This window comes from Bacillus salacetis, from assembly GCF_049177075.1.
GTDB classification, from domain to species: Bacteria; Bacillota; Bacilli; order Bacillales; family Bacillaceae_B; genus Rossellomorea; species Rossellomorea salacetis_A.
The window spans coordinates 733,700-791,370 of the sequence record NZ_CP185377.1 but is presented as its reverse complement, the minus strand read 5'-3'; the positions used below and the strand labels follow the sequence as shown (position 1 = coordinate 791,370).

Genomic DNA, 57,671 nt, shown 5'->3' with positions numbered 1-57,671 from the left:
ACACTAAACAAGATTTTGCACGCCAGGAAAATTCATTTCCTGTCCACTTAAAGGAAGACAAGGGCATGAAGAAACTCGGTTCACTGATAAAAGGAAAATAAACAAGGCTGTCCTCCAACTGTCCTAGCGTTACACAAACGTTTCCAAAGGATGTGAAAAAAGAATGTCTGACTGGAATGAACAAGCTGCACCCAATAACAACCTTGGTTCGACACCTTATAAAAAGGCTTTGTCCACTAACGTAAAATCAAAGAATGAATCTTCTGCCAAACACGAGAAAAAACATGACCGGAAATAGGTCATGTTTTTTCTTCTAGGCATTCGCATCCGCAAATTCTGGTTGTTTATTTTTATAAATCAATTCCAGCTGACGCTGCCTGATATTGAAAAGAGCCAGCGGATCTTTGACAATCTCCGGATTTGTTTTAAGTGTATTCAATTCAAACTCATTATCCGCAATCAGGTTCTTGGTTTCTTCTGATGTATGTTGAAGTTCGGCCAGCGGGCCGCGGAAGAAAATCGATACATCTCTTTCGATGGACTGCTGGAACAGCTGGAACTGGGCCATGAATCTTTCCACCACTGCCTGGGCAGTATCCTCATAACTTTCATTTTCAATGAATCTGGTGTACTGATTCATAAGCATCTGTTTGTTCTGGCCAATGGTGCCGAATATTTTCCCGGCACTTTTCAGCAGCACTTGTGATGGATTCCGGCGAAGAAGGATATTGACATCGTCCTTCATGACCTTGCTTGTCATTCTGTCAGCATCCCGGCGCCAGTCATTTAAGACTTTGAAATCACACTGAAGTTCAAGTCTTTCCTCCCGGTACATGGCATTAAAACTATCCCGCATTTCTTCAAGATACTTCTGGCCTTTTTCCAGCTCCACTTTAGAGAAGGCAATCCATTCCTCCAGATTCCGCTGAAGCTGGGGCATTGCTTTTTGCTTCAAGTATGCTTCAATCCTTTTGTTCATTTCCTGGTTCAGAGTCAGGTGGAGTGTACGGAAATCACTGTCCTCCTTGACGAAATCAACACATTCTTTTAAAAGTTTCGGGATGTCCTCAAGCATTCTGCTCTTTACCTCTCCCGTCTTTTCAATGAATTCAGTATTGATCAAAGCAGCTTTTTCCGCTTCATGATCCTGAAGCTGAAGACTCGCACCATTCAATTTCTTTTCCATATCCTTGTTCCACTGAATGGAGTCGATAAGGTTATTTTCCCTGTCCACTCTTTGGCGCAGAAGTTCCTTCAGGATGTCCTTCACGAAATAAAGCAGCTGTTCAGTTCGTTCCTCTTGTACAGGAAACTTGAAATGCGACCGGGCAATGGCAGATAAGTCTTCCTGTGAATATGCCTGAAACACATTTGCCTCAGGAAAGTACTTTGCTAATAATGACTTTGTTTCTGCAACTGTATTCTCTTGAACTTTCCCCTGCTTTACAGTCAAGAGGACATTCACCCTGAGGTCAGGATTCTTCTCTTTGACTTTGACAAGGCCTTTAAAGATGCTCTCCGTCAAGCGCTGTTTTCCATCAATTACATAAAGAATGCTGTCCGACATGTTGATCACACTGTCACCTGTCACGTTGGAAGCAAGCAGGAGAGACAATTTATTTTGTTCCAGAAAAGCAGAAGGCTGTTCATTCTGCAGCCATACAGTACCCGGCTGACGGAGGAGCATGGATTCTTCCAGAAATTCCTCTTTGCTTTCGATTTTTTCAATTCCTGTTTCTGAAATTCTTTTCAACTCAGGACTGGTGTTGTTTTTATAAAGTACCGGGGTTGAAGGAAGTTCAGCCAGGATATTGCCCCCAGCTGTACGATCGACAAAAGCAAGTACTTCTTCCTCAGATGAGCCTGAAACTAAAAGACGGTGAACATGGTTGTTTCTTAGTTCATTTAGGATCCATTGGTGGCGGATGTCAATCTTCACATCATGGTCCTTTGTCCATTCCATAATCTCATTAAGCAGGTGCAGGGCTTTGTCATATCCCTTGGATTTAGAATCGGCCTTAGCGATAAGCTCCTTTGCCTTTCTTACCGCCCAGGCATCTATACTTTTAGGGAAACTCTCCCCCCAGGACAGCAGGGCTGAGGCAGCATAAACAGCATGCCGGGAATCCGTGATTTTGACCCAAGCCATGAGCAGGTTGGGAATGAGCGGCTTAAGCTCTTTCACAAAACGGCCGCTCCCCATCATCTGTTCAAAGGTTTCTTTATAGTACGGTGACAGCTCCATCCATCTGTCTTCCCATTTGATATCAATTTCCAGGACCAGCAGGTTGACCTTTTCAATCCATTCATCATACATGCTGCTGTCCCGATAACTATTCCATAGGGATGTAAGGATCTGTTCAAACAATAATTTATCAATGGTTGAAAGCGTGAAGAGGGCTTCCATGAAATAACAAGGGGTGATGTCATTCGTTACCCCTGCATTGATGTATCCTTTCAATGTTTCAAACCAGTGCAGTTCTTCTGTCCTGATTCCTTCATTGACCGCAAGTTCCACGGCACTATGCCAATCCCTGTTCTCCTCAAAGAAGCTTTGGGCAATAGAGGTCATTTCAGGATAATCAGGATTCATCGAGATGGCGTTTTTGATCACTGCATCAGCACTGCCCTTATCACCCTGCTTGATATAGAGTGAAAATAATTGCAAAGCCACTTCTGCTTTCAAAGATGCACATTCGGTCTGGACCGATTTGTATACCTCTTCAGCCGTTGAAAGCTGATCCAGTTCGTAAAAGGCATCCGCAGTGTTTTTCCTGGCCCATCCTGCCAGTTCATTATTGATATTCTCCCATTTGAAAATGGCCGCTTCATAATCTTTGTGATGGAAATAAACCTCACCCTGGGCAAAACGGATATAGGCCAAATCCGAAACATCTTTTTGCTGTTCTTCAAGGTGGGCCTCACCCAGGACAGCTATTGGATGCTTGCTTTCATTCTCGTTCATAAACGTTTTATAAAATGACTTTTGTATGTATTGTTCTTCTGTTTTCATGATAATCCTCCGCTAAGTATATTACTTGTAAACCTGTATATACTTTTCCAGTTATCTTATTTTAACAAAATTCCATGAAGGAAAGATTGCAATTTTACAACAATTGCCCTTTTATATGTAATATTCCCTGAAGATTGTTTCCTGTCGCTGCTTACTCCTCCTGTTTATTAACATCACTTACCAATACGCCAGGTGGTTATTTGAGCAGATTCCATCCATATTAAGAACACACACATGAAGAAAGGAGGCAGAATTATGGCGTTTTTATCAAGGGAACAATTAATCAACGAGCTTCAAACATCCTTTCCATCACTGATGGAAGAATACGGCCTTGAAGATATCGGCATCTTTGAAGAAGAAGGGCAAAAGGATCAGTACTACCTGGGCTACACTGTCAGAAAAGACGGCAAAGCCTATATGATCCACCTTCCATATAAAAAAGACCATGACGGAGGATTGGAAGCCTCTTCTCATCAATGGACCATTGAATCAGATGACCCCGATGCTGAGGATACCTCGGGATTTGACAGTATGGAAGCAGCGTTGAGGGGGATATAGGTTGTTATGCTTTTGAGCCTGGCTCAAATCCGTCCTTTTGTGCCTGGCTCAATTTCCCCATTTCGAGCCAGGCTCACTTCCAGCAGCTCATTCCTCATTCAATGATCCCCCATCAGACTCTAATGCATTTACAGCCGAAGCCAGTTCGACCTCATTGTCAATGAATATTCCCGCAATGGCATGACGGAGGTCACTTTCGACTTTTTCTTTTATTTGAAAGTTCGTGACTGGAATCAGGACGAGGAATTCCATCCCCTGAAATTTAAAATCGACAAAGCGGATATCAGGAGGTGGACTGTCCAGAATTCCTTCCGCATCCTTCCTCACCTTCTCAACGGCATCCATAAGCAATCTCTCAACCTTCTTGGTATTTATCCCATACTTAATACTCACTGTCACTTCGGCACTCACCGCTACACTGGAACGGTTCCGGATGATCTGTTCAATAAAGTACTGATTTGGGACAATCAAGGTTCCCTCTTTCGCTGTCCTGATAATGGTGGAACGCAGCCGGATTTTCTCCACGCGGCCATTTTTACCGTTGACCTGGATGACTTCCCCTACCTCAATGGGCCTTTCAAATAGGATGATCACACCGGAAATAAAGTTACCGGCAATATTGCGCATTCCAAAACCAATCCCGATTCCCAGAACACCAAGGACGGCTGCTATTGCAGTGAGATCCAGCCCTACGGTCGTCAAACTGATCACCACTGCCAGGATCATGACGGAATAGTAGATGATCCTGTTAAAGGTATAGCCGATACCTGTGTTGATCTCGTAATACTCATATACCGGCTTCAGCACATACTGGGTAAAGATTTTTACCAGTCTGTGCGCCAGTGAGACGATCATAAAGGCCACGAGGATGAGGAAAATGGATACGTCCACTCCTCCTTGAGAATAGAGGGTATATGTCAACCAGTCCTCTCCCCAGAAATATAAAAGGAATAACAGCAAAGCTCCATAAAAACTCAGCCAGTTCAAAACCGAATTAACAGTTGCTGTAAACTTCCCATGTAATAATGAACTCCTGTTTTCTATGTATACAGCCGCCCGTTTTAAAATAAAATTGGCACTCAGAATCAAGGCCAGAATGATTACAAACCACATGAGGTTAATTTCAGATAACCTGTTAAAGATATTCTCCATCATTTCACTCACCTGACTTCAGTTAAGATACTTCCTTCTTTGTTGTTAATACCCCATTCTCATTCACACAATCTTCCTGTAAACCTCCCTCTTCTACTGCTAAGGTCTTAGTTATTTTATGTCTAGGGCTCGATTTGTAAATTTTTTGAAAAGGTTACACTGATACAGGAAGGATTTACCTGCCCTGCAGAGAATGTTTAGTATCGGTTATAAATAGTTCTAAAGTCGGGGGCGGGTGATCAGGGATTCATAAGCTGTTTAGTTTTTTATGACAAAGGAGAGGTAGTATGAATTTGATAAGATTTATTGTCCAGAAAAAAATCCTGGTGGGATTGGTCTCTGTCTTAGTGATCCTGTTCGGCAGCTATGCTGTCATGGATCTGGATAAAGAGCTGATGCCCTCGATGCAGATGGATGGTGCCTACGTCGATATAAATGCCGGTGAAATGCCGGCAGCCGAAATCGAGCGGACCATCACCACTCCATTGGAGCAAAAACTGCAAGGAGTGGAAGGCATCGATGAGATACAATCCACGACCAATATCGGCCAAAGTTCCTTGCAGCTGACTTTCACCAGAGGGAAAGGCGAGGAGGTTTATAAAGAAGTAGAGTCGATTGTGAATTCTTCTGCAGCGGAACTCCCCGGAATCAAGGATATTACCTCGGGGCAATACGGTGGAAGCCAAAGCTATGAATTTTTCATGGATGTTTCCGGAGGCGACATGGAAGAAATGACGGCCTTTGCCAAGGATGTCTTAGAACCCCGCTTAGAGGAACTGCCTGAAGTAAGGGATGTTAAATTAACAGGAGTGTTTGAGAACGAAGTAATAATTGAGTTTAACCAGGAAAAAATGGCCAAGCAGGGGTTGGACATCAACCATGCCGCTGGATTCATCAGTGAAGCCGGCAGCGAGGCGACTCTTGGTGAATTGAGTGCGGATACTGAATCCCCTTCCCTACGCTGGAATACAAAGCTTGAGAGTGTCGAGGAAGTGGAAAATATTCAAATCCCGACAGCTTCCGGGTATATAGATTTAAAAGAGATTGCTGATGTAACCCTCCAGCCCTCCCAGAATTCTTCATTTGTCTGGAAGGATGGAAGCAAAGACCTGATTTTTGTAGAAGTCGGCCGTGTATCCGATGTAACACAAATTGAAATGGCCGATGCTGTCAGGGCAGAAGTGAATAACATTCGTGAAGATAAACTTGTATCAGGCTTTGAATTAACCGAAATGGTAGCGCAAGCCGACTATGTCCAGGATTCCATTGACGGTGTGACAAGCAATATTTTTATTGGTGCCGCCATCGCTTTTGCAATCCTGCTGATTTTCTTAAAGAACATTAGAGCCACCATCATTGTAGGAGTTTCCATTCCAACTTCCGTCCTGCTGACTTTTGCCGCCATGTGGCTGTTCGATTACAGCATGAACATGCTGACGTTAATTGGACTAGGTCTTGGGGTCGGGATGATGGTTGATTCCTCCATCGTTATTTTGGAATCCATCTACAAAAAGAAAGAAAACGGACTTCAAAAAATGGACGCCGTTATTCAAGGGACAACAGAAGTGGCATCAGCTGTAATGGCATCAATGCTGACGACCATTGTCGTATTCCTGCCAATCGGGCTTCTTGGCGGAGAAATGGGCCAATTCATGATTGTCCTCTCTGCTGTCGTGGCGTTCACCCTGATCAGTTCTGTTCTCGTCTCTTTCACATTGATTCCGGCCCTTTCCGAAAACTTTTTAAAACCAGGCAAGAAAAAGCGGGTGAAAAAAGACGGCCGGATCATGAAAGCATACAACGGACTAGTATCCTGGACGGTTAAGAAAAAGCGCCATAGTTTTGCAGTGATTTCAGCATTTTTCCTGCTGTTTGTCAGCTCCCTGTTTCTCGTAACGAAGATCCCAATGACCATCATGCCTGATGTATTCAACCGGTATGCGGAACTTATAGTAAACCTGGAAACTGGGATCAGTACAGAGGATAAAGAGAAACTGATTGCTGAAATAACAGAAGAACTCTCTTCCATACAGGATGTGGAATCCAGCTACATGATGGATAATGGGAGCATGCTTTATACTGTTATCAATATGACGAAGGACGACAAGATCACTACAGAGCAAAAAGAAGTGAATGAAGAAATCCTCAAAAAGCTTCGGGCACTTGAAAAAAATCACCCTCTTGAAAGCGTTCAGAGCGCCATGTCCGGCGGGGGAGGCTATCCTGTCCAAGTAAACATTGAAGGTAAAGATTTTGAAGAATTGAAAGCAGTCTCGGATGATTTTATTAAAGAACTTAAAAAAGTTGACGGGATTGTCGGCATTACCAACTCTATGGAACGCACCTCACTTGAACAGGAAATTGTGCTAAAGGAAGACGAAATAGAAAAAGCAGGCTTGAACAATACCATAATCAGGCAATTCATCAGCCAGGCTTTCATTGAAAGACCAGTAGGGGAAATGACGATAGAAGGTGAACGGACTCCCCTTTCTATTAAATGGGATGAAAAAATCGATACAGGCAGTGCATTGATGTCCGCAAAGATCCCGACACCAAAAGGCGAGAAGGATTTAGCTGATTTCATAGAGCTGAAAGGCATTAATACACCAAACCAAATCAATCATGTAGACGGGGAAAGATTCCTGTCCGTGTCTGCTGATATTGAAGGAAAAGACTTGGGTGCGGTCAACCGGGAAGTACAGGATCTTATCAGTGAATTCAAAGCACCAGCGGGTTACTCCCTGTCTGTTGCTGGTGATCTGGAACAGCAGCAGGAACTAATGAAGGAAATGCTCTTCATTTTAGGAATTGCGATATTCCTTGTCTACCTTGTAATGGCTGTCCAATTCAATCATTTGGCACATCCAGTCATTGTCATGTCCGTCATTCCAATGACGTTTGTCGGCGTCATCCTTGGACTGTTCCTTACTCAAAGGGAACTAAGTGTCATGTCTGGAATGGGTGTCGTCATGCTGATAGGAATTGTGCTTAATAATGCAATTTTGCTGATTGATAGAACAAACCAGCTTCGAAAAGAAGGATATACTGTTGAAGAAGCATTGATCGAGGCTGGAAAGAACCGGATCCGTCCAATTTTCATGACCACATTGACGACAGCAGGCGGCATGCTTCCACTTGCCCTTGCATCAGGAACGTCCGGAAACTATCAGGCACCAATGGCAACAGTGATCATTTCCGGGTTGATGTTTGCCACATTCATCACCCTGTTATTGATACCGGCAGTCTACCGCTTGTTCTCAAACATGAAGTTCAGCTTCAGTTTTAAAAAGAAACGCCGAAAACGGGCGGCAGCTTCAGCATTGAAAGAAACCGAAGCTGTAAGCTAATTCATAAGAAAACGCCTTTCCCGGTTTGGGAAGGGCGTTTTCTTATTTCTCCGGCATGGCGGATTCGACTATTTAAACCAGCCCTTTTCTTTCGATTGGGTAATGGCTTCAATACGATTTTTCACCTGGAGCTTATCCAGGATGGCAGAAATATAGTTACGGACAGTGCCCGTTTTGATGCTGAGTTCATCAGCGATTTCTTTAGTATTCTTCCCATCCGCAACCAGTTCAAGGACTTCAATTTCCCTGACCGTTAACGGGTTGCCTTCTCCATATGCATCCTCTATCAGCTCAGGGGCATACACACGTTTTCCGGCCATGACGGTCCTGATGGAATCAGCCAGATCTTCACTGGGACTGTCTTTCAACAAATAGCCATTGACACCGGCCTTTAACGCCCTTTGAAAATAACCAGCCCTCGCAAACGTCGTCAAAATGATGATCTTGCATCCGCTCCCCTTCAATTCTTCGGCTGCGTCAAGGCCTGTTTTACCGGGCATTTCTATATCCATGATACAGACATCAGGCTGGAATTTCTGGACAAGATGCAGCGCTTCCTCGCCATTTGATGCTTTGCCGACTACCTCCATATCATCTTCTAAATCAAGTAATGATCCGAATGCTCCAAGCAGCATCTGCTGGTCTTCAGCGATGACGATTTTGATCATGTCAATTCCCCCTGTTCCGTCTGTTTGACATCGTTCGGTACCGTAATGATAAGGGTGGTTCCCCCGTCTTTTACAAGTTTCATATCCCCATTGATAAATTCAAGTCTTTCTCTCATTCCCACAAGCCCGTATCCTTTCCTCTCATCTTTGGACGGGGCGCGGAAGGTTCCATTATCCTTTATGATCATGATGATTTCCTTCCAGCTCTGGTCTATCTTTATTTCACATTGAGTTGCACCGCTATGCTTAACGATATTCGTAACAGCTTCCTTTAAGCACATGCTCAGAATATTTTCGGTCAGTAAGGATACATTTTTCAAATCCAATTCCTTCATGCCGGAAAACTCGATTTCAGCTGCTTTTAAAATTTTGGTTACGGTCTGCAGTTCATCTTCGAGGCGGATCCCCCGCATCGAAGATACCATTTTACGCACCTCATTCAGGGCTGTCCTTGCAGTTTGCTGAACATCTTTCAATTCACTTTTGGCCCTTTCCGGATCCTTATTGATCAGCTTTCTGGCCAAATCACTTTTCAAGCCGATCAGAGACAATTTCTGGCCAAGCGTATCATGCAGATCCCTCGCAATCCGCTGCCTTTCTTCCAGTTTGCCCAGCTCGGAAATCCGTTTGTTCGCGTCTTCAAGTTTTTCTTCCAGCTGCCCCCGCTCTTTTCGATTATGTATGTTGAAAGGAAGCAGAATGACGCTGATCCAGATGATGATGACGAACGGGAACTGTTTAATAAAGAAAGCCTCATCCTGGACTATCGTTATATTGATGGAAATCGTCGTCGCGATCAGGTGTGCAAAATATAGTATCAGGAAGGTCTTCCTTTCTTTGATATTCCCAATATAGTGGGCAAGGAAAAAGGCAAAATACACATAACTGAACACTGAAGTCGAGGCGGTGGAAATCCCTATCAAAATGAAGGTCCACAGATAGACCAGCCACCCCTTTGAAAAAAAGGCGATCTGATAAAACACGAAAAACAAAATCGTCAGGATGGTCCCGCTGATCATGACGATCATGGATGATGATTGAAATATAAAGTAAAACGGCAGGATATATAAAATAATCCAAATATAAGGGGAAACCCCGCTGCTGCGCTGAAACGCAAGATATCTTTTTAACATTGAAGAACCTCATTTTTCTTGGCTATTTATCTACTTTTTATCTTAGCCCTTTTGGGAGTATTTTTCCATACGGTGTTTCATAAAACTCTCATTTTTCGGGGGTGTAGCGGCAGGCGCCTCAGGACACTTTTGGCTGGGATTTTCCCGGTTGATACCCTTTAGACCCGCTCTCATGACATTTTTAGCTGGAATTTCCCCGCTCGATGTCCTTTAGAACTGTTCTCAAGACACTTTTGCCTGAAATCCCCTCGCTCGATGTCCTTTAGAATGGCTCTCAAGACACTTTTTGACTGGAATCCTCTCGCTCGATGTCCTTTAGAATGGCTCTCAGGACACTTTTGTCTGGGATTTTCCCGGTTGATGTCATTCTGGCCTTTCTCCGATTCATTTTATCGGCGATCATTTATATTTATCAGCGATTCGCAGTGGTTTATCGGCGATCTTGTAGTTTTATCGGTGATTCCAGGAATTTATCGGCGATTACCCAGGTTTATCGGCGATTCGCCAACAACCATCAAATCCCCGACATAAAGAATACGATCCAGCCGTTAAGCTGGATCGTCGAGAACTCAGTCTGTCACTGTGACGCTTTCTACTTTAGATTGAGACTTGATGTCTTTGAAACGGACAAATTTTTTATTAGTTTCATCCCATAATTTGAACTTCAATGAGCTCAAGCTTGTACTGAGGGTAATGGTCGGAACGTGCTGCAGGGATTCATTGCTCTTGTGCGCCTCTTCCAGCTTATAGTTAGGAACCCTTGGTGCCAGGTGATGCACATGGTGGAAGCCGATGTTCCCGGTAAACCACTGCAGGATCTTTGGAAGCTTATAGAAGGAACTTCCTTCAACCGCCGCTAAAACAAAATCCCATTCCTTGTTTTCCTCGAAATAGGAATCTTCGAAAGTATGCTGCACATAAAATAACCATATGCCCATAATACCGGCAATGTAGAAAATGGTTCCGTGCACTAACAAAAATGCCTGCCAGCCGACACTGTAGCACAGCACTGTGATGATGGCTGCAATGGCAATATTGGTTATATAGGTATTGACCCGCTCTTTTTTTCTCGCTCCCTTGCGATTGAAGCGATTGGTAATCAGGAATACATAGATCGGCCCCAATCCGAACATCACAATAGGATTGCGATACAGGCGATATGAAACCTTTGTCCAAAAGGAAGCATTCTTGTATTCATCCACTGTCATCATCCAAATGTCGCCCGTCCCCCGTTTGTCCAGGTTCGAACTTGTTGCATGGTGAACAGAATGATCATGCTGCCATTGATAAAACGGGAACAATGTTATGATCCCGGTAACGGTACCGACAATTTGATTCGCCTTTCGATTCTTGAAGAATGAGTAGTGGCAGCAATCATGGAAAATAATGAAAATCCGGGTCAACAGACCTGCTCCGACAATCCCTAGAGCGAGGGTCAGCAGGTATGAAACAGAAAGGCTTAAATAAGCAAGAACCCATACAGCAATGAACAGAGTTAAAGTCGTTACTAGTTGAAAGACACTCTTTGATGTCTCCGAACCTTCAAATGGAGACACTTGCTTTCTCAATAAATTCATCTTTTGTTTAGTCATTAATCATTGATTCCTTTCCTGTTTTTTCTCTTAGTTAAAGTATAAAGATATAAAAATCATAATTGCAGACATACCTGTCATGAGAAAAACATGACAAGTGTCATAGGTAGTGGAAAACACTGGATAAATAAGCTTTTAAAGGAGGATTTTACTCGATTCTCCTTTATCATGAACTAAAAGTGCGGGCATTATTTCTGTTTTTTTGACCATTTTTTGAGGGCGGCAGATTCGTTATACAGCTGGTTCCATTTCTTCGCGCTTTCATTCATGGGCCTTGTGCAGCCGGAGGTTTGGAACAGGTACAAGTTTTTTTCAAAAAACCTTTACCCCCATCCATTAATGGTTAAAACGTGATTTTGTCAGAACTTATTCCTGTCAACACAGATTTCTAAATTGATATAATGATGCTAACGTTGAAAGAACATTTCAGGAGGGATAAACATGGAGAAATACCTGATGAGAATTAACGGAGAGGAAGCAGGGAGCGGCCTATCTTCTATTGAAGTTACCAATCCAGCTGATGGAGCTGTTATTGCCACTGTACCGAACGGCGGCAGGAACGAAGCAAAGGCAGCGGTCGATGCGGCCCATGCTGCGTTTACAGAATGGGCCCGTTATTCTGCATATGAAAGAAGCGAGCTGCTGTTCAAATGGCATGAACTGATTGAGAAAAATAAAGAAGATCTGGCAAGAACGATGACAATGGAGCAGGGAAAGCCGCTAAAAGAAGCAGCAGGGGAAATGAGCTACGCTAACGGATTCATCTCCTGGTATGCCGAGGAAGGTAAACGGGTTTACGGAGAGACCATTCCCGCCACCCAAAGAAACAAGCGCCTGTTCGTCCAGAAACAGCCGGTAGGTGTAGTAGCGGTCATCACTCCGTGGAATTTTCCGGCTGCCATGATCACCAGGAAAGTGGCTCCTGCCCTCGCAACCGGATGTACAGTGGTCATTAAACCGGCGGAACAAACGCCGCTCACTGCATTGAAAATGGCTGAGCTCGCTGAGGAAGCCGGCATTCCAAAGGGGGTCATCAATGTGGTGACGGGCGATGCCAAGGAGATCGGCGATGCCTGGCTTTCAGATACCCGTGTACGCAAATTGACATTCACCGGATCTACAGAAGTAGGGAAGCTCCTGATGAGAGGAGCAGCAGATACTGTTAAAAAGGTATCCCTGGAGCTCGGCGGCCATGCGCCAGTCATCGTGATGGACGACTGTGACATCGACAAAGCGGTGGACGGCGTGATCGCAGCCAAGTTCAGAAACGCAGGTCAGACATGCGTCTGCTCGAACCGGATCTATGTTCATGAATCCATCCAGGAATCCTTCACGGAAAAGCTGGTGGAAAAGGTAAAAGGGCTGAAAGTCGGAAATGGCCTGGATGAAGGAGTCGATATCGGCCCTCTCATTGATGAAGCGGCTGTTCGAAAAGTGAAAAATCATATTGATGATGCCATTAAAGCGGGAGCAGCACTTGAATACGGCGGGAGTAATGATGAAGGATTATTCGTTGGTCCAACCATCCTATCCCATGTAAAAGATGATATGCTCTGTATGACAGAAGAAACATTCGGCCCGCTGGCACCTATTTCGGCATTCTCTTCCATGGAAGAAGTAATCGAACGTGCCAATGATTCCATCTATGGACTGGCAGCTTACGTATTCACTGAAAACATCACCAAAGGGATTACCATTTGTGAAGCCCTTCAGTACGGTATTGTCGGCTTGAATGACGGCCTCCCATCCACTCCGCAGGCGCCGTTTGGCGGATTCAAGCAAAGCGGACTGGGCCGTGAAGGCGGACACCATGGAATCGAAGAGTACTTGGAAGTAAAATACATCTCACTGGGACTATAAGTATAAAAAAGAAGGCCGCTTTCGGCCTTCTTTTCTTGTAAAGAACTTGTCAGTTAAACACCTTTTTCTTTCCCCGTTTTTCTTGATACATGTTTTTATCAGCTGATGTGTAAAGCTCATTCATCCTGCCAATGGAAGACGGACACGAGGCATAACCTATGGAAAGCATGACTTTGATGTTGTGGCTGAAACGATTATAGCTGGCTATCTTCTGGTGAATGGTTGTTTTCATTTCTTCCGGGTGATATCTTTCGGGATCCTTAATCAATATCGCAAACTCGTCCCCGCCAATTCTTGAGACAATGATTTGCTCGTTTTGCAGGGTCTTGAGAATCTTGCTTGTTTCTTTTATCAGTTCATCCCCGGTCCTGTGTCCATGAGTATCGTTATAATATTTCAGCTCATCCAAGTCACAAAGCAGCAAAGCCACCGGGCAGTCGTCAGATTCATCAAGCAGGCTGGATTCATTTTCAAAATAGAGCCTGTTATATAATCCTGTCAAGCCATCATGATGCGCTTTGTACACCAGTTCTTCCTGCAAAAGGACTTTCTCATCTATGTTGCGTATGACACCTTGAATGGCAGTCATTTCACCATTTTTATAAATGGGCGTAGCAAACTCTTCGAAGTATTTATAGTTGCCCTCGGTATCTCTCCACCTTTGGATGATCGGCTGGCTGTAGTCCAGTGCACCCGATAGTTTTTCTTCTAAAATAGTCCTGTCATCCGGGTGGATGATTTCCCTGCAGATTTCGGCATCCACCATGCCGCGGCCCTGGATACCATACCCTAAAAGGCTGTCGATAGAGGGACTTAAATACTTAAACTTCAGTACCGGTTTCGTTTCGCAGTAGTAAATGATGTCCCTGGACCTTTCGACAAGCTGGAATATCCTTTTTTCATTTTCCCTCGCCTCTGAGTTCTTGATAAAATCATAACCTTTAAAAAGCGATATTCCTGCTGCAATGCCCGCTATAAACATCCATGCTTCCATGGCGAACCTCCTTATTACAAATTATAAGAAGAGATGACTTTTTTCAGCTGTCTGTCGCAGTCTTCCAATTTTTCCGGCCTGCCAAGGAAATAACCCTGGGCCAATTGTATTCCGATATTCTTAGCGGCATTCAGATCTTCTTCCGTTTCGATGCCTTCCAATATGAAACTCGTTTCATCTTTCGTAAACTCAACAATTGCTTCAAGCAGCCGTTGTTTTTTCGTATTCGTTGATAATTCTTGTGAAAAATAGCGGTCAATCTTGAGGATCTGCGGTTCGAGCTCCAGGACCATTTTCAACGAAGAATTTCCTTTTCCCAAGTCATCCATTGCGATTAAAAACCCTTGTGACTTCAATTCATAAAGCACATTCCTGAATTTGACAAAATCGTCATTCTGCTCTGCTTCATTGATCTCCAATACCACTTTTTCAGGAGGAAGTTTCACATCTTCCAGCAGTTTATGTAAAAATTGGACAAAAAAAGGGTGCTTGATGGTTGAGGGATAGAGATTGACCGAAAGGTACGGAAAGCTCATGTTTTTCTGTAAGAAGTAATCATTGAAAACATTGATTGACCGCTTGATGGCGGCCGTATCCAATTCATATAGAATACCTGTTTTCTTGGCGTGATAAAATACCAGCTCCGGGTTGGAGGCAAAATCACAGCGAAACAAACTTTCGTATCCTATCAAGCTGTTGCTGCTGATTTCATAGACCGGCTGAAAAACATTCCAAAACTTACCTTCAGTAATAATATCAGATAGCTTTAAACTCATGATGCACTCCTATTTTCCTTAATAAAGTCAAATAACCGGAATGACAAAAAAGACCATTCCTCCCCGGAACAGTCTTTAAGACAAGTAAAAATCCGGCAGCTGGCTGGCATTGTCTCTTAGACTTTAGCCCCTATAGCTTTGCGTCGCCACCTTTCGATGGGTTTGCCCTTATCAAATATAATTTGAAATTATTTACACTTTCATTATATAGGTAATTAGACCCTGATGCAATATTCTTAACTCTCAACATTCTCTTTATACTTTGTTATCTCATTTAAATAATGGCTCGTAAGTTCAGGATATTCCTTCAGGTCCTTCTTTCCTTTATCCGTGATTCGATAGATCCCCCGCTCGACGCGTTCGAACCACCTGTAGTAATTCTTGCTTAAGATGGACTGTGTTTTATTTCCGGTCCCGAGTTTAATAAGATCCTTTGGAGCCATCTGCCCGTATTCATCCAGGCAGCAGGCAATCATGATACAGGATTCTTTATACGCTGTCATAATTTTGGTCTTACTGCTCCCGCCAATATTATAGTCAGCACTTCTGCCTTCTATTTCAGCTAAGAGTGCTTTTCTTTTCCGGCTGCCGCCGCTTTTGCTTTTCACAAGGTCGAATGGTTCCGGGTGCTGGATAAACTGGAGCTTAGGGATCTTATTTGCCACCGAAACCGTAATGAGTCCCAGTTCAAGCCTGCGGACCAAATGGCAGAGATCCTTCCAGCGCCTTGATCTCATATTCTTCGGCCGCGGAATCGCAATGTAAACAAGATCTGTGAGCCTTTGGCGCTTGGTTGCCTGTATCAGCAAGTCGACCGTCAAATTCAGCTTAAGCTCCACGATGATTAAGTCTTCACCCTTTACGGCTGTAAGATCACAATCCTTCACTTCTCCGTTTACCTTATAGCCCTCTTTCACAAAGTGTTTTTGAATAGGCTTATACAGATCGGATTCTAAAACTTTTTTCTTCTCGCTCATAAAAAACCTTCCCACTGCTGTTAATCAAACGTTTGATTAATAAGAATAATCCTATTATACCGCACTTTTTGGAGCCCTGTAACCGATATGTACATTGTGGAATTCAAGCTGGGGCGGATTCTAATCCACCTATTACTTGGGGGTTTTTCCTTTATAATGGGGCGGAACTTGAAAGCGTTTGTTGATTTCCGCTCCAGATGTGCGACTCCGCGGGGCGGGCGGTGAGCCTCCTCGGCTGCATATAAAGGGTAAGCGGCCGGTTAGCGACGTACAGATTGGAGGGCTCCTGTATGAGATAAAGGAATCACAACGAACAACGTGAGTTGATGATGACTTATCGCAAGGAAGGAGACCGAAATCTGCTAGTCTCTGGCCGCTGAAGCTAGATTCGCCTGCGGGGTCTCACCTGTCCCGCTAGTCCCGCAGGAGGTCGCACACCTTCCGCTCCAATCAACCTCATGAATGAAAAATAATCATTTAGAGATTACATCCTAATCACCCTTCTACTCGAGCGGTTCCCTTTTATAATGGGTGTTTACATCCTAATCACCCCATTACTCGCAGGACTCCCGTTTATAATGGGGTGTTTACACCCTAATCACCCCATTACTCGCTGGGCTCCCTCCTATAACAGGGTGTTTACACCCTAATCACACCATTACTCGCTGGGCTCCCTCCTATAACAGGGTGTTTACACCCTAATCACACCATTACTCGCTGGGCTCCCTCCTATAACAGGGTGTTTACATCCTAATCACCCCATTACTCGCAGGACTTCCGTTTATAATGGGGTGTTTACACCCTAATCACACCATTACTCGCTGGGCTCCCTCCTATAACAGGGGGTTTACATCCTAATCACCCCATTACTCGCAGGATTTTCCTTTATAATAAGTTGTTTAGCGGCCAATCTTACCATTATCCTACCGCGGCTTTACGTGCAGCTTCAGACCCATACAACAAACCAAAAAACACCCAGGGGAGCCCCCGGATGTTCTTGTTTACTCTAATTCAAAGTTCACTTCACCGACACCCGTCTCCACATTCACTGTAATCTGCACATCTGCCGTCTCGAACGCATCATTTACATATGTGTTATTGCCGCTGGAGGTGAATCCGTCAAAGTTTGCTGTCCCTATTCCTTCTTCAGATTTAATTTGGACTCCAACTGATTCAGGAAGGATGACCGTTGTTTCACCAACACCTGTGTTAATGTCGACATTGAAACTTTCTTTCCAGTCTCCGCTGAGATCCACTTCGACATCCCCGACACCGGCATCCACTTTCAGATCTGTTAACTGCAGACCGCTTAAGTCAAGGTTGGTATCCGATGCCCCTGATTCTACACGCAGGTCAATGGGAACATCATTGTTCAACTGAAGGTCCCAGCCATTTTTCATATTGCCAAAGCCGACACTTACATTCAGATTCTTCTTCTGCTTGATGACAATGTCTCCCCTGCCGCCATTGAGGTCATACTTTACGTCCGGCTCCATGTCTTCATTATTGTATTCTATGTCCCCCGTCACCCATTCATCAGCACCGCCGGATACATTCATTTCCCCAGCACCAAGCCGCAGATCGACTTCCAATTCCTTTGCTGAATCTTTTGCTACTTCCACTTTATACTCATTCACGTCCCCTTTTCCAAAGGTAACAGATTCAAAAGGACTGCATCCTGTCGATATCACTAATACTGAACTCAATATTGCCCCAGCTAATATTTGTTTTTTCATTTTTGTTTCCTCCCAATCACTCTGTTTATACTTCAATGATACTCAAATACTGTGATTGGTAAAACGCACCAGGGATTTAATTATAACTAAGACTTAAGGTGTAGAGAGGGAAATCAAAAAGGAGCGGCCATATACGGCCGCTCCCACTCTTTCTATATCTGTTTTAAGTTCTCATTCAGCAATGTGAATGCTTCTTTTAACTTTTCCTTAGGGATTGTATCGTAAAGATCCCCGATACTGACTTCGTAATAACAGGAAGCCTCCCCTGTTTCTCTTACATAACCGCTTAAGCCGACGCCTGTTTTTTCATACACATCGATCAGGATAGGTTCCAGCGTTTCCTTGGCAGCAGCATAATGGACATGAAACATATTTGATACCGGCACTTCTGGAAGTGTGGATACTTTTTCACATTCATTATAGAGATGGGCAAACTCTACCGCGTTATGATAATACTGCTCCATCTTGCCAGCCCTCTGATCCAGGTAATAGTCTGCGCTGATAATGTATGGATAGAGGCTGATCAGGTCTCCGCCATGGCGTCTCTTCCACACTTTCGATTTCTTAATAAACTCTTCGCCCCCCGCCAGGACAGCTCCGGCAATCCCGCCAATCCCTTTATAAACGGAAATATACACACTGTCAAAGAGGCTGCACACTTCAGACGCTGACTTTCGATAATACGGAAGGACTTCCAGCAGCCTGGCTCCATCAAGATGAAGTTTGATCCCCTTTTCTCTGCAATACTTGGAAATGGATTGCAGTGTTTCGAACTCCGGAAGCTGGCCCCCGATTTCACGCTGAGGCAATTCCAGCAGGATCACTGCCACTTCTTCTTTCATGTTCTGGATATCCTCAAGGGTAATCACCCTGTCCTTATCCGCGAGTAAAACTGTTTCGATGCCATGAAGCTCCTTGATTCCGTCTTCTTCATGAATCTCTAAGTGGGATAATGGATGATAGGCAGCCTTCTTTAATTCCTTTTCATCACACCAGATCCTCAAAGCAATCTGCTGGGCCATCGTCCCGCTTGGGAAAAACACGGAAGCTTCTTTTCCAAGCATTTCGGCCATCTCAGTCTGGAAGTCTTCGATTACCTTACCCGTTCCATACATGTCGCTCTCGGTTTCAGAAGCAACATGTTCGAACGCTTCTTTCAGCACTGCCGCATTCCGGCTCCCATGCCCATTTGTTTTATATGGTGTTTCCTTGAATGCCTCTAGCAAAGTCTTATTTACGCTCAATATGTACTCCTCCTTTTAGATAGTGATGGTCACTCTCCTAAAAATGCTTTCAAACGTTTTTGATACTCTTCTTCGGCAACCGTATAAGCATCTGTGTGCCCCGCTCCAGGCACTATCCAGAGTTCCTTCTCACTTGTTGCTGCCCCGTAAAGAACATCGGCCATTTCCGTTGGGACAAGTTCGTCTTGATCTCCATGGATGATGAACAACGGCCTTGTATTCTTTTTAACCTGCTCAACGGCGGAAGCCTCAGAAAACGTGTAGCCTGCTCTCACCTTTGTGACGGCACTCGTAATTTCCATCAAAGGAAACGCCGGCAGATGATATAAATATTTCAGTTGATGGGCCAGTTCCTCCTCAACCGTTGTATAACCACTGTCCGCAATAATCCCTTTTACCTCGGAAGGAAGTTCTTCTCCGCTCGTCATCAGGACTGTTGCGGCCCCCATGGAAAAGCCATGCAGATAGATTTCTTCAGCCTCATATTCATTGATTAATAGATTGACCCATCTCTTATAATCTTTGCGGTCATCCCATCCATAACCGATATAACTGCCTTCACTTTTCCCATGGCCCCTGGCGTCAGGCTTCAGGACATCATACCCCAGATCATGGTAAAATTTCGTGATTCCGGGCATCTGTTCGCTGCTTCCTTTATAGCCGTGAGCCAAAATGACCGCCTTCCCTGAAGGCTCCTCGCTCTTCAGCAGTACTGCACTCAGGGTCAGCCCGTCATGTGACTTCACTTCAACGGTTTCAAAAGTCTGTTCTTCAGTCCATTTCAGTACTTCTTCCAGCTTACGCAGCTGTTCTTCTTCATCAACCAAAGCACTGGCCGTTTCCGAGCCTCCGTATAAATCTACAGCCTCATGACTTCGATTAATGGCAACATTGTAAAAATAATTTCCGGCACCGATAAATATGATCAACAGGAGAACGATGATCATGCCGCCCCACTTCAAAACCCGTTTCATCCTCAAACCCCTTTTAAAAATTTCATCTATTAAACTACTATAACCCTTTCTTACATTAAATTACAGTATTTTCAAAAGACTCACTTATAACCTCTGATGCACGGTCTTGCTCACTTCAGGAAGAATGGACATTACCGCCTCTACTGCTTCATCAATATCATTGACTTCAAGTACTATCCTTTGATCCTCTGGATATTGTTTTGCGGAATGCTGGTACTTGGGATCGTAATAGTATTCCAAAAGCATGGGCAGCGCATTTTGATAATCATGCGCCTCGATATACTCCTGAATTTCGGCCGCAATCGGTGTATGGATATGCTTCTTGATCCTCTCAAACGCAGCTAAGAACTCTTCATGATGCTCTTGCAGCTTGTACTCTTCAAGGATATGCTTCACTCTTTGTTCCATCGGCATTTTCAAGATAATGTGAGTTCCCTGCTCTTTTTTCCGAAGAAGGTATTCAGGCACCATCACCTTGCCGATACGCTTGCTTTCCGCTTCAAAAAGGACGAAGGGAGAACTTTGCAATGATTGAACTTCCTGCACAAGCAGAGAATCAAATTTCTTCTGGGTATTGGGGTGTGTCCCGATATGTCCGAACACGGATCCCCGGTGGCCGGCCATCCCTTCTAAATCAAGGACCGGCATCCCTTTTTCCTTTAACCGGTTAAGGATCGTCGTTTTTCCTGTGCCTGTGCCGCCGTTTAGGATTAAGACTTCACCGCTGAGGTCCAGGTTATCTAACCTCTCAAGAACCCATTGACGGTACATCCGGACTCCGCCTTGCAGACGGAAAGCTTTTATCCCCATCAGGTCGAGCATCGTGGCAGCCGATTTGCTTCGCATGCCTCCGCGCCAGCAGAAAACCACCTTTTCTCCTTCAGTTTGCCGAAACGTCTTAATGAATTCCGGCAGCTTAGCAGCAAAAATCTCGAGGCCCCGTTCTTTGGCGATTTCCGGGTTCACCTGTTTATAAAGCGTCCCGACCTCCGCCCTTTCCTCATCATTGAAAACGGGTATATTGATGCTTCCTGGAATCGTCATTTCTTCGTACTCAGAAGGTGACCGGACATCCACCAATGTGAATTTTTTTCTGTCCAGGCCTAAAAGTTCATCGATGCTAATATCTTTAAACAAGTTAATCTACCTCTCTATTTGGAGCCTGTTATCTCAGGCTGTATATTAGGATCTTTTCATATTCGTTTCCGGGCAGGACAATCTCTTTTTCCATCCGGAAAGCGGTCTGGTTTTCCAGAAAAAAGACATAATCCTCTGGTGCATAGTACAAAACCAGCTGCATGTCCCGGTTCCTCTCTTCAAAAGACTGCAGGATGTTATTAATGACAGAGATGAAAATCCGGACTGAAAACGGGTTGAAAAAATAAAAGACATTGTCCTCAGGATGAATCCCATAATTTTGGGCAAGGCAATTTTCGAACTGGACCTGTTCCCCATCGAGATTGAATTTACTTAAATAATTCTTCCGGTTCTCCAAAGCTTCCCTATAGTAAAACTCATTCATTTCGACACCGATGACAGTAGGTTGAAATCGGTAATGAAGATAGAAATTCAACCTGCCCGTCCCGCAGCCAAAATCCACCACTCTGTCGCTGTCTTCGAACTCGACGAACTCAAACAGTCTGTCCAAAACAGGATAAGGAGTCGGCTCATATCGATTATAGTGCTGAGATGCGTAGGCCGCCTTTTGGACTGACTCTGTCTTTATATTAAGTAATTGATCATTCATAAAATGATATTCCCACCCTCCCTATTCCTTCTATTATATCATCAATCGTTCTGGATGAATGACAGCGGGTTCCTCCCTATACATACAAATAATGGCACTCCTTGACGAATAGGCTCATCCAGCCTAAATGATTCAACAAATACCCGATACCCGGAATTTTAGGCCCTGTATAAGTATTTTAGAGGGCTCTTTCCTTACTCATGAATGGGAAGAATTACATACGGTATTAATGTACTACTTTTTTGGATTTATTTAGAAATTACTTCATGAAACGAACTCACCAGGGAGAGGATCTAACTATGTTTAGGAAGAAATGGAGAAACCAAGAGAAGAAATTCATTTTTCAAGATGGATCCGGGAAGCGCTGGAAGAGAATCTGGATAATCACCATCTCTCTATTCGTCCTTTTGTCTATTGTTCTATCAGCAGCGGGACATGGACTTTTTCATAATCCCGTGCTTCCTCAAACAGACTTTAAAGAATCTCCAGTGATCAAACCAATCTCTGAACCTATAAAAACGGTCCAAACAAACCAGATACAATTTGGACCAAGTGACTTGAAATCACCAGTTAAAATCCCCCGGGAAGAAATTTATGGGTTTTACCTTTCAGGCAGCCCCATCAGCAGACAATCACTAGACCTGAATATTGATTCCATTGGTGTCCTGATCCCTGACTGGTATTGGCTTGATTCAGAATTGAACCTGCAAACAAACAAAGAAACGGAGGTTATCAATCTAGCAAAAGAAAACGGAGTCGCCATTATGCCGCGTTTATCATTGAGCGAGAATGCAGGTGAAACTGGCCTTCCCAGGCTTTTGGGATCAGCGGATTCAAGGAGTGCCCTGATTGAAACTCTTTATCATAAGGTCAAAGCTGGCAACTATTCCGGCATCAACATTGACTTTAAAGATTTGAGGGTAAATGATAAAGAATCTTTCACTGCTTTAATTTCAGAGCTATATGAACTTTTTCACGCAAACGGACTCGAGGTCACAGTGACTGTTCCCCCTGAAAATGAAGCATATGACTATCGGAATCTCACAAACTCGTCGGACAGGATAATCGTCAAGCTCTTTAAGGAACTCGCTGTTATGGAAGAACCCGAACCTGTTGCACCGCTCGGGTGGGTACAGCAAATTGTAGAGCAAATCCCTGTCCCGCCGGAAAAAATGGTCGTATCGTTAAACAATGAAAGCTATGAATGGGATTCAAGCAGCCAGGAAATGGTCAACTGCCTGATGTTCCATGAAGTCATGAAGACTGCTGCATCTTCAGGGCTTAAATCGCAGTGGGATCCCGTAAGTATGAATCCTTATCTCAGGTATACAAAAGACAATGTTCCCCACATCATTTGGTTTTTAGACGCTGCCACCTCCTACAATATAATCAAACTGGCACTGTCCCAAGGTGTTAAAGGAATAGCAGTGGACCAGCTGGGACATGAGGATTCTGGTTTATGGAAGTACATTCCAGACACTTCAGCAATGGAAGAGGGTACCCACAAGTTACATTCCATGGAGAACCCCATACCAGTCATTGAAATGGGCAGCGGAGAAGTCATCCGCCTTTCAAACCGGTCCCAGCAAGGGAAAAGGACGGTACATCTCAACACTGATGGCTACATTAACAATGAAACTTATGAGAAATACCCACTGCCTTACTACATTGAAAAATCCGGCGGGAATCAGAATAAAAAAATTGTCCTCTCTTTCGATGATGGACCTGATCCTGCCTACACCCCTAAGATTCTTGATATTTTAAGCAAAGAGCAAGTCCGGGCATCGTTCTTTGTTGTCGGCCGCCAAGCTGCCCTTCACCCAGAAATCCTGCAGCGGATTCACCGTGAGGGACATGAAATCGGCAATCACACCTTCAGTCATTCGAATATAACAGAAGATAGCCCAGCCACTCTTCAAGCGGAGTTGAATTCCACACAGAGGCTGATCCAGCAGGTCACCGGCCATTCGTCCATTTTATACCGGCCTCCTTATACAACCGATCTTGATGAAGACAGCCCGGAAGATTTACTGCCTTACCTCCAAGCTCAAGAAATGGGCTACACCATGGTCGGATCGTATATCGATCCCAAAGATTGGTATGCTGATTCAACCAAAAACATTGTGAACAGGCTTCTGAATAACCTATCAGATGGAAACATCGTGCTCCTTCATGATTCCGGAGGGGACCGTTCAGCAACCGTGGAGGCACTCCCAAAAATCATTAAAGTGCTAAAGGATGAGGGATATACGTTTGTGACAACAGCCGACCTGATCAACAAGGAGCAAACCAGTTTAATGCCTCCTGTCGAAGATGAGATCTTTCCTTATATGTTCTTTTATAAGATTGCCAACACGCTCTTTATATGGCTCATCAACTTCTGTATATTCTTTTTCTCGTTAGGCATCATTTTAGGAATTTTGCGCTTAATCCTCCTATTTACATTCAGCTATAAACACAGCAGACAAAAATCCAATCACAAGCCTTCTCCCTACCCTCCATTCGTCAGTGTCATCATTCCCGCCTACAATGAAGAAGCCGTTATTGAAAAAACACTGCAGTCCATCTTGAGAAGCCATTACCGCAATTTCGAAGTAATTGTGATTAATGACGGGTCGACCGATCACACAGCTGAAGTGGTTAAAAAAATTTCAAAAAACAACATCCGGGTTCGGCAGACAGTTAAAGTCAATGAAGGAAAGACAGCAGCCATCAACTACGGGTTCTTAAAAGCCAGAGGAGAAATCATCGTTACACTGGACGCTGATACCTCTATCGTACCTGACACCATTTCCCTCCTGGTCAACCACTTTAAAGATGAAAAGGTTGCGGGTGTGTCCGGTAATGTGCGGATCGGGAACATCCGAAACGTAATCACCCTGTGGCAGCATATTGAATACGTAACAGGCTTCAACCTTGAAAAGAGGGCCTTTCAAGAATTGAATTCCATTACAGTCGTCCCAGGAGCTGTAGGAGCATGGCGGAAAAGTGCCATTGCGGAAGCTGATTTCTTTGAAGAAGACACCCTTGCTGAAGATACGGATATTACACTGAAACTTTTGCGAATGGGTTATCAAATTAATTATGAACCGTCAGCAAAAGCCTATACAGAAGCACCGGAAACGGTCAGAAGCTTTGTCAAACAGCGATTCCGCTGGTCATATGGCATACTGCAGTGCTTATGGAAGCATTCCAGTGCTTTCTTCAATCCCAAACAAAAAGGACTTGGGTTTGTCGGCCTTCCCTATATGTGGTCGCAATATATCTTTTCAGCTTTCGCCCCTCTCATCGATATTGTTTTCCTGATTGGGTTATTCGGCGATACACCTAAGATCATCACTTACTATATTCTCTTTTTCCTGATTGACCTTTTTGTCGCAGTTTATGCATTTCACTTGGAAGGGATCAGCAAAAGACCTCTTATACTGCTTATTGTCCAGCGGATTGTCTATCGTCAACTGCTCACATTTACTGTCTGGAAAGCCTTTGCCTATGCTGCAAAGGGCGTTCTGATCGGCTGGAATAAACTAACGCGTTCCGGAAACGTTAAGCTGCCCGATTAGACTTCCTTGCTTAGAGATTGAATTTATGAGGATAGATATACCTGGTCTGATCAGAATCAATCCTGGCAGGCCTGGATGTCTGTCCTCGATATCAGAAAGGCGGATTTAAAATGAGAAGGAAATTGATTTTGATACAATTTTCACGGGCACTTGTCCCGGTTCTGGTCATGCTCTTTCATGTGTCCGCAAACATGAAGGGGTACTGGGATTATGATTTACTGAAGATGAGTACTCTCCCTGTGTCCGGGGGAGTCAATTATTTCTTTGCTTTATCGGGGTTTATGCTTTTTTATATTTACAAGGAAAAGTTTGGACAGTCGGGAGAATTGAAGAAATATTTATTGAACAGATTCATCAGGATTTATCCGCTGTATTGGGTGCTTACTTTAATCGCTCTCCCAACACTGCTTCTATTTCCTTTTCTGGGTCTGGAAAATAAGATAGACTATGATTCGGTTATCCATTCCCTCCTGCTTCTGCCGCATCCTCAAGGTACTGAACCAATTCTGGATATTGCCTGGTCACTGGTCTACACTGTTTATTTTTATCTTATTTTTGCGTTGTTTTTTCTTTCTAAAAGAATCATCCCGGCCGTCATTCTTTCGGTGTGGGGGCTGATAAGCATCGGCTTTATGACAGATCTTTTCTGGTCAGCCGAAAAGATTACTTATTTCTTCTTTTACCAATACAACCTGATTTTCCTGGCCGGAATATTATGTGCCTATTTATTGACCAGGATTAAATTGAATCAGCCGCTCTCTATACTCACTGCCAGTTTAGGCTTCATCACTTTTCCTCTGTTGTGGTGGAATGAATATCAGCAGGCGGTCAACATCAGTTTCGATATCGGTACCGGCCTGGCATCAGCCCTGATTATATTCGGCTTGGCCTCGATCGATATACAGAAAGAGATCTCATTGCACAAGTCTTTGTATTATCTGGGAAATGCCTCCCTGTCCATTTACCTGGCACACAACCTGCCGCTCAATACGTTTTCCCATATCTTTTATAAAATTGGGCTGTTTGAACTGATTGGGGGACCGGCTGTAAGCATTTTATTATTGGCCATGATTACAGGGGTTGGATGCCTGGTGCATTCCTTTATCGAGAAACCAATTGTCGCATACTCAAAGAAAAAGATTTTCAAGCCGGTATCCTAAGAATCCATAACGTTAATTGGAGATTCTGTTTTCCAGCTCCTCCATGGCCATTTCTTTCTCCCATTCAGAGTAATCAACTCTATCCGCCTAGTTCACGGCATTCAGGGCGTGACAGTCACGCCCCGGTATTTGTCGAAGGCCCTTCTATCAGGACTCGACGATTTTAGAGGCTTCAGATTCAGTTCCCGCAATAGTAACAGATGTAACATAGTACTGTGTCCCCTTTTCGGCATTATCATCATAGAAGTTTTTCCGCTCATGATCTGAAATGCTCGCCAGGTGTTTGAACTTCTCATCACTTGGTCCTTTTTTATAAACTCTGTATCCCATAATATTATCATTCTTGACTGCATGCCAGGAGATCGAGCCAAGGTCATATTCCACATGTGCAGGAGCGGATGGCTGTGGAAGAAGTTGTTCCCCGGATTGATTTAAAAGTTCTGTATAGATAACAAGACGGTCCGGATACAAGTGGTCATCATAATTAAAGGTCCCTGTACACGTAATTAGATTAAGGTTTCGTTCATCATCCGGCCCGAATATTTTCTCGATCGGTGCTTCCTCGGCTTTATAACTTTCTTTCTCTTTTACAATGAACGTTTTTTCCACACCATTTGTATCTGTTACTATAATCTTTTCACCGATTGCTAAATTCTTAAGATAGAAGAACACCGCAGGGCCTTCCTTGCTGTCAACATGACCGGCTATAACAGCGTTCCCTTTTGCCCCTGGCTGAAATCCTTTGCTATACCATCCAGTGACCTCAGTTCCCTTTGGCACTTCCATTTCTCCGTTGTCGAGCAAGCCGACAGGTATGACCTCTGTATCGATATTCATACTTGGAATCTTGATTCTTACAGGCGTAATTCCCTCTTCTTGAATCTCTAGTTTCCTCTCCAACTCATCCTTTTTCTTTTTTAAAGAGTCAAGAAGAACAAATTCCTCCTCTTGCTGCGCCGCCTGCCTGCCCTCATCTGAAGTTGCTTCTTTAACAGCTGCTTTTTCCTTTTCAACAGACTCCTCTTTTGGAGTTTTGCTCGTTTCATCCCGGGCTAACACCTGAAACCCGACAGCTCCGGCTGCAAGAAGTATTATTAATGCAATGATCATCATACGTTTTTTCATCTGAACTTCACCTCCATTTATTATAGGAAAAGAGAAGAGCGGGAACGCCCTTCTCTTTATGGATTATTGCTGGCTTGTGAATTTACTTTTGATTAAATACCCTCCAGCAAGAAGTACGGCTGCTGCAAAAGTGATCCATGCAGTCATTGGCATTGGTTTATCAGCGGAACCGCCCATTCCCGTGTTCGGCATTTGTTCCGGCATTTCAGATGCTGCAAATTCATCAGGCATTTGCTTTACAATGGCATCACCAAGGGCTTTCCCGATACCAAAAGTAAAGGCATATCCTTCACGGAAAGTTTGCGTGCTTGTTTCATAGTCTTCAGCAACATAACTGTCAAACGTTTTCACCACTTGGTCTTCATGTGTCATTAGGGCATCAACGGCGGCTTCTTCCGGAAGGTTCCCTTCAGTCGCAGCTGCAAGGAAGGCACCAAATTCCTTCGTGAACATCGTCAAGCTTTCGCGTGCTTCCTTAGCCGCTGCTTCGTCTCCCGCTACTGTTGCGGAAACCAGTTCAGCTTGTGCATTGATATGGTCACTCGTCCAAAGTTTCTTGAATTGCATGGCACCCTCTTCGCCATATATAGATTGGATAGCGGCTGTATAATCCTCAGTATTCATGTCTTCCGCCCAAGTGGCAATGTCATAATCCGGAGCACCTTTTACTCCTTTTTGCATGCTCATCGCCGCCAAAGCAAAATGTTCTGCAGTCAATTTATTCAGAGTGGAACGCAGGTCAGCTGCCGGCGTATCGACTTTTGTGTTTTCAAATTTGTCAGGCATTTGCATCACAATTGCTCCTGACAATGCTTTACTGATATCGAACATTCGGTCATAGCCTTCCATGAAGTTTTCATAGTAGCCTTTGTAGTCCTCTTCCACATAATTATCAAAAGCTTCTACAACATCATTCTCATGGGCTCGGAGGACTTCCTTTGCTGCATCTTCTGGAAGATTTCCCTCCGTGGCAGTGTTAAGGAATGCAGAGAATTCATTGACAAATTCAGTCACCTCCGCTTCTGCCGCCTTTCTGGCTTCTTCATCACCGGATTGAGCTGCCTCTACAAAATCATCTGAGTAATCTAGATGTCCCGCAAAAATCTCTTGGAACTTTTCAGCTCCCTCTTCCCCATAAACAGAAGCGATAGCTGGTGTCATATCCAATGCATTTTGTTTCAAGGCCTCGTACGCCTGTTTTTCATCCGGGGCATCATTGTAGTCTTTTACCATCGCATCCACCGCTAAGACAAAGTGTTCCGATAAAAGCTGGTCAAGCGTTGTCCGCAAATCGGAGGCCGGGGTCACAACCGTCGGCTCCCCCTCCGCCTGGGCTGCTGCTGGAACAAGTAAAGATAATCCTAATACAGGTGCTGCGACTTTTTTAAGTAAGTTTTTTTTCATTTAGTATCTCTCCTCTTTTTTTATTTTTCTAGTAAGCTAACGGACATTCACTTGATTTGGATCACATTTTTTTGAAAATGTTTTTAATGAAATCCTTTCAATTCCCGGCCGGAGAATTGTATTTTCATAAAGCTAACGCAGGTCGATCTCATTTGGATCACTTTTTATAAAAAAAAAAAAACCAGCACAATTAAAAGTTGTGCTGGGCTCCTTCCTATATTTCGTTCAGTCTATAGTTCTGAAGCTAGAACGATGTTTCCTTGGGGAAGTTGACTGTTGGCATCCGGTTCCTGCGATACGGCAACCATATCCCAGTCAACATTCTCATACTCCTCATTAAGATTGAAGATAACAGAACCGTTTCCATCTTCTATAGTAAATGTACCGGCACGTTCAGGCTTCTCGTCCTTAATTAACCAGACCTGGTATACCTCGGTTTCGCTCAGGTTCTCCAGTTCAGAAGCTTGCACGACCAGTCTTGTTTCATCACCTTGTTTCACAATACTTGCTGTTCCCTTGGCATTACCTTCTACCGCTGCTAATTGTGCATATTTTACTACTTGGTGAATGGATTCCTGAATCCCCGCTGTCTCTTTCTGACCTTCGAGCTGTGTAATGAAGTAAGCATTCCCCAGCAGCGATACGGCCAGCAGGGCTGCTGCAGCAGGGAAGATCCACCTTCTTCTTATTCGGGCCGGCGGCTGCAAGGAGGCTTCTTTTTCAGCTTCTTCACCAAGGATATTTTTGAACACCCGTTCCTCCAATTCTGTTGGCGGCTCAACTGGCTCAGAAACATAAGGCAGAAAATCCTCAAGTTCATGAAGCTGTTGAAGACTCTCCTTGCATTCATCACATTCAGCCAGATGCTTCTCAAAATCTTTTCTCTCTGTATCTGACAAATGCTCATTGTAATAATCAAGCAATCGGTCACAATGCTGTTCCTTCACTCAAAATTCCCTCCTTTCCCTTGCAGACATTGCTGCAGATGTTTTAAAGCAAGCCTGATCCTCCCTTTAACCGTACCAAGCGGCGTATCCATGGACTTTGAAATAGCCTGCTGAGTCTTTCCTTTAAAATAAAACAGATGAACGATATGCTGCTGCTCCTTTTTCAAAAGGGCAATGCACTCTCGGACAGCAGTCCCTTTTTCTTTCCATTCAACTATATCCTCAGGTGTTTCGTAGGTGACCTGCAGTGAATCCTTTTCAATGTACTCCACAGTCTCATGCTTTTTATATTTTCGCAGTGCATCAAGGCAGGCGTTCCTGGTCATGGTCAAAAGCCATGAAGAAAACTTTCCTTTGCTTTCATCATATGGAGCATGCTTCTTCCAAAGCTTCATAAAGACTTCCTGGACCACCTCTTCTGCTGCTTCTTGATTCCCCGTCATTTTATAGGAAAAAGAATAGATCAGCTTTTCGTACTTTCGGTAAAGCTGACGCAGTGCCGAGGAATCTTTGTTATGCAAAACTTTCTGATATAATTCAATATCCTTAAGTGCTTCTGTCATAAATACTCCTCTAATAAATTTTGACTTGGATGATTTAAGGATAGCCAATAAGTACCATCAGCTCAACTTATTACTAAGCTAACGAAAAGAAACATGTTTTAGATCACAATTAGGTTTATGTATTTTCATAAAGGGTATATAAATGGTTTTCATCTATAAAAAGAGCCTGTCATTCCCGATTGAATTCAGAATGACAGGCCTTTTAATATCAACTACCTTTTGCTCCAATCCCCATGTTTGTCCATATGGATAAATGGAATATCCGTGTCCACTTCTCCTGTGATCCGTTCAAGCCCTAGGTCTTCGCCCTGAAGCCATTTCCGGAAATCAAACTCCACAGGTTCCCGATCACCGCCCAGCGCAAACCATGCTTTCAATTCTTTAGGGAAGTAAGCAGATGTATGGATGGTCCCAGCCCAGCTTCCATACAAGTCAGAAAAGATTCCTTTATCACTGTCATTCAGCAGCCTGAACGCTTCCGATGCATTGTTGATACTGCTTTCGCCTTGCCGCATAACTTCAAGCCGGCGCTTGGAGTCTACCAAATGGTTGCGGTTTTCCTCCACCATGATCTCAAAATGGTTCGTGCAGGCATTAGATTGACGGACCTGCACACCACGAGGGGAAGTCTCCACGATAAACGTTTCACTGCTGGTATCATGGACAATGTAGCTGAAGGAATGGCGGTGCGGAATTTCCTTCAGCATTGCAACCGCTTCTTCAACATCAGCGCAAGACTCCAAGATCAACCTGCCAATCATACAGCAAATGAAACCGTCTCCGGGATTCTTTCGGTGCATGAAGTTGTATCCGATGGACAAACCTTTTTCATTCATCCCATCCATTCGTCCCGTTACCCGTTGGCTCGGCCCGATGATGGCATAGCCCTGGCCGTCGGTTGGCTGGTAAAAGGTATACCGTCCTTCATATGTTTTCGGATGGTAGTCATAATTACGGACCAGATAATTGTCCCCCGTCAGAATTGAACAACCGGATTTTACATAGTCAAGCCGGTATCCACCAAATTCCTTCAAAACCCGTTCCATCGGCCATTGAAGAGCTTCCTGCAGGCCAAGAAGTTCCTCCCAGACACCCGGAGCGAACTTGGTTACCGCCTGTTTTACTTCATCGATTTTTATCGAAAAACGGGGCTTGCGGACTTTCCATTGATTTTCCCTGTTAATGACAGTGAGGGAATCTTTTATTTTCTCTCCCTGCATGTATCCAAAATCAAAATGCGTCCCGCGGAACTGTATGATATCACTATATATCTGCTTCATATTTTTAACCTCTTTTATCAAACTTTTTCCTTAGGATAAAGGATTAACAGCAAGAAATAAAGGAAACGGGTTTGAAAATTTTTATATCCCCTTTTCACTTCATCCATTATAATAATTTAGAAATATACAAGAGCGGAGGAAAGAATATGCTTTCCAAGAAGCAGTACATCCTTATCATCATCGCGGCCATCCTGCTTGGATTTCTGACGGATATCTTGCAGATTCCATTTTGGAAGACAGCGGTGTTGATTTTTTTAACCGTAACTCTGATCATTTACGTTCCTTTTGTCTGGTACATGTATTTTTCAAGGAATACCGGTAACACAGGAGAATACTTAAAACGCCGAACCAGGCAGCCAATTCTTCAATTTTATTTCAGCCTTGCTAACTCCGAGACAGATCAAATGGAAGAAGCCCTTTCCATTTTAAAAAAGAAGTATAAGAGCCCGCAGATGACAGCAGTTTTCACTGTGGCCTATGCCGCCCACCAAGAGAACCTGGCAGCAGTCAAGGAAAGTATTCAACACATAAAGGACCTTTCGGCGCGCCAATACTATGAAGCTCTATTAAAAGTAGAAGAAGGACAATGGGATGATGCCGGGAAATTGGCCTCCACGCTGAAGAAGGAATGGATGAAGGAAGCCGTCAAAGCAGAGCTGCTTCATAAAAAGGGAGAGGCCGACGCCGCAAAAGTTCATGAATCAAAAGCAATCGATCTGACAAAAGGGATGCAGCGATATATTCTGGAAAAACGATATAGAAAATAAAAAGGCTATCTCCACAGGAATACTACCCATTGGAGATAGCCTTACTTTTATTTCTTCATAATTGGAATCCAGACTTCACAGCGGTAGTCCTCGCTGTCAACATTACCTGGAGGATACAGCTCGAATTCAGGTCCGCCGCCATGTTCGTAGCCTGTAGACGTGAACCACTCGGAATAGATGCGCTGCCATACATTTTGAATGGCATGAGGCATCGGACCGATTGATTCAAACACTGCGTATGCCGCAGCCGGAATCTGCTTCACCTCGAACTTTGCCTGATCTTTATTTGTTTCCGCACCGATGAAATAAGTGAACTCTTCATCTGCATGATCAAACTCCATACAAAATCCCAGGATATCTTCAGCTCCCGCAGCCTCATAGATCTCCCTGTCAAGGCCCTTCCCATTCACTTCATCCCAGAATTTTGGAATTTCTTTATGGTTTTCACCATTGGCAGTCGATACCCTTCTGCCGATTCCCGCAACTCTAAAGCTTTCTTTCTCAACGATTCTGTAATTCATTTCTTTCTCCCCTTTTAGCAGAATTTGAAAAGAGATGCGAGGGAATGCCTTCAAAGAAACTTCCCGTTCCCTCACCTGGGATGGCGAAACACCGTGCGCCCGCCTGAAAGCTTTAGAAAAAGATTCAGGCGTTTCATAGCCGTATCGAAGAGCCACATCAATCACTTTTGCGCCGGTGTTGGAAAGCTCCTGTGCGGCCATTGTCAGCCTGCGCTTTCTGATATACTCTGTCACTGTATAGCCTGTCAGCATGCTGAACATCCTTTGAAAATGGAACTTGCTGCTATACGTAATCCTTGCTAGTTCCTGCAGTTCAATTTTTCGCTGAAGGTTGTCTTCGATGTAATCGATACACTCATTCATCCTTAGCAGCATTTCCATCCCAACTCCCCCTTGCTTCTTCAGTTTAGCACCATGCCGCCCCGCAAACCTGTCAGCAACTGCTCACCTGTGACAGATGCTTGTTACTCTATTGTTCTGCAGAAAAACTGCTTTCCCTTCCATAATTTCTGACAAATGGAAGCGAAAACGTCAACAGAGCCGCCCCCATTTCGAGAAGTCCGCCATAGATGAAAACATCCTGCGGCGCAGTCCACTCCATCATCCATCCAGCTGCTGCCTGGGCGATCGGGACCGACCCGGACATAACGAGAATCATGACACTGATGACCCTGCCGAAAATCCTTGGCGGAATAATCGTATGATTCACGCTGGGAGCGATGACATTGACAGCTGTTTCGTGCAGACCCATAAGGGCAATCAATGTGATGATGACCCACAGATTTCCCGTAAACCCAATCAGCATGATGACAATTCCCTGAAGGAAGCATGTCAGCAGCGTCATATAAGGTTTGGGATTCTTTATTGTAAAAACAGAAAACAATACTGCTCCCGCAACGCTGCCGATTCCAATTGCCGTGTTCATCAACCCGAAACCTTCGACCCCGAAATTCAATTCATCCGCCAAAAACGGGATGCTGACAAAAGTCGCCCCCACAGCTGCATTGGCAAAGAAAGCAAAAACAGCCATTGTTGTGATGATGGGGGTCGTCACGAAATAATGAAATCCTGATTTCACACTTTTCCACATAGGTTCACTTTCTGTTTCTTCTTCTGGCTTTGCCGCTTTAACCAGAAGCAATAATAGTGCCGAGATGAGGAACGTTACCGCGTTTACCATGATTGCAAAATTGGTGCTGCCGATAGCAACCAGCCCGGCACCTATCATCGGTCCAATCACGGCTGAAACATTCCCGGCAGTCATTAGAAGTCCCATCGACTGGGTATAGTATTCCTTTTCGACGATTCGCGTCCTGAATGAGATTCCCGCTGGTTCTGCTATGGAATCCACCATCCCAAACACCGCACCGATAATGTAGAAAATCCAGATGGCCTCCTTATTCACGAACAAAACGACCAAGGCGAGGATGATGATGGCCCTCAGCACGTTTGACTGGATAAGTAATTTTTTGGGGTCAATACGGTCGACAATTACACCTCCCACCAGAACAAACAGGATTTTTGATGCCCCCAAGATAAACAGGTAAGTCCCCACGACTGATGGGGACTGGGTTTCTTCCACAAGAAGCCATGTGAGAGCTATGACAAAAATGGAGTCTCCCAATGAAGAAATCCAAGTACTGATCCAGTAATACAAAAAACTTTTATTCTTAAAAATTGATAAATTCAAGTTCATGATCTTTACTCCTCCTGATTTCGGCCACCCTGCGAAGAGGTGGTATCCCTGTTTTTATTCATAGAAAAGACACCTATCCCACGATAGGTGTCTTTTTGGCTTCAAACTTTCCCCGCAATTTGATCGTTACGAGGAAAAATCTATAAAAGCTCACCCTGTGCGGTATGCAATGAAACTATTGAACTCGACTTAAAAAAGGGCAGACTGGTCCCTTTGAAAAGGAAAGTATCAAAAATTTTCATTGCAGACTTACTTTCAGGGATACCATTCATCACAGGGTGAACCTCCTTTCAAATATAGAATCATAAACTATTATAAAACGTGTTGGAAAAATATACAATTAGTTTTTGGTGACAGTCACAACCCGAATTGTGTCGGCAGGCCACACCCGGTCCAATTACTCCGCCTCCGTTTTATGCGGCGGTAAATATCTTGTAAAGTAAGCCCCGGCAATCAGCAGGATCAATGTCACCATCCAGCTGACCAGTCCGATGAAATCAAACCACAGGGCCAGCAGGTTCGTCACTGCAATCAGGTAAAAGCAGATGGAGGTCAGGGCCGTCTTGATCCCTGTTATCCCCGCAGCCTTCCTTTTCCTGTAAACGTAAATACCAGAGACTATCAAAGCCAAAATTAATAGTACGGTCCAAATTAATGGGTTCACTTTATTCTCCTCCTTCACATCAATCGACAAAAACCGGGTCGTGACTGTCACTCATCATGAGGTTTTTTTCTCTACCCCGGTGACTCCCTGCTTTTTCAGCAGCCCCGCGATTTTGTTGAGCTGCTCCTCATGTTCAATGACCACACAGCTTGGTTGAAACAGTTTGTTCTTTATTTTAAAGTCCAGCTTATAACCCTTATTAACACGCTCGTCAAGACCATACAGTTCATGCCAGCGAATGATTCTTTCAGTCTCATAATATTTAATTTCTGAGAACGAATAATATTTTGCATTCAGTATGATTCCTTCTGGCAAAATAAAAAAGTTCCCTCTATGCCGGACGGCACTCAGAATCATGAAAAACATATAGGAAAAACTGAAGAATTGGGGCTCCATCCAGTCGGTGGCAAGAACAACCCCCAACAGGATCATGAGGACTGCCAAGGCTGCATAAGTCCCCCACTTAACCACTCTATAAGACTTGGACTGTTTATTGAGCGGCTCCATTTCCAGCCACTCACCAGGAAGAAGGATCCCCGAGAACTCTTCCTTACTCTTTGGATACAGTGCGGCCGGTGCCGATTCGGCTGCCTTTTTTAAATTAAACCGATATCTCACCAAATAGTAGACGCCCGCTAAGAAAATAAGTCCAAAAAGGAAGTCTATCATAAATCCATCCCCTCCTCTAATTATGTTAAAAATTAAATCCTCTTATTAATTCACGAATGTATGCCCTAAAAAGTTTCATAAATTGCTTAACTTATAACAAAAAGTTCAAATAGATCCGCTTCATCCTTACACAACAAAGAGAAGCACTTTGGAAAGGCTTCTCTTTGCTGGTGACTCAGGGTCACTTATTCTATTTTTTCCGCCATCTTCCGGAAAAAAATCACGGCGTTGTCATCTGGAAGGTTTTCCTCTATCCAGCTAAGTTCCCTGGAATATAAATCGATGATCAGGTCAGCTGCATGCTTATGCTTTTTCGGATTCATAGAGTTATAGATTTCATTAACTTCTTTCAAGATATCATCCGGAAGCTGCGCCTCCAGAGCCTTCATCCCCAGCTGTGCCCTTTCCGGCCTGTACCTATGCAGGAGCACCTTGGCCATCTTGAACATGCAGTGCTGAAGCACCTCTATCCCCCACAAACTATTCCCTCTGTTATAGGCTTTGCGGTATTGAAACAGAAACCAGGGAACATCGATTACCAGCTCATAGAATTCCTCTGGGGATAACAATAAATTCTGTGTCGCCTCATACTTCCCCATGAGGTTATCCGGATCATATACGACCTTGAAATAGTCTTTCTCTTTAAAATTCTTCTCTGTCACAGTAAACAGATCAACATGGAGCATATCATCAAACACCGCAATGATCTGCGGGGCGATAATGAAAATATCATCATAGAATAATAGATTCCTATAGGACTTCAGATGATCCACTCGTCTTTCAAGAAATGCCCTTTCATCTTCCTCCTTTACAAGGACATAGAGGTCGACGTCTGAATGCTCATCATTTTCCCCTCTTCCCATCGAACCTTTTAAAAAGACTGCCTGAACCAGTTCATCTTTCTTCAAGCTCTCGGAGATGCTTTCTACCGCCCTATCCTGTCTCAACCGGCTCCCCCCTTAAAAATAAATATTACGCCATTATATTCCAATTTCATTTTATTTTCAAGAGAAGAGAGCCTTCTATTTCACTCTCACGAACAATAAAAAAAACACGCTCCAGTATTGAACCGGAGCGTGCCTCGTTAGCTTTTACTCAATGTAAGCCCATTTATAAGAATTGTTCGCTGCAAAGTTGTGGCGAAGGATGCCGTGTACATATTCTTTTTCAAGATAGGCAGATCCATCTTGGAACATTGGGCTGATTGCCTGATCTTCCAATAAGATTTTTTCCGCTTCAAGCATTGCTTCCCAACGGGCAGCCTGATCAGCAAGTAGAGTTGACTTACTATCTTCTATCAATTTATCAAACTCTTTATTGGAATAAGCCATTTGATTATGAGCTCCATCCGTTACAAACATGTCAAGGAATGTCATTGGATCTGGATAATCCGGTGACCAGCCCGCATAAGAGAAGTCATAATCCCCTTTTGATTCCAAATCCAATTTTTGTTTGAACGGCTGCTGAGAAATGGAAACTGTTAGGCCTTTAAGGTTTGTTTCAAGCTGCTCCTTGATGTACTCCCCAATCTTTTTGGCATTATCGCTGTCATAGTTCAACAGCTCCATCTCTACTTTATCTTTCCCTAACTCTTTCAAAGCAGTTTCCCAAAGTTTTGCGGCTTCTTTAGGATCGAATCCTCCCATGTCGCCATTCTGCTCACGATAATCCTGGCCATCCGGGCTGGCCACGAAATCTCCTGGAACAAGGAAGTAAGCAGGAACAGATCCGTCATTCAACAGAACTTGCACCATACCTTCTTTATCCCAGCCCATGTCAATGGCTTTTCGTGCATTTTCATTTGCCAGCACTTCATTCCTTTGATTCAAGCGCAAGAAATATACCCCTGTATTAAGCTTCGTTTTAAAGTTGGCATCGTTTTTATACTGATCAACAAACTCTGCAGTAAGACCTGTTACGTCTGCTTTGTCTGTTTCATATAGATTAACACGTGTAGCTGTTTCTTTAACGATATTAAAGTTGACTTCTTCAAGCTTCACAGTTGCTGCATCCCAGTAATCTGCATTCTTCTTGAATTGGAAGCTTTGTTCATGTTTCCAGTCAGAAAGAACAAATGGACCATTGTAGATGGCTGTATTGGCTTCAAGACCGTATTGGTCACCCACTTCGTTAATGTAAGCCTCATTTTGCGGATAGAAAGTCGCAAAAGTCAGCAGTCCTTTGAAATATGGAACTGTTGTCTCAAGCTGGACTTCCAATGTTTTATCATCTAATGCTTTTACCCCTAGTTCATCAAGAGGAAGTTCACCGCCATTGACTTTTGCAGCATTCTTGATGTCGTACATGATATATGCATATTCTGCAGCCGTTTCAGGATTCAATGCCTTTTTCCAGGCGTATTCAAAATCTTTTGCTGTTACAGGGTCGCCATTTGACCATTTTGCATCCCTGATCTTAAAGGTGTAGGTTTTGCCATCTTCAGAAACTTGCGGCTCTTCTGCTGCCATCCCCAAGACTGGCTCATCATTTTCTCCAAGGCGGTAAAGACCTTCGAAGACGTTATTCATTACATCAAAAGAAACAGTATCAGTGGCCAATGTGGAATCAATTGAAGGGATTTCCGAGCCTTCAAGCAAGTTAAGTACTTGTGCTCTTGGTTCTTCGCTTGTTCCTTGGTCATTCGAATTTCCGTTTCCATTTGCATTTTCATTTCCGTTTGAGTTTGAGTTGGAGTTGCCGCCATTGTTACCGTTGCAGGCAACCAGGAACATACTCAATACCAGAAACAAAGCCAGTAAAGACAAAAACCTTTTTTTCATACAGACACCCCTTATTTTTTCTTTTTTGTAAAAATTTTGAATCTTAGGAAGATTATACAACTGCTTGTAATCACTTTGCAACATTTATTTTACAAGTTTGTTATATGTTTTTAATGTATTCTTAATTTTGTAATAAATGTTACATAAAAATATTATCAAGGTGTTTTTCTTTCGACAAAAAACGGGGTGTGACTGTCACCAGGGCATCAAAAAACCCGCCGAATGGCGGGTTTTTATGAAAAGTATTAATATGGATCGGCTTCGTGGCCTTTTTTCGAAGCATCCTCTGCTGCTTTATTTGCAGCCAGTGTACCTTGGCCATATCTTGTTTTTCCTGATTCACGGCCAGGAACTTTATCCAATTCAACGTCCTTCATCTCTTTCATTTCTTTCATTTTCATTTCGACGCCTTCTTTCACACGGCGGCCATAGTCCTCATCGGCCTGTGTGAAGTGGTCAATCATGGCATCCTGTATTTTCTTATCACAGATTGCAAGGGCACCAGACAGATTTTTAATCAATTCATCGCGCTCCCAATCTTCCAAGCTTCTATAAGTGTCCCCTGCCTGTCCATAGTTATTGGGACGGTCGATCGGTGCAGTCATAGCCGCTGCATTGTACGTCGGTCTATGCGGTGCACGGCCTTCCGTGCCTGCTTCTTTGAAACCGCCCAGCATGGAAGGCTCATAGTTAATGTGAGGATTTCCTCCGGATTCTTTCGGGTCACGTACATCCATCTGCCCTCGCTGCTGATTGGTATGAACAGGTGATTTTGGCGCATTTACAGGCAGCTTCAGATAGTTTGCCCCGACACGGTAACGCTGTGTATCAGAATAAGAGAATGTGCGGCCTTGGAGCATTTTATCATCCGAGAAATCCATTCCATCCACTAGAACACCTGTCCCGAAGGAAGCCTGTTCAATCTCGGCATGGAAATCCTGCGGGTTCCGATCAAGGACCATACGCCCCACCGGCAGCCATGGGAACTTATCTTCAGGCCATAATTTTGTATCGTCGAGTGGATCAAAATCAAGTTCCTCATGGTAACCGTCTTCCATGATCTGAACAAACAGCTCCCATTCTGGATAATCGCCTCGTTCTATCGCTTCATATAAGTCCTGAGTGGCGTGCCCCACGTTCTTTGCCTGAATCTCATCCGCTTCGTCTTGGGTTAAGTTGCGGATCCCCTGCTTTGGTTCCCAGTGGTATTTCACAAGAACAGCTTCACCTTCAGCATTCACCCATTTGTAAGTATTAACCCCAGATCCCTGCATGTGTCGGTATGTAGCTGGAATTCCCCAAGGTGAGAAAAGGAATGTAATCATATGGGTTGCCTCCGGCGTACGGGAAACGAAATCAAACATTCTTTCAGGGTTTGGTACATTGGAAGCTGGGTCCGCTTTGAATGCGTGAATCATATCAGGGAACTTCATCGCATCACGGATAAAGAAAATCTTCAGGTTGTTTCCAACAAGGTCCCAGTTTCCGTCTTCCGTATACATTTTCACAGCAAAACCGCGGGGATCACGAGCTGTTTCAGGAGAGTCCTTGGCCCCTGCCACTGTAGAGAAACGGACCATTAACGGGGTTTTCTTCCCGGCCCCGGAGAATACTTTTGCGCGGGTATACTTTTCTACTGGTTCATCCCCGGCTTTTCCATACGTTTCAAAATAACCGAATGCTCCAGATCCGCGTGCGTGAACAACACGCTCCGGCACTTCTTCCCGGTCAAAGTGGGAAATCTTTTCGATAAAATGATAATTCTCAAGTGTTGCAGGCCCGCGGTCGCCAATCGTGCGGATGTTTTGATTATCAAAAACAGGATGGCCCTGACGCGTTGTCAGCGTATCATCATTAACGTGATTTTCGTTAGACTTTTTCGTATCCTTGTTCTTATCTGCCAAAAAAATGCCCTCCTTTATAAATACTTTTAATGTTATACCCTCTTTAAACTGGTATATTCATGAAATTCGTGATTTTATTGGAAAAGTTTTCAAACAAAAAAGCCAGCTGTAAAAGCTGACTTTTTTAAGCGGCATTAACTTCTTTCCTTTTGCCTTTTTTCAGTTTATGACCTTGCAGGAAGTAATAAAGGAGAAGCCCTCCAAGTACATATACGGTACTGTATGTGTACAAACTGCCAAAGCTGATTTTTGCTGCCGCCAGGCCGACCAGGAAAGAGCCAAGTCCGATTCCTATATCAAAAATCGATAGGAATGTGGCGGTTGCCATGGCTGCCCTTTTTGGAGGAGCTGCCTGAATAGCAATGGTCTGGAACGTTGGAAACAATGTTCCCCAGCCCAATCCTGCAAAGGCTGCAGCAGTCAGGAATAAAACTGCTGAATCAGCAGTACCAAGAATGATCATCCCTGCCGCAAATAAGACAATGGCAGGATATACAATGAAGTTAGGCCCGTGGAGATCATACCACTTGCCAGTAAAAGGCCTTGAAAGCAAGAGGACCACTGCGTACACAACAAAGAAATAGCTGGCCACATGGCTTAGCCCCAACTCTCCTGCATAGACGGAAACGAAGGAGAGGATCGATGAATAAACAATGGCAAAAAAAGCACCTGTCAAAGCAACCGGAATTGCCTTCACCTCAAAGATCGCATCTTTCAGTTTTAACGGAGGCAGTGTCACTTTATCCTTCTTATCTTCCTTAATGGAGATTAACAATCCTGATAAGAGGCCTATAAATGCAGCTCCGCCGGCAATTTGCAGCATGGCCGTCACTCCCCAATTTTGCAGGGCCGTCAACCCAAGGAACGGACCAATAACCATGGCGAAATTGGTGGATAGGATGAAATATCCCATCCCTTCCCCTCTCCGGGAGTCCGGAACAGTGAGGGCTGCAATCGAGCCTGCAGCTGTTGTTGCCATCCCAAAGCCGATTCCATGCAAGAATCGAACCATCAGCAGTATCCCGACACTGTCCGCCAGGAAGTAGAGCAATGTTGCTCCAAAGAATAGGACTAATGAACACAGGAGAATGATTCTGCTCCCGAATTTCTCAATCCATCTTCCCGAGAAGGGACGGATAATTATAGCAGAGATCAGGAAGACCGTGATCATTAAGCCCGCTTGCGACTTTTCCCCTCCCAGATGATCCACCACAAAGATCGGGATTGTCACGAGCAGAAAATAAAATGTCATAAATAAAAAGAAATTACTGATACTGATACCGATGAAGTTCCGCGTCCATAACGGCGGTCTAGTTTCATTCATGATGCATGACCTCTTTCTAAATCTGTTTTAACCAATCAGTTACGATATTCCTCAATGCTTCTTGTGTAGATAGCGGGAGATCATTTAACAGATCCTCATTTTTCTTCAGAACTGCTTTTTCCCAAATCGGAAACTGAGCTTCTGCTTCCGAGGATAATGAAATGAACTTCTTTCTCTTATCTTCAGTGCTGGATACCTGTTGAATATACCCTTGTTTCAATAACCGTTGGATGGTACGGGTCATCGGGGGTGCTTCCACCGCAAGATATTCACACAGTTCCCTTTGTGTCAATGTTCCTTTTTCCTTCAATATATAGAGTACAGACCACTGTGCACTGTAAAGCCCGTAAGGTTCCAGTGCTTCGTTCAAATGCTTCGTCAGCCGTCTCGAAAGCTGATTGACCGCATGAAATAACTCATGTGTATTCTTTTCCAATTCTAACACCTCAAATTAATTACCTAAGTAAACAATTCCGCAGTTGAGTATAACACAAAATAGTTACCGAGGTAAACATTTTCTCTGGTGACAGTCACTTCCCGTAATATGTCGGATCTTTAAAAGGAGCTTTAGGAAAGAACAAAATTTGGTATAAAACTTTTGGTGGTTGGAATAATATACCTCATCTGACAATTGCGGAGGTTAATTATGCGTACTGAAAATCATTTTGTTGTCTTGATCTTCTTCTCTTTGCTGAGCTTGATTGCCACAATCTTATTCAGCGGCACCATGCTTTCCAGAGTCAACGAAATCCTCTCTAAAATGGAGGAATCAGAACAGTAATTCAGTAAACTAACGCATTAACGTACTAAGAGGGACTGTCCCTTTTAGCGCGTTAATGCGACACTGCACAAAAACATCCCCGCTGCTCCTCAGCGGGGATGTTTTTTAATGGCTGATATTCGACAAATCTCGGGGTGTGACTGTCACTACCCGATTTGGGCGGACCGTGTTCCAAAGTCAGTTTCTTTATAGTACGTGTTTTTGACGAGTACATTCGGGCCCAGGCATTTCACTGCGGGGCAGTGGCAGTTCAAGGACTGTGCTGTTTTGGTTTGGTTCCAGCGGTCGTAAGCTTCAGGCAATGATGTATCTTGTATGTTGCCGAGTCCTGGTTCATCGCCAAAGTCGGTAACGATGATGTCTCCCGAAAAAATATTGACGTTCAACCTGGAACGTCCATCGGGGTCATTTCTCACTGTGACATTTTTTTCTGTCAGGAGACGTTGATACAGCCCCAATTCTTCTGCTGATGAACTGCATGGATAGAACGGGAGGGTTCCGAACAGCATCCAGATTTCCTGATTTCGGTGATCGAGCAGCCTCTTGATGGCCTCACGCATTTCCTCCATACTCAGTGTCTCTAAGTTCTTGGCAAAATCCACTGGATACATAGGATGCACCTCATGTCTGGTACATCCCATCTCAATGATATGGTCGTGTATTTTCTCCAGATAAGGAAAGGTTCTTCCATTCAGCATCGTTTCCGCGGATACCATGACCCCTTCGCTGGAAAGCCGTTTCGAATTTTCTACCATACGATGAAAATAATTTGCGCGATGCTCCTCTGAGGGTTTCCGCTCCATCCGGGCAAATCCGGTCTCTGCAAATTCTTCGACCGTTCCCCAGTTATGGGAAATGTGCAGAACATCCAAATAAGGAACAATCGCCTTGTATCTTTCATATGGAAGCGTCAGATTGGAATTGATCTGAGTTTTTACACCACGGGAATGCGCATATTTCAAGAGCGGCAGTACGTGATTCTCAACCGATTTCCTGGACATCATCGGTTCGCCGCCCGTTATGCTGATTGTCCTAAGATGTGGAATTTCATCAAGCCTTTTTAAGATAAGTTCCATTGGGAGTGCATCGGGATCTTTATTTTGCAGAGTATAGCCTACCGCACAATGATTGCACCGCATATTACAAAGCGTTGTTGTCGTGAACTCAACACTGGAGAGTGTCATTTTCCCATGCTCTTTTACATCCATATAGGCTTCCCAAGGATCATTGGATGGGGAAAGCGGCAAGGATTCCTTCATTTGTATAACCATTAACGTGACTTCCTTTCAATATGTATCTTTCCGTCTATTCTTGATTCATATGAAATCGTAAGGGATTCTAATATTTTTTACAATGGGAATTCGTTTACAGTATAGTTTCATGAAGTGAGGGGAGAGTAATTTTATATAACCTCACAGCGGCACAGCAGGTATTATAGGAAGGACTGAACATAATGGATCAAAGGCTTTTCTGGGCAATGAATTCACTCTCTAAACGAACTGATCTTATAAACTATTTAATGATTCTTGTATCCAACAGGGTCCGGTATGTATATCTCTTTGTTTTGCTGTTTTTTTGGTTCAAAAATAGATCTGTTACTATACATGCCCTCGTATCAGCCGCCGCTTCTCTAATTATCAGCTACATCATCAGACTGTTTTCATTCCGGCCCCGTCCTTTTGTCAAAAGCAGGGTCGGCATACTTATCCCTTCAAAGAGAAATTCAAGTTTTCCGAGCAAGCATACTTTGCTTGCATTTGCTGTTTCTGCGACCATCAGCTTTTATCACCGAACAACAGGTGCAGTTTTGACGGGGTTATCCACGCTGACCGGTCTTTCCCGGATTTGGGTCGGACATCACTACCCGTCTGATATCATCGGGAGTGCATTGATTGGTTCCTTTATCAGCCTGGCAGCTCGCTTTCTTGGCAATGACAGCGGGTCAGATGCTTAAATGAATTTCCACATATTTACATGTTTTTAGTGCAAACTAGTACTAAAACATCAAACGCAGGTGAACCTATGCATATTGTCTTAACAACAGCCCTCTCTTTATTTGCATTTATTAAAGGGAATTGGCGTGAATGGGAAAAATATCATCTTACTATTATGTATGTCACCATCTGTAATTTACTGTATAACCACTTGGCACAGAATAAAATGTTATGGGAGTATTACCCGGATTTTTACCCCAAATCACATATAATAGTGGACATCTTGTATTCTTTTATTAATCTTCCTGCCATTACTCTGTTATTCCTTACTTATTATCCATTTACGGCTTCTAGGTTAAAGAAATTCAGATACATAACGCTTTGGGCGGCTGCCTCACTTATTATTGAGTACCCCTTTTATAAGTACGACAGGCTCTTACTTCAACACGGATATGAATATTGGATGGATTTATTCTTCTACATTGTTATGTACAGCATGATCCGCCTGCACTATTCCCGCCCTTTTCTCGCCTATTTCCTGTCAGCCCTAATCGCTGCTGCTATGCTCTGGATGTTTGAGATTCCTTTGGAGTGACAGTCACGGCCCGGTTTTTGTCGAATGAACGATCTTTGAGCAGCATGAAACAGCCCGCTCATCATTAGGAGGCGGGCTGTTTAAAAAATTAATTATTCGCAATAAAGTTCCAAGTGTAACTGTCATTCTTATGGTTTCAGGACGACTTTGATGCATTCGTCTTCATGGTCATTGAAAATTTTATAAGCGTCGGCCGCTTTTTCCATCGGCATGATGTGGGAAATGATTTCTGTCGGGTTCAGTTCTGCTGATGTGATTTTGTCAAAAAGCTCAGGCATATAGTGAACCACTGGAGCCTGCCCCATTTTCAAGGTAACATTTCGTTCAAAGAAATTTCCGAGCGGGAACATGTTGTACATCATGCCATACACGCCGGTAAGCTGGACGGTACCAAACTTGCGGACAGCATCTTTGGCAATATTGATGGCACTCAAGGTTCCGCCTTGCAGCTTCAGTTTTTGTTCCACTTTTTCAACAGCATTCTTCTCGCCATCCATACCGACACAGTCGATGACGATGTCGGCACCGCCTCCTGTCACTTCTTTCAGGTGCTGTCCCATTTCCTTGAATTCATCAAAATTAAATGTTTCAACGTTATTATTTTGTTTTGCTTTATTTAAACGGTAAGGAAGATTATCAACCGCAATGACCCTGCCGGCACCTTTCATCCAGGCAAATTTTTGCGCCATCAAACCGATTGGACCGCACCCAAGGACAATGACCGTGTCACCCGGTTTCATTCCTGAGTGTTCAACGCTCCAGTAAGCTGTCGGCAGTACGTCAGACATAAACAACAAGGCCTCATCCGCTAAATCACAGGATTCAGGCACCTTGAACGGCATTGCATTTCCAAATGGCACCCGTAAGTATTCTGCCTGTCCGCCCGGATGGTTGCCATACTGTTCTGTATAGCCGAAGTAACCGCCGGTATCTTTATGTGGATTTGAATTATCACATTGGCTTTCCATATCATTCTGGCAATAAAAGCAGTGTCCGCAGGAAACATTGAACGGCAGGACGACCCTGTCCCCTTTTTTCACTCTCGTGACATCCGGTCCAGTCTCCTCCACAATTCCCATTGGTTCGTGTCCGATAATATAGCCGGGTCTCAGCGGCAGGTTTCCTTGATACAAATGAAGGTCAGAACCGCATATCGCAGTCGATGTGATTTTAACGATGATATCATCCGGCTTCTGAATCTTCGGGTCTTCAACCTCTTTGACTTGAATATCCTTCGAACCTTGGTATGTTACAGCTTTCATTTTCAGCCTCCTCAGATTGGATTACAAATCTATACCCAAGTTTTAGAAAGATATGCTGACTGGAAGGTTTGAATTTTTTTTAATACTGATGTCTATACACCTTAGTCCCCCAAAAAAATTAATTGTGAAAGAAATGTGAAAACCATTGCCAAATGGCAGGGACGGGAGTATATTATAAGTGTAGAGAGTAAGTGAAAAATTTCACAAACTTAAAAGATACTCTCTAGAAATTAAAAAAGCTGGCCGGCTTTATCTCAAATTTTTTTAACCGACTATGTGAAAAACTTCACAAAATACTAAGGAGATGTTTAAAATGAGATGGTGGAAAACTCCTCAAGCTGCAACTGTATGGACTGTAATAAGAGTATGGCTTGGTATTCAGTGGATTGAAGCCGGCTGGCATAAAGTAACAGATGGATTTGATACAACAGGTTTCTTACAAGGTGCGATTGCCAAAGCAACCGGAGATCACCCCGCAGTGCAAGGCTGGTACGCAGGCTTCCTTGAAAATGCCGCTCTTCCAAATGCAGAACTATTCAATATCCTTATTCCTTGGGGCGAAGTACTGGTTGGACTTGGATTGATCCTTGGCGCAGCCACAATCCCGGCATTACTTGCAGGGGCCTTCATGAACCTGAACTTCCTGATGGCAGGAACAGTAAGCACAAACCCTGTACTCTACACAGCAGCCATCATCCTGCTATTCGCCGGCGGCGGAGCTTACTACTTCGGGGTTGACAGATTTGCAATCCCATTCATCAAAAATGCAATCAACAACAGAAAAACACGCAACAACGATAAAATCCAACGCAAACACGCCGTGCTTCACTGATGGTGACAGTCACCACCCGAACAATGTCGAATACGAATTTACTCTTCAATAAAAATAACAGCCGCTTTCCTTAAAAGGAAGCGGCTGTTATGATTTCATTCGACAAAAACCGGGTGGTGACTGTCACTTATCTTCGGGACGCTTCATATTGTATTTCTTCATGAACCGGTCTGCACGGCCGCCCCGGTCGGCGAATTTCTGGACACCCGTGTAAAATGGGTGTGTGTCTGAACTGACTTCGACTTTGATGAGCGGATAAGTATTGCCGTCATCCCACTCGATCGTTTCGGATGATTTCAACGTAGAGCTTGTCAGGAACTTGTAGCCGCTGTTTGTATCCATAAAAACGACTTTTCCATAATTCGGATGAATTCCTTCTTGCATTAAGAAAACCTCCCAGTTGAAGTTAATCAAAAAGCTATGAGAATTTACCAAGGTCCGTGAAGGGCTTTTATTGGCTGACTGTCCTTTTGCAACACATAACCCTCCATATAGTAATTATTCACGTTTTACCTTCCATTCAAACCATCTTCCGTGTCCTTCCGTCTGTCCGATAGTGTTTTTATTTTCCACTCCGCCAATAAAATAATCAAGATGCAGCTCCCTGTCCTCCATGTTGTTATAAATATGGACGATTTCCCTCCTGCCGGCTATTCTCTCGATCTCTTCTTTTAATTTTTTCTTGCCTTCTATCGGAATTTGGTTTGCCACATGCGTATGGAACACACAGAGAACAGATTCTTCAGGAATTTCCTCCACAATGCGGGGAAGCATTTCAATGCCATCCCCTTCAATTAATTCAATAGATGAAGGCTTCACATATTCAGCCGCCTTTTCAAACAGCTCTCTTCTGTCTTCATGTTCCGGCCATATCAATGCCTTCAGCCAAAAGTAATCTTCATCATCTGTCAGATCGTTAATGTGTAAATCAAGGCCGATTCGATGGGATACAGGAGGAACGGAATTTGAAAGTTCCGGATATTGGTCCCCTCTTATTTGAGACTTTATTTCGGCTGTTGAATCCATATTTCCATAGAGTTCACCAGTTCCATAAGAATACCTGTATCGGTCCCACATCAACTGAAGACCTGCACTGGTTCCGATTTCTATAAGTGCAAGCGGCTTTTTCATTTTTTCATAGACATAAGAAAACGCCGGAAAAAGATAAGCGCATCTCCTGACTTCATTGGTTTGGACTAGCTTCGTCTCCAAAAGGTGAATGATTTCCTTTTTATACTTCTGGCAAAAATCCTTAAATGGCACAAATGCTTCTTTATGGTCTTTAGGTTCACTTACAACACTTGGATAATATTCTTTCAGCGGGTGCTCATAACCTTTCATCAAAAGATAGTGAACGGCCCCTAACAGCAGGTTTGGAACAGGCTGTCCCTCCCTTGCACTGCTGCATAATTCCAGAACCTCTTTATCTTCTGCTATTTTTATAGCCAGATGTTCATATAAATCACTTGATCCCCGGCACTCTGTTTCCGCAAACCGCTTGAACTTATCCGAACTTGACACCATACTTCTATTTCTCCCCTCTCATTTACCTGAATATTTCTACTATTACTCCTTAATGTAATCTATTTGATTGAAAAATGGAACTTTTGCCGGCGATCACCCGTATATACAATCAACAAGAACCTGATAAGGAAGTGTTAAAGATGAGCGATGTAATGAACAAGATTGAAAGATACAAGGATATATATTCACAAATGAAATCCAGTCTCCGCTGGAAAGTATCGGACAGCAGGACATTCATGATGGCTGCCTCTTTATATGTGACCAATGAAAGAGATTTCGATATCGCCCATTATCAGGACCTTTCCGAATTCATCAAGAATGAGGTCGGTATATTTTCAACTTTGAAATCCCAGCTCCGCTTTACAGTTGCGGCTATGCTTGATACCCGTTTTGAAAATCCACAAGAAACTTTCGCACAATTTATCGAGGCCTATGAAGACTTAATCGCAAATGGATTCAGCAGAGGGACTTTCAGCTATATCTCCGCCATGGCAATGCTGACCCATGAAGGCAGAAGGGCTGACCTTGCTTCTGCTGCCAAAGATATCTATAAAAAGATGCGCGAAGAACACTTTTTCCTTACCGGGCAAAGCGATTATCCATTGGCTGTACTTCTCGCCCAGCGGAACCAGGAATTGGATTCCATGATTGTAAAAATCGAGGACTTTTACAATAAACTTGACCAGGAAGGATTCCGGAAAGGCAATGACCTGCAGAGCATGAGCCATATCCTGTCCCTTCATGAAAATCCTGACCAACAGGACTTGATTTCCCGCTGTACAGCGCTATATGACAGTATGAAGCATCTGGGTATTAAACCGAAAGCCAGCTTTTATCCGCAGATGGCTGTCCTCTCCTTCTTATCGGACAGCCGGGATCATCTGCATGGCATAAAAGATATATGGGAGACATTGAATGCTGAAAAACAATTCAAATGGCATAAAGATATAAATTTCATGATGGCCGTCAGCTTTTATATCTCTGATAAAATTGAGCATTCTTCAATGGTCGAGACCAGCTTGTACACAACAATCGAAACCCTTATCCAGGCACAGCAGGCCGCATCCATCGCAGCCATTTCCGGTGCGGCGGCGGCAGCGAGTGCTGGCAGCGGCTCAAATTGAGTCAGGGCTAAGACATGATTAAGGTATAACCGTTTGGACGGTTATACCTTTTTTGCGTTTTGCCGAGAAGGTCTCCTCCTAAAGTCTGAATCAAAAACATCCTAACGAATGTTAATTCCAAACGTGATTCTGACTACACTAGTGGTAGGAAGGAGAGATGAAGATGAAACAGAAAGTGAAACTTTTTTTCAAGAAGAATAATGATGTGGAAGTAAAGCGCATCCAAGACCAAATCACCGACAGACACGCAAGCTTGTATAATATGATGTTTTAAAAAAATGAAGGAGGAACTCACATGTTAGCGATCATTAAAATTTTTCTCAACAACAATAAGGACCCTCATGCCAAGAAGCTGCAAGATGATATTCTCGACCGCCGTGCCAGCCTGCATAATAGGATGTTTTAATGGACCTTCTTTTGGCTGCTGAAATATATAATGAGAAATTAAAGGAGATCAGAATGACTTTAAAGGAACCAATAGTATGAAGTGCCCGTAAATTACAATCCCATAAAAAATCTACGGGCACCCCGCTTTATTCACCCTCATCACATTTTTCCCAACAAATAAAAATACGAGTGTAAAATCGATTGGATTTCACACTCGAATGATTCGACAAATATCGGGTCGTCACTCTTCCGCTGGGGTTGTTTTTCTCAGGAAGAAAGCCAGGATGATTCCAATTCCTGCAACCGCTCCTGCTACGATAAAGGAAACGTTGACTCCGTGAACAAGCCCTTGCATTCCGTGCTCAGCCGGGTTCAAAGCGGTGTTCGTCATGATGGTGACAAGCAAGGCCGTCCCGACTGAACCGGAAATCTGCCTCATCGTATTGTTCATGGCTGTACCATGCGGAATGAGACTTGGCGGCAGCTGGTTCAATCCCGCTGTGGTAACAGGCATCATCACCAGAGCAACCCCAAACATCCTTACCGCATTGACAACAGCCATATAGGTAAACGTCGTTTCGGTTGTTAAATTCGTAAAGAAAAACGTAGAAATGGTTGTGATTGTCAGTCCTACAATCGCAAGCATCTTGGCCCCGAACTTATCAAAGATCCTCCCGCTGATCGGATTCATGATCCCCATGATCAGGGCCCCCGGCAAGAGCATCAAGCCCGATTCAAAGGCAGAGAATTCATGCATGTTCTGCATATAGATCGGCAGGATCGTTGCCCCTCCAATCATCGCGATGAACATGATCATCCCAATGATGGTCGCCAAGGTGAAGATACCGAACTTAAACACCCTGAATTCAAGAATGGGCTGATCCAGCTTGAACTGCCTTTTGATAAAGATATAAAGGATCAGGGCCCCAAGAGCCAGCGACAAGATGACCTGCGCGCTTCCCCATCCTGCGGTTCCCGCTGTACTGAATCCATATAGAATTCCGCCGAATCCTAATGTAGACAAGATAATCGATAGAATATCGAGTTTTGGATTCGTTAGTTTGGTTACGTTTTTCAAAACAAAAAAAGCGATAATAAAATCAATTATGGCAATTGGAAGTACAATATAAAAAAGAACGCGCCAAGGATATTGATCGACAAGATAGCCGGATAATGTCGGTCCGATGGCTGGTGCGAATGAAATGACCAATCCAAACAGCCCCATGGCGGACCCGCGTTTTTCAACCGGAAAAATAACAAAAAACACCGTCTGCATCAATGGAATCATGATGCCGGCTCCGGATGCCTGCACAATCCTGCCGATCATCAGAAAGAAAAAATTCGGAGCGATTGCGCAAATAAGGGTTCCTAATGCAAACAGTCCCATCGCAGTTAAAAATAACGTCCTGGTCGTATAGCGCCCAATCAGAAAAGCCGTGATGGGAATCATCACACCGTTCACCAGCATAAATACCGTTGTCAGCCATTGCGCAGTATTGGCACTGAGGTCCAAGTCTCTCATAATATGAGGCAAGGCCGTGGCCAGGAGTGTCTGATTTAAAATCGCTGCAAAAGCACCTGAAATTAAGATGGCGACAATGGGAGCTATTTTAATTTCTTGTTCTTCTTTTGTTTCAGACTTATCCATCCTCTTCCCCCTTTTTCTCAATGCTGTAGGTTAGTTTGCTGTTCATCATTACCTTCTATACCAGAAGCAAACCATTCTATATTTCCCTCTTATTATTAAAAAGAAACAGCAAAACTGTTTCGGTTACCGTAACAATTTTAGCTTTATTGCAGTTTTGAAACAATCAATATGCATTGGTAATATGCGTTTTCAGGTTTGAGCTCAATGACTGAATGGGAATCCTACATTATGTTACTTTATTAACGAACCAATCAAAAAGGAGATGTCAGAAGTGCAAAACAAAGACAAATTGAAGCAGGATATCCTTGACGCCTTTCATTTTAGACATGCCACAAAGCAATTTGATCCCGATAAAAAGATTCCTGAAGATGATTTCCGTTTCATCTTGGAAACAGGACGCCTTTCTCCAAGTTCCTTCGGTTTCGAGCCTTGGCGTTTCCTTGTCATCCAGGATCCGGAGCTCCGGGAAAAAATAAAAAACACTTCCTGGGGTGCATACACCAAGCTGCCGGAAGCCAGCCATTTTGTCATCTTTCTTGCCAGAACCAAGAAAGATACCAGATATGATTCTGAGTATCTAAAAGATCAACTAATCAACGTTTCCAAGTTCCCTGAAGATATGCTTGATAAGTTTCTTGGCAGAGTCGCAGAGTTTCAGAAAGATGATTTCAAGCTTCTGGATGGAGACAGGCCGCTTTATGACTGGGCATCCAAACAAACCTACATAGCACTGGCGAACATGATGACAGCTGCTGCCCAAATCGGGATCGACTCCTGTCCGATTGAAGGTTTCAATATAGACAAAATGAACGCACTATTGAACGAAGAAGGTTTGCTCGAAGACGGACACTTCAGCATTTCTGTCATGGCTGCATTCGGCTACCGCGTCGAGGAACCACGCCCTAAGACAAGAAGACCTTTCGATGATATCGTGAAGTGGATATAAGGAAGGGTCCTGTGCTTTTGAGCGCAGGGCTTTTTTTGTATGAATATTTAAATGTAGTCATTCAACCTTGGACATTCTGCTGCTCAAAGAATTTTTAAAGGACTTTAATTTACCCTTTTCTAGCTTAGCTTCCTTTAAAACCTCTTTGTAGGACTTTAATTTTCTCTACTCTAATTTATCTTCCTTTAAAACCTCTTTATAGGCCTTTAATTTTCTCTATTCTAATTTATCTTCTTTTAAAACCTCTTTATAGGACTTTAACTTTCTCTATTCTAATTTATCTTCCTTTAAAACCTCTATATAGGACTTTAATCTTCTCTATTCTGATTTATCTTCCTTTAAAACCTCTATAAAGGACTTTATCTAAAAGAATGTTGTTTGAAGCACATTGCTATTTTTATATACGTGGGTTGATTGGAGCGGAAGCTGTGCGATCTCCTGCGGGACTAGCGGGACAGGTGAGACCCCGCAGGCTAATCCAGCTGCAGCGGAAATCAACTCCCCCGTTTAAATCTAAAAAATTTCTGAATAAGAGCCTACCTTAAAGACACATTAGAACCTGGTAGTTATTTCCACCTTGTTTAAAGAGAAGAAGAAGGGGAAGAAAGAAGCAAAGGCAGAATTAAGTATCTGTCATTTAAAGTTGCTGGTGTAACTCGTCTTAGTGGAAAATCAAATTTCTAATTTTAAGGAGGAATTACAATGGCTAGAAACAACAATAATGACAACAACAACAAAAACATGACGGTGGAAGAAGCAGGACGCAAAGGCGGAGAAGCTACTTCAAGAAACCATGACAAGGAATTCTATCAGGAGATCGGCCAAAAAGGCGGAGAAGCAACATCTGAGAATCACGACAAAGAATTCTACCAGGAAATCGGTGAAAAAGGCGGAGAAGCCCGCAGCCGACAAAACGACAACGACAACAACAACCGATAATAATAAGCAGCCGAAGAAGCCTGTACCTTTGTGTACAGGCTTCTCTGATTTTATTTACGGATTTATCTTCTTTGTTCCCTTTCAATTACCTTCCTTCCCCTTAAATGCTTTGATTTTTCTCCAAAAAAATTTTCCCTTCCTATTTTAATAGGTGATTTTGATTTTCTTTTAAGTCCCCATCACTTGAGAATTTCTTTCAAATGAACGATTATAGATAGGTGTATTTCAAAGTTTTATTAATGGAGGAGATTATGGAAACCAAAATAAATTCTAAAGCCATACTAATTACGTTCATGATAGGTGCTTTCTTCGCCATATTGAATGAAACTCTGTTGAATATCGCTCTGACAGAGTTAATGAATGTTTTCAATATTGATGCCCCTACAGTTCAATGGATGGCGACCGGGTTCATGCTTGTCATGGGGGTTTTGATGCCGATTTCCGCCCTGCTTATTCAGTGGTTCACAACCCGGCAGATGTTCATCGGGGTCATGTCAATCTTCCTGCTGGGAACCATCATTGCCGCTTCGGCCTTTAATTTCCCTATGCTGTTGACGGGAAGGATGATACAGGCAGTAGGAACCGGACTCTTGATTCCGGTCATCTTTAATGCCCTTCTTCTTTTGTACCGGCCTGAAGTCCGCGGTAAAATCATGGGAACCTTCGGGCTTGTAATCATGTTCGCTCCAGCGATTGGGCCTACCCTGTCAGGAGTCATTGTCGATTTCCTCGGCTGGCGCTGGCTGTTCATCACCGTAATCCCATTTGCTATATTTTCGATTTTGTTCGCTTTAAAATTTCTGCAGAATGTCGGGGAAGTGACCCGTCCAAGTGTGGATATCCTGTCAATCATTCTTTCGTCCATCGGGATTGGCGGTATCGTTTACGGATTCAGCAGTGCCGGGGAAGAAGGAGCCGGATTCACATCTGCCAGGATCATAACGATTCTTGCCATCAGTTTTATCAGCATCATCGTGTTTACGTTCAGGCAGCTCAAGCTTGAACAACCCTTGCTTGATGTCCGGGTATTCAAATATAAAAGCTATGCAAGAGGCATTATTATGTTTGTCATTGTCATCATGGCAATGTTCGCTTCCGAAATCGTAATGCCGATGTACTTACAGGGTCCTCTTGGCTATTCGGCGAAAGTTGCGGGCCTTCTGCTGCTCCCCGGTGCCCTGCTGAACGGTCTGATGTCGCCGACAATGGGCGCACTATTTGACAAATATGGTCCCAGGAAACTGATCATACCGGGAACTCTTACACTGGTAGGAGTCATGATCTTTTTCAGCAATATCAACCCTTCTGTGCCGATCTGGGCCTTCATCCTGGTATATATGGTCTTGATGCTGTCCATTTCTGCAATCATGATGCCGGCTCAAACCAATGCCTTGAATGAATTGCCGAAGAATCTGTATCCACATGGGACGGCGATTGCCAACACGCTCCAGCCAATCGCAGGGGCACTGGGGGTTTCAATCTTTGTCAGTATCATGACCCAGGGACAGGCAAACTACCTGGAAGGCAAGGGCACTATTACGGCAGAAATCGCCAACAAAGCTATGACTTATGGTGTCCACCATGCCTACTGGTTTGCTTTGGCTCTGGCAGTCATCGCCTTTATCGTTGCACTCTTTGTCAAAAAGGCAGTTTCGCCGGACTTTGATGAGGAGAACAATCCTGCAGAAGGCGGAGCTTGATACTTCGGTCACTCTACTAAAAACGAACCCAAATGAAGTTGGGTTCGTTTTTTATTGCTGTCTTTTTCTTCTGGCTTTTGAATTCTAGAACCTCTCTAGGTGACTTTTCCCTTTAGAATCCTCTCACTTCGGGACTCTAGAACACCTCTAGATGCCCTTTGCCTTTAAAATCAACTCACTTTGGACATCTAGAAGCTCTCTAGACGCCTTTTCCTTTTAATATCCTCTCACTTCGGGACTCTAGAACATCCCTAGGAGCCCTTTGCCTTTAAAATCAACTCACTTCGGGCATCTACCCCCCCTCTAGATGCCCTTTCTCTCTAACATCCTCTCACTTCGGGACTCTAAAGACCCTTTAGAAGCCTTTCCCCCTAAAACCCTCTCACTTTCAGACTCTAAAGCTCAGCCCAATACCTTCTCCTCTGCCAGCAGAATCTGTTCCTTCACCTGCACCTGCGAGGTACCGCCGTAACTTTCACGCGCACCCACTACATGCTCCGGCGAGAGGACCCGATAGATATCCTCTTCAAACAAGGGGCTGAAGTGTTTGAACTCTTCCATCTTCAAGTCCAATAAGAACTTATTCTCCTGAAGGGCATATAAAACAATCTTACCGATGACTTCATGTGCGTCACGGAAAGCAACACCCTTGGTGACAAGATAATCAGCGATGTCCGTCGCATTAGAGAAATCCTGATTGACTGCTTTTCGCATGGTTTCCTTATTGACCGTCATGGTTTCAATCATTGGGGCGAGCAGCTGAAGCGAACCTTCCAATGTTTCAACCGTATCAAACATTCCTTCTTTGTCTTCCTGCATATCTTTATTGTAAGCAAGCGGCAGGCCTTTCAACACCGTCAGCAGGCTCACTAAATTGCCGTACACTCTCCCCGTTTTGGCCCGGAGCAGCTCCGGTACATCGGGATTTTTCTTTTGCGGCATGATGCTGGATCCCGTGCAGAACGAGTCATCCAGCTCGATGAATTGGAATTCCTGGCTCGACCAGATGACCATTTCCTCTGACAGTCTCGAGATATGAGTCATAATCAGGGAGCCAATTGATAAAAACTCGACAATAAAGTCCCTGTCGCTGACCGCGTCAATACTGTTCGGATACACCGTATCAAAGCCCAGCAGCTCGGCAGACCGCTGGCGATCAATCGGAAATGTGGTCCCTGCCAGCGCGCCAGCACCAAGCGGTGACCAGTTCACCCGTTTCAGACTGTCCTGAAGACGATCCTTATCGCGCTCGAACATCCAGAAGTAAGCCATTAAATGATGGGCAAACGAAACGGGCTGGGCCCTCTGCAAATGGGTATATCCTGGAATGATGGTATCCACATTATCTTTTGCCCGCAATAAAAGGGCTTCCTGGACAGAATTCACAAGCCGGATCATTTCTTTGGTTTTTCTGTTGAGATACAAATGCATATCTGTCGCGACCTGGTCATTGCGGCTTCTTCCCGTATGGAGCTTGCCTCCAGCCGGACCGATCAAATCGATCAGCTGCTTTTCAATATTCATGTGGATATCTTCATGCTCAACAGAGTACTCCATCTCTCCATTTTCAATCTTACTCTTAATCTTTAATAGTCCCTCAGTAATCAAGTCGACGTCATCGAGGGGGATGATGCCGGTCTCACCGAGCATTTTTACGTGAGCCAGACTTCCTTCTACATCTTCAAGCGCCAGCTTCTGGTCAAACGAAATGGATGCTGTAAATTCCTCTACCAGTTTGTTCGTTTCTTTAGTGAACCGTCCGCCCCATAGTTTCGCCATTATGAATTCCTCCAATAAGCTTTCTATCTTCTTGTAAAACTAGACTCCCAGACTTCCAACAGCAGTACTTTTTAAGACCTGG

49 protein-coding genes, 1 pseudogene and 1 riboswitch (2 of these 51 running past the window's edge) are annotated in these 57,671 nt (G+C 43.8%); of the genes and pseudogenes, 16 read left to right on the top strand and 34 right to left on the bottom strand.

What is annotated here, in order from left to right; translation table 11 throughout:
* Nucleotides 1-101 carry the 3' end of a hypothetical protein gene (locus ACOJQI_RS03975; protein ID WP_421383751.1) on the top strand. Its footprint begins 109 nt before the window's first position, so only the last 101 of its 210 coding nucleotides appear in the window; the start codon falls outside the window, past its left edge; the stop codon is at nucleotides 99-101.
* A 62-nt stretch (nucleotides 102-163) separates the two neighbouring features.
* Nucleotides 164-298: a hypothetical protein gene (locus tag ACOJQI_RS03970; RefSeq protein WP_421383750.1), complete on the top strand. Its 135-nt coding sequence runs from the start codon at nucleotides 164-166 to the stop codon at nucleotides 296-298.
* A gap of 15 nt (nucleotides 299-313) precedes the next feature.
* Here the strand turns inward: ACOJQI_RS03970 and ACOJQI_RS03965 are convergent, their stop codons facing one another.
* Nucleotides 314-3,013, bottom strand: a complete 2,700-nt coding sequence (locus tag ACOJQI_RS03965) for a tetratricopeptide repeat protein (RefSeq protein ID WP_421383749.1) — start codon at nucleotides 3,011-3,013, stop codon at nucleotides 314-316.
* Between the two features lie 255 nt (nucleotides 3,014-3,268).
* On the opposite strand from ACOJQI_RS03965, the gene ACOJQI_RS03960 reads away from it, so the two are divergent.
* A complete protein-coding gene (locus tag ACOJQI_RS03960) occupies nucleotides 3,269-3,571 on the top strand; it encodes a DUF5634 family protein (RefSeq protein WP_421383748.1) in 303 nt (100 codons plus the stop codon).
* Between the two features lie 87 nt (nucleotides 3,572-3,658).
* On the opposite strand, the gene ACOJQI_RS03955 is transcribed toward ACOJQI_RS03960, so the two are convergent.
* Nucleotides 3,659-4,726: a mechanosensitive ion channel family protein gene (locus ACOJQI_RS03955; RefSeq protein ID WP_421383747.1), complete on the bottom strand. Its 1,068-nt coding sequence runs from the start codon at nucleotides 4,724-4,726 to the stop codon at nucleotides 3,659-3,661.
* 284 nt (nucleotides 4,727-5,010) lie between these two features.
* Here ACOJQI_RS03955 and ACOJQI_RS03950 point away from each other — a divergent pair, with 284 nt between their 5' ends.
* A complete protein-coding gene (locus tag ACOJQI_RS03950; protein ID WP_421383746.1) occupies nucleotides 5,011-8,070 on the top strand; it encodes an efflux RND transporter permease subunit in 3,060 nt (1,019 codons plus the stop codon).
* Between the two features lie 68 nt (nucleotides 8,071-8,138).
* Here the strand turns inward: ACOJQI_RS03950 and ACOJQI_RS03945 are convergent, their stop codons facing one another.
* From ACOJQI_RS03945 to ACOJQI_RS03935, 3 genes are all read right to left on the bottom strand, one after another.
* Nucleotides 8,139-8,738, bottom strand: coding sequence for a response regulator transcription factor (locus ACOJQI_RS03945; RefSeq protein WP_421383745.1), 600 nt, complete (start codon nucleotides 8,736-8,738; stop codon nucleotides 8,139-8,141).
* The gene (locus ACOJQI_RS03940) at nucleotides 8,735-9,871 is read right to left on the bottom strand and encodes a sensor histidine kinase (RefSeq protein WP_421383744.1); all 1,137 of its coding nucleotides are present in this window, start codon (nucleotides 9,869-9,871) and stop codon (nucleotides 8,735-8,737) included. The genes ACOJQI_RS03945 and ACOJQI_RS03940 overlap by 4 nt, the downstream gene beginning before the upstream one ends.
* A 569-nt stretch (nucleotides 9,872-10,440) precedes the next feature.
* Nucleotides 10,441-11,463 carry a fatty acid desaturase gene (locus ACOJQI_RS03935; protein ID WP_421383743.1) on the bottom strand — a complete coding sequence of 341 codons (1,023 nt, stop codon included), beginning with the start codon at nucleotides 11,461-11,463 and terminating at the stop codon, nucleotides 10,441-10,443.
* A gap of 441 nt (nucleotides 11,464-11,904) precedes the next feature.
* Between ACOJQI_RS03935 and ACOJQI_RS03930 the strand changes: the two genes are divergently transcribed.
* On the top strand, nucleotides 11,905-13,323 hold the full coding sequence (locus ACOJQI_RS03930; RefSeq protein WP_421383742.1) for an NAD-dependent succinate-semialdehyde dehydrogenase: 1,419 nt from the start codon (nucleotides 11,905-11,907) through the stop codon (nucleotides 13,321-13,323).
* A gap of 49 nt (nucleotides 13,324-13,372) precedes the next feature.
* Here ACOJQI_RS03930 and ACOJQI_RS03925 read toward each other — a convergent pair whose 3' ends face one another.
* The 8 genes from ACOJQI_RS03925 to ACOJQI_RS03890 all read right to left on the bottom strand — a co-directional run bounded on the left by ACOJQI_RS03925 (nucleotide 13,373) and on the right by ACOJQI_RS03890 (nucleotide 21,771).
* Nucleotides 13,373-14,317 (bottom strand): sensor domain-containing diguanylate cyclase, encoded by a 945-nt coding sequence (locus ACOJQI_RS03925; protein WP_421383741.1) that lies wholly within the window; start codon nucleotides 14,315-14,317, stop codon nucleotides 13,373-13,375.
* A 14-nt stretch (nucleotides 14,318-14,331) separates the two neighbouring features.
* Nucleotides 14,332-15,093: an EAL domain-containing protein gene (locus ACOJQI_RS03920; RefSeq protein WP_421383740.1), complete on the bottom strand. Its 762-nt coding sequence runs from the start codon at nucleotides 15,091-15,093 to the stop codon at nucleotides 14,332-14,334.
* Between the two features lie 91 nt (nucleotides 15,094-15,184).
* Nucleotides 15,185-15,270, bottom strand: a riboswitch (cyclic di-GMP riboswitch).
* A 59-nt stretch (nucleotides 15,271-15,329) separates the two neighbouring features.
* On the bottom strand, nucleotides 15,330-16,070 hold the full coding sequence (locus tag ACOJQI_RS03915) for a DUF2161 domain-containing phosphodiesterase (protein ID WP_421383739.1): 741 nt from the start codon (nucleotides 16,068-16,070) through the stop codon (nucleotides 15,330-15,332).
* A 1,001-nt stretch (nucleotides 16,071-17,071) separates the two neighbouring features.
* The gene (locus tag ACOJQI_RS03910; RefSeq protein WP_421383738.1) at nucleotides 17,072-17,806 is read right to left on the bottom strand and encodes a toast rack family protein; all 735 of its coding nucleotides are present in this window, start codon (nucleotides 17,804-17,806) and stop codon (nucleotides 17,072-17,074) included.
* 152 nt (nucleotides 17,807-17,958) lie between these two features.
* Nucleotides 17,959-19,050, bottom strand: a complete 1,092-nt coding sequence (locus tag ACOJQI_RS03905) for a threonine aldolase family protein (RefSeq protein ID WP_421383737.1) — start codon at nucleotides 19,048-19,050, stop codon at nucleotides 17,959-17,961.
* Nucleotides 19,051-19,079: 29 nt separating this feature from the next.
* The gene (locus ACOJQI_RS03900; protein ID WP_421383736.1) at nucleotides 19,080-20,024 is read right to left on the bottom strand and encodes an alpha/beta hydrolase; all 945 of its coding nucleotides are present in this window, start codon (nucleotides 20,022-20,024) and stop codon (nucleotides 19,080-19,082) included.
* An 84-nt stretch (nucleotides 20,025-20,108) separates the two neighbouring features.
* On the bottom strand, nucleotides 20,109-21,161 hold the full coding sequence (gene mnmH / locus ACOJQI_RS03895) for a tRNA 2-selenouridine(34) synthase MnmH (protein ID WP_421383735.1): 1,053 nt from the start codon (nucleotides 21,159-21,161) through the stop codon (nucleotides 20,109-20,111).
* Between the two features lie 28 nt (nucleotides 21,162-21,189).
* Nucleotides 21,190-21,771: a methyltransferase domain-containing protein gene (locus ACOJQI_RS03890; RefSeq protein WP_421383734.1), complete on the bottom strand. Its 582-nt coding sequence runs from the start codon at nucleotides 21,769-21,771 to the stop codon at nucleotides 21,190-21,192.
* A gap of 299 nt (nucleotides 21,772-22,070) precedes the next feature.
* On the opposite strand from ACOJQI_RS03890, the gene ACOJQI_RS03885 reads away from it, so the two are divergent.
* Both ACOJQI_RS03885 and ACOJQI_RS03880 read left to right on the top strand, forming a co-directional pair.
* Nucleotides 22,071-25,334 carry a glycosyltransferase gene (locus ACOJQI_RS03885; RefSeq protein ID WP_421383733.1) on the top strand — a complete coding sequence of 1,088 codons (3,264 nt, stop codon included), beginning with the start codon at nucleotides 22,071-22,073 and terminating at the stop codon, nucleotides 25,332-25,334.
* Between the two features lie 110 nt (nucleotides 25,335-25,444).
* Nucleotides 25,445-26,494, top strand: a complete 1,050-nt coding sequence (locus ACOJQI_RS03880) for an acyltransferase family protein (RefSeq protein WP_421383732.1) — start codon at nucleotides 25,445-25,447, stop codon at nucleotides 26,492-26,494.
* A gap of 147 nt (nucleotides 26,495-26,641) precedes the next feature.
* Here ACOJQI_RS03880 and ACOJQI_RS03875 read toward each other — a convergent pair whose 3' ends face one another.
* The 5 genes from ACOJQI_RS03875 to ACOJQI_RS03855 form a co-directional block, all read right to left on the bottom strand.
* A complete protein-coding gene (locus ACOJQI_RS03875) occupies nucleotides 26,642-27,619 on the bottom strand; it encodes a sortase domain-bontaining protein (RefSeq protein ID WP_421383731.1) in 978 nt (325 codons plus the stop codon).
* A gap of 63 nt (nucleotides 27,620-27,682) precedes the next feature.
* Nucleotides 27,683-29,023 (bottom strand): copper amine oxidase, encoded by a 1,341-nt coding sequence (locus ACOJQI_RS03870; protein ID WP_421383730.1) that lies wholly within the window; start codon nucleotides 29,021-29,023, stop codon nucleotides 27,683-27,685.
* Nucleotides 29,024-29,253: 230 nt separating this feature from the next.
* A complete protein-coding gene (locus tag ACOJQI_RS03865) occupies nucleotides 29,254-29,970 on the bottom strand; it encodes an anti-sigma factor (RefSeq protein WP_421383729.1) in 717 nt (238 codons plus the stop codon).
* Entirely contained in the window at nucleotides 29,967-30,533 is a 567-nt protein-coding gene (locus ACOJQI_RS03860) for an RNA polymerase sigma factor (protein ID WP_421383728.1), read from the bottom strand. The genes ACOJQI_RS03865 and ACOJQI_RS03860 overlap by 4 nt, the downstream gene beginning before the upstream one ends.
* A 212-nt stretch (nucleotides 30,534-30,745) precedes the next feature.
* Complete coding sequence (locus ACOJQI_RS03855) at nucleotides 30,746-31,813, bottom strand: C45 family autoproteolytic acyltransferase/hydolase (protein ID WP_421383727.1); 1,068 nt, start codon at nucleotides 31,811-31,813, stop codon at nucleotides 30,746-30,748.
* Nucleotides 31,814-31,959: 146 nt separating this feature from the next.
* On the opposite strand from ACOJQI_RS03855, the gene ACOJQI_RS03850 reads away from it, so the two are divergent.
* Entirely contained in the window at nucleotides 31,960-32,580 is a 621-nt protein-coding gene (locus tag ACOJQI_RS03850; protein ID WP_421383726.1) for a hypothetical protein, read from the top strand.
* Nucleotides 32,581-32,627: 47 nt separating this feature from the next.
* On the opposite strand, the gene ACOJQI_RS03845 is transcribed toward ACOJQI_RS03850, so the two are convergent.
* The 9 genes from ACOJQI_RS03845 to ACOJQI_RS03805 form a co-directional block, all read right to left on the bottom strand.
* Nucleotides 32,628-33,482, bottom strand: coding sequence for an AraC family transcriptional regulator (locus ACOJQI_RS03845; protein WP_421383725.1), 855 nt, complete (start codon nucleotides 33,480-33,482; stop codon nucleotides 32,628-32,630).
* Nucleotides 33,483-33,570: 88 nt separating this feature from the next.
* Nucleotides 33,571-34,797 carry an MFS transporter gene (locus tag ACOJQI_RS03840; protein WP_421383724.1) on the bottom strand — a complete coding sequence of 409 codons (1,227 nt, stop codon included), beginning with the start codon at nucleotides 34,795-34,797 and terminating at the stop codon, nucleotides 33,571-33,573.
* A gap of 397 nt (nucleotides 34,798-35,194) precedes the next feature.
* On the bottom strand, nucleotides 35,195-35,461 hold the full coding sequence (locus ACOJQI_RS03835) for a hypothetical protein (RefSeq protein WP_421383723.1): 267 nt from the start codon (nucleotides 35,459-35,461) through the stop codon (nucleotides 35,195-35,197).
* Nucleotides 35,462-35,515: 54 nt separating this feature from the next.
* A complete protein-coding gene (locus ACOJQI_RS03830; RefSeq protein ID WP_421383722.1) occupies nucleotides 35,516-36,130 on the bottom strand; it encodes a hypothetical protein in 615 nt (204 codons plus the stop codon).
* Nucleotides 36,131-36,315: 185 nt separating this feature from the next.
* Complete coding sequence (locus ACOJQI_RS03825) at nucleotides 36,316-37,077, bottom strand: nucleotidyltransferase domain-containing protein (RefSeq protein WP_421383721.1); 762 nt, start codon at nucleotides 37,075-37,077, stop codon at nucleotides 36,316-36,318.
* 144 nt (nucleotides 37,078-37,221) lie between these two features.
* Nucleotides 37,222-38,910 (bottom strand): peptide ABC transporter substrate-binding protein, encoded by a 1,689-nt coding sequence (locus ACOJQI_RS03820; protein ID WP_421383720.1) that lies wholly within the window; start codon nucleotides 38,908-38,910, stop codon nucleotides 37,222-37,224.
* Between the two features lie 245 nt (nucleotides 38,911-39,155).
* Nucleotides 39,156-40,814, bottom strand: coding sequence for a catalase (locus tag ACOJQI_RS03815; RefSeq protein ID WP_421383719.1), 1,659 nt, complete (start codon nucleotides 40,812-40,814; stop codon nucleotides 39,156-39,158).
* Between the two features lie 124 nt (nucleotides 40,815-40,938).
* A complete protein-coding gene (locus ACOJQI_RS03810; RefSeq protein WP_421383718.1) occupies nucleotides 40,939-42,138 on the bottom strand; it encodes an MFS transporter in 1,200 nt (399 codons plus the stop codon).
* Between the two features lie 16 nt (nucleotides 42,139-42,154).
* The gene (locus ACOJQI_RS03805; RefSeq protein ID WP_421383717.1) at nucleotides 42,155-42,574 is read right to left on the bottom strand and encodes a MarR family winged helix-turn-helix transcriptional regulator; all 420 of its coding nucleotides are present in this window, start codon (nucleotides 42,572-42,574) and stop codon (nucleotides 42,155-42,157) included.
* A 210-nt stretch (nucleotides 42,575-42,784) separates the two neighbouring features.
* Here ACOJQI_RS03805 and ACOJQI_RS03800 point away from each other — a divergent pair, with 210 nt between their 5' ends.
* Nucleotides 42,785-42,919, top strand: coding sequence for a hypothetical protein (locus tag ACOJQI_RS03800; protein ID WP_421383716.1), 135 nt, complete (start codon nucleotides 42,785-42,787; stop codon nucleotides 42,917-42,919).
* Nucleotides 42,920-43,065: 146 nt separating this feature from the next.
* Here ACOJQI_RS03800 and yfkAB read toward each other — a convergent pair whose 3' ends face one another.
* Complete coding sequence (gene yfkAB / locus ACOJQI_RS03795) at nucleotides 43,066-44,190, bottom strand: radical SAM/CxCxxxxC motif protein YfkAB (RefSeq protein ID WP_421383715.1); 1,125 nt, start codon at nucleotides 44,188-44,190, stop codon at nucleotides 43,066-43,068.
* 182 nt (nucleotides 44,191-44,372) lie between these two features.
* On the opposite strand from yfkAB, the gene ACOJQI_RS03790 reads away from it, so the two are divergent.
* The gene (locus ACOJQI_RS03790; protein WP_421383714.1) at nucleotides 44,373-44,873 is read left to right on the top strand and encodes an undecaprenyl-diphosphatase; all 501 of its coding nucleotides are present in this window, start codon (nucleotides 44,373-44,375) and stop codon (nucleotides 44,871-44,873) included.
* Nucleotides 44,874-44,941: 68 nt separating this feature from the next.
* Nucleotides 44,942-45,448 (top strand): CBO0543 family protein, encoded by a 507-nt coding sequence (locus ACOJQI_RS03785; RefSeq protein WP_421383713.1) that lies wholly within the window; start codon nucleotides 44,942-44,944, stop codon nucleotides 45,446-45,448.
* A gap of 128 nt (nucleotides 45,449-45,576) precedes the next feature.
* On the opposite strand, the gene ACOJQI_RS03780 is transcribed toward ACOJQI_RS03785, so the two are convergent.
* Entirely contained in the window at nucleotides 45,577-46,710 is a 1,134-nt protein-coding gene (locus ACOJQI_RS03780; protein ID WP_421383712.1) for a zinc-dependent alcohol dehydrogenase, read from the bottom strand.
* Nucleotides 46,711-47,023: 313 nt separating this feature from the next.
* Here ACOJQI_RS03780 and ACOJQI_RS03775 point away from each other — a divergent pair, with 313 nt between their 5' ends.
* Nucleotides 47,024-47,542 (top strand): DoxX family protein, encoded by a 519-nt coding sequence (locus ACOJQI_RS03775; protein WP_421383711.1) that lies wholly within the window; start codon nucleotides 47,024-47,026, stop codon nucleotides 47,540-47,542.
* A 123-nt stretch (nucleotides 47,543-47,665) separates the two neighbouring features.
* On the opposite strand, the gene ACOJQI_RS03770 is transcribed toward ACOJQI_RS03775, so the two are convergent.
* Complete coding sequence (locus ACOJQI_RS03770) at nucleotides 47,666-47,926, bottom strand: type B 50S ribosomal protein L31 (protein ID WP_421383710.1); 261 nt, start codon at nucleotides 47,924-47,926, stop codon at nucleotides 47,666-47,668.
* Nucleotides 47,927-48,040: 114 nt separating this feature from the next.
* Nucleotides 48,041-49,066 (bottom strand): DUF2332 domain-containing protein, encoded by a 1,026-nt coding sequence (locus tag ACOJQI_RS03765; protein WP_421383709.1) that lies wholly within the window; start codon nucleotides 49,064-49,066, stop codon nucleotides 48,041-48,043.
* A gap of 140 nt (nucleotides 49,067-49,206) precedes the next feature.
* On the opposite strand from ACOJQI_RS03765, the gene ACOJQI_RS03760 reads away from it, so the two are divergent.
* The gene (locus ACOJQI_RS03760; RefSeq protein ID WP_421383708.1) at nucleotides 49,207-50,190 is read left to right on the top strand and encodes a DUF4003 family protein; all 984 of its coding nucleotides are present in this window, start codon (nucleotides 49,207-49,209) and stop codon (nucleotides 50,188-50,190) included.
* A gap of 628 nt (nucleotides 50,191-50,818) precedes the next feature.
* Here the strand turns inward: ACOJQI_RS03760 and ACOJQI_RS03755 are convergent.
* Complete coding sequence (locus ACOJQI_RS03755) at nucleotides 50,819-52,225, bottom strand: DHA2 family efflux MFS transporter permease subunit (RefSeq protein ID WP_421383707.1); 1,407 nt, start codon at nucleotides 52,223-52,225, stop codon at nucleotides 50,819-50,821.
* Between the two features lie 271 nt (nucleotides 52,226-52,496).
* On the opposite strand from ACOJQI_RS03755, the gene ACOJQI_RS03750 reads away from it, so the two are divergent.
* The 3 genes and pseudogenes from ACOJQI_RS03750 to ACOJQI_RS03740 all read left to right on the top strand — a co-directional run bounded on the left by ACOJQI_RS03750 (nucleotide 52,497) and on the right by ACOJQI_RS03740 (nucleotide 55,810).
* Nucleotides 52,497-53,171: an NAD(P)H-dependent oxidoreductase gene (locus ACOJQI_RS03750; RefSeq protein ID WP_421383706.1), complete on the top strand. Its 675-nt coding sequence runs from the start codon at nucleotides 52,497-52,499 to the stop codon at nucleotides 53,169-53,171.
* A gap of 741 nt (nucleotides 53,172-53,912) precedes the next feature.
* A pseudogene (locus ACOJQI_RS03745) lies at nucleotides 53,913-54,095 on the top strand (KGG domain-containing protein); the annotation flags it as partial.
* Between the two features lie 266 nt (nucleotides 54,096-54,361).
* On the top strand, nucleotides 54,362-55,810 hold the full coding sequence (locus tag ACOJQI_RS03740; protein ID WP_421383704.1) for an MDR family MFS transporter: 1,449 nt from the start codon (nucleotides 54,362-54,364) through the stop codon (nucleotides 55,808-55,810).
* 402 nt (nucleotides 55,811-56,212) lie between these two features.
* Here the strand turns inward: ACOJQI_RS03740 and argH are convergent, their stop codons facing one another.
* Both argH and ACOJQI_RS03730 read right to left on the bottom strand, forming a co-directional pair.
* A complete protein-coding gene (argH, locus tag ACOJQI_RS03735) occupies nucleotides 56,213-57,589 on the bottom strand; it encodes an argininosuccinate lyase (protein WP_421383702.1) in 1,377 nt (458 codons plus the stop codon).
* A gap of 39 nt (nucleotides 57,590-57,628) precedes the next feature.
* On the bottom strand, nucleotides 57,629-57,671 hold the final stretch of the coding sequence (locus tag ACOJQI_RS03730; protein WP_421383700.1) for an argininosuccinate synthase. The gene runs 1,205 nt beyond the window's last position; 43 of the gene's 1,248 nt are visible here — the last part of the coding sequence; its start codon lies beyond the right edge, outside the window — the gene reads right to left on this strand; it ends in the stop codon at nucleotides 57,629-57,631.

Coding starts and splice junctions, on each gene's coding strand:
- ACOJQI_RS03970 (WP_421383750.1), top strand. CDS start 164: ATGTCTGACTGGAATGAACAAGCTGCACCCAATAACAACCTTGGTTCG.
- ACOJQI_RS03965 (WP_421383749.1), bottom strand. CDS start 3,013: ATGAAAACAGAAGAACAATACATACAAAAGTCATTTTATAAAACGTTT.
- ACOJQI_RS03960 (WP_421383748.1), top strand. CDS start 3,269: ATGGCGTTTTTATCAAGGGAACAATTAATCAACGAGCTTCAAACATCC.
- ACOJQI_RS03955 (WP_421383747.1), bottom strand. CDS start 4,726: ATGATGGAGAATATCTTTAACAGGTTATCTGAAATTAACCTCATGTGG.
- ACOJQI_RS03950 (WP_421383746.1), top strand. CDS start 5,011: ATGAATTTGATAAGATTTATTGTCCAGAAAAAAATCCTGGTGGGATTG.
- ACOJQI_RS03945 (WP_421383745.1), bottom strand. CDS start 8,738: ATGATCAAAATCGTCATCGCTGAAGACCAGCAGATGCTGCTTGGAGCA.
- ACOJQI_RS03940 (WP_421383744.1), bottom strand. CDS start 9,871: ATGTTAAAAAGATATCTTGCGTTTCAGCGCAGCAGCGGGGTTTCCCCT.
- ACOJQI_RS03935 (WP_421383743.1), bottom strand. CDS start 11,463: ATGACTAAACAAAAGATGAATTTATTGAGAAAGCAAGTGTCTCCATTT.
- ACOJQI_RS03930 (WP_421383742.1), top strand. CDS start 11,905: ATGGAGAAATACCTGATGAGAATTAACGGAGAGGAAGCAGGGAGCGGC.
- ACOJQI_RS03925 (WP_421383741.1), bottom strand. CDS start 14,317: ATGGAAGCATGGATGTTTATAGCGGGCATTGCAGCAGGAATATCGCTT.
- ACOJQI_RS03920 (WP_421383740.1), bottom strand. CDS start 15,093: ATGAGTTTAAAGCTATCTGATATTATTACTGAAGGTAAGTTTTGGAAT.
- ACOJQI_RS03915 (WP_421383739.1), bottom strand. CDS start 16,070: ATGAGCGAGAAGAAAAAAGTTTTAGAATCCGATCTGTATAAGCCTATT.
- ACOJQI_RS03910 (WP_421383738.1), bottom strand. CDS start 17,806: ATGAAAAAACAAATATTAGCTGGGGCAATATTGAGTTCAGTATTAGTG.
- ACOJQI_RS03900 (WP_421383736.1), bottom strand. CDS start 20,024: ATGAAACGGGTTTTGAAGTGGGGCGGCATGATCATCGTTCTCCTGTTG.
- ACOJQI_RS03890 (WP_421383734.1), bottom strand. CDS start 21,771: ATGAATGATCAATTACTTAATATAAAGACAGAGTCAGTCCAAAAGGCG.
- ACOJQI_RS03885 (WP_421383733.1), top strand. CDS start 22,071: ATGTTTAGGAAGAAATGGAGAAACCAAGAGAAGAAATTCATTTTTCAA.
- ACOJQI_RS03880 (WP_421383732.1), top strand. CDS start 25,445: ATGAGAAGGAAATTGATTTTGATACAATTTTCACGGGCACTTGTCCCG.
- ACOJQI_RS03875 (WP_421383731.1), bottom strand. CDS start 27,619: ATGAAAAAACGTATGATGATCATTGCATTAATAATACTTCTTGCAGCC.
- ACOJQI_RS03870 (WP_421383730.1), bottom strand. CDS start 29,023: ATGAAAAAAAACTTACTTAAAAAAGTCGCAGCACCTGTATTAGGATTA.
- ACOJQI_RS03860 (WP_421383728.1), bottom strand. CDS start 30,533: ATGACAGAAGCACTTAAGGATATTGAATTATATCAGAAAGTTTTGCAT.
- ACOJQI_RS03855 (WP_421383727.1), bottom strand. CDS start 31,813: ATGAAGCAGATATATAGTGATATCATACAGTTCCGCGGGACGCATTTT.
- ACOJQI_RS03850 (WP_421383726.1), top strand. CDS start 31,960: ATGCTTTCCAAGAAGCAGTACATCCTTATCATCATCGCGGCCATCCTG.
- ACOJQI_RS03845 (WP_421383725.1), bottom strand. CDS start 33,482: ATGGAAATGCTGCTAAGGATGAATGAGTGTATCGATTACATCGAAGAC.
- ACOJQI_RS03840 (WP_421383724.1), bottom strand. CDS start 34,797: ATGAACTTGAATTTATCAATTTTTAAGAATAAAAGTTTTTTGTATTAC.
- ACOJQI_RS03830 (WP_421383722.1), bottom strand. CDS start 36,130: ATGATAGACTTCCTTTTTGGACTTATTTTCTTAGCGGGCGTCTACTAT.
- ACOJQI_RS03820 (WP_421383720.1), bottom strand. CDS start 38,910: ATGAAAAAAAGGTTTTTGTCTTTACTGGCTTTGTTTCTGGTATTGAGT.
- ACOJQI_RS03810 (WP_421383718.1), bottom strand. CDS start 42,138: ATGAATGAAACTAGACCGCCGTTATGGACGCGGAACTTCATCGGTATC.
- ACOJQI_RS03800 (WP_421383716.1), top strand. CDS start 42,785: ATGCGTACTGAAAATCATTTTGTTGTCTTGATCTTCTTCTCTTTGCTG.
- yfkAB (WP_421383715.1), bottom strand. CDS start 44,190: ATGGTTATACAAATGAAGGAATCCTTGCCGCTTTCCCCATCCAATGAT.
- ACOJQI_RS03790 (WP_421383714.1), top strand. CDS start 44,373: ATGGATCAAAGGCTTTTCTGGGCAATGAATTCACTCTCTAAACGAACT.
- ACOJQI_RS03785 (WP_421383713.1), top strand. CDS start 44,942: ATGCATATTGTCTTAACAACAGCCCTCTCTTTATTTGCATTTATTAAA.
- ACOJQI_RS03780 (WP_421383712.1), bottom strand. CDS start 46,710: ATGAAAGCTGTAACATACCAAGGTTCGAAGGATATTCAAGTCAAAGAG.
- ACOJQI_RS03775 (WP_421383711.1), top strand. CDS start 47,024: ATGAGATGGTGGAAAACTCCTCAAGCTGCAACTGTATGGACTGTAATA.
- ACOJQI_RS03770 (WP_421383710.1), bottom strand. CDS start 47,926: ATGCAAGAAGGAATTCATCCGAATTATGGAAAAGTCGTTTTTATGGAT.
- ACOJQI_RS03765 (WP_421383709.1), bottom strand. CDS start 49,066: ATGGTGTCAAGTTCGGATAAGTTCAAGCGGTTTGCGGAAACAGAGTGC.
- ACOJQI_RS03760 (WP_421383708.1), top strand. CDS start 49,207: ATGAGCGATGTAATGAACAAGATTGAAAGATACAAGGATATATATTCA.
- ACOJQI_RS03755 (WP_421383707.1), bottom strand. CDS start 52,225: ATGGATAAGTCTGAAACAAAAGAAGAACAAGAAATTAAAATAGCTCCC.
- ACOJQI_RS03740 (WP_421383704.1), top strand. CDS start 54,362: ATGGAAACCAAAATAAATTCTAAAGCCATACTAATTACGTTCATGATA.
- argH (WP_421383702.1), bottom strand. CDS start 57,589: ATGGCGAAACTATGGGGCGGACGGTTCACTAAAGAAACGAACAAACTG.